At 68.0% G+C, this 55,587-nt stretch carries 56 protein-coding genes, 1 tRNA gene and 2 pseudogenes (1 of these 59 running past the window's edge); 24 read left to right on the forward strand and 35 right to left on the reverse strand.

The window, feature by feature from the left end:
• The 3 genes from BN996_RS11860 to BN996_RS11870 form a co-directional block, all read left to right on the forward strand.
• A protein-coding gene (locus BN996_RS11860; RefSeq protein WP_089779255.1) for a Bug family tripartite tricarboxylate transporter substrate binding protein crosses the window boundary here: on the forward strand, nt 1-860 show its 3' portion. It extends 151 nt beyond the left edge of the window; 860 of the gene's 1,011 nt are visible here — the last part of the coding sequence; the start codon falls outside the window, past its left edge; it ends in the stop codon at nt 858-860.
• Nucleotides 861-1,058: 198 nt separating this feature from the next.
• On the forward strand, nt 1,059-1,748 hold the full coding sequence (locus BN996_RS11865) for a 4-carboxy-4-hydroxy-2-oxoadipate aldolase/oxaloacetate decarboxylase (RefSeq protein WP_089779258.1): 690 nt from the start codon (nt 1,059-1,061) through the stop codon (nt 1,746-1,748).
• A 222-nt stretch (nt 1,749-1,970) separates the two neighbouring features.
• Nucleotides 1,971-2,744, forward strand: a complete 774-nt coding sequence (locus BN996_RS11870) for an IclR family transcriptional regulator (RefSeq protein ID WP_089779260.1) — start codon at nt 1,971-1,973, stop codon at nt 2,742-2,744.
• Between the two features lie 60 nt (nt 2,745-2,804).
• Here the strand turns inward: BN996_RS11870 and BN996_RS11875 are convergent, their stop codons facing one another.
• Nucleotides 2,805-3,701 (reverse strand): NAD-dependent epimerase/dehydratase family protein, encoded by an 897-nt coding sequence (locus BN996_RS11875; protein WP_042662942.1) that lies wholly within the window; start codon nt 3,699-3,701, stop codon nt 2,805-2,807.
• A gap of 330 nt (nt 3,702-4,031) precedes the next feature.
• Between BN996_RS11875 and BN996_RS11880 the strand changes: the two genes are divergently transcribed.
• Entirely contained in the window at nt 4,032-4,700 is a 669-nt protein-coding gene (locus BN996_RS11880; protein ID WP_089779262.1) for a type I 3-dehydroquinate dehydratase, read from the forward strand.
• A 588-nt stretch (nt 4,701-5,288) separates the two neighbouring features.
• Complete coding sequence (locus tag BN996_RS11885) at nt 5,289-5,963, forward strand: type I 3-dehydroquinate dehydratase (RefSeq protein ID WP_082256324.1); 675 nt, start codon at nt 5,289-5,291, stop codon at nt 5,961-5,963.
• A 75-nt stretch (nt 5,964-6,038) separates the two neighbouring features.
• Here the strand turns inward: BN996_RS11885 and BN996_RS11890 are convergent, their stop codons facing one another.
• Together BN996_RS11890 and BN996_RS11895 are read right to left on the reverse strand one after the other, a co-directional pair.
• Nucleotides 6,039-6,989, reverse strand: a complete 951-nt coding sequence (locus tag BN996_RS11890; RefSeq protein ID WP_089779264.1) for a homoserine dehydrogenase — start codon at nt 6,987-6,989, stop codon at nt 6,039-6,041.
• Nucleotides 6,986-7,519, reverse strand: coding sequence for a hypothetical protein (locus BN996_RS11895; RefSeq protein ID WP_004970351.1), 534 nt, complete (start codon nt 7,517-7,519; stop codon nt 6,986-6,988). The genes BN996_RS11890 and BN996_RS11895 overlap by 4 nt, the downstream gene beginning before the upstream one ends.
• Before the next feature lie 562 nt (nt 7,520-8,081).
• On the opposite strand from BN996_RS11895, the gene BN996_RS11900 reads away from it, so the two are divergent.
• Nucleotides 8,082-8,528: an ester cyclase gene (locus tag BN996_RS11900; RefSeq protein WP_007274815.1), complete on the forward strand. Its 447-nt coding sequence runs from the start codon at nt 8,082-8,084 to the stop codon at nt 8,526-8,528.
• Between the two features lie 241 nt (nt 8,529-8,769).
• Here the strand turns inward: BN996_RS11900 and BN996_RS11905 are convergent, their stop codons facing one another.
• From BN996_RS11905 to BN996_RS11975, 15 genes and pseudogenes are all read right to left on the reverse strand, one after another.
• Nucleotides 8,770-9,501, reverse strand: a complete 732-nt coding sequence (locus BN996_RS11905; RefSeq protein ID WP_089779266.1) for a DUF8116 family protein — start codon at nt 9,499-9,501, stop codon at nt 8,770-8,772.
• Between the two features lie 54 nt (nt 9,502-9,555).
• Complete coding sequence (locus BN996_RS11910) at nt 9,556-10,020, reverse strand: OsmC family protein (protein ID WP_089779268.1); 465 nt, start codon at nt 10,018-10,020, stop codon at nt 9,556-9,558.
• A 64-nt stretch (nt 10,021-10,084) separates the two neighbouring features.
• Nucleotides 10,085-10,693, reverse strand: a complete 609-nt coding sequence (locus tag BN996_RS11915) for a DUF8054 family protein (RefSeq protein ID WP_089779270.1) — start codon at nt 10,691-10,693, stop codon at nt 10,085-10,087.
• Entirely contained in the window at nt 10,690-11,463 is a 774-nt protein-coding gene (locus BN996_RS11920; protein ID WP_089779272.1) for a nucleotide-binding protein, read from the reverse strand. The genes BN996_RS11915 and BN996_RS11920 overlap by 4 nt, the downstream gene beginning before the upstream one ends.
• Before the next feature lie 347 nt (nt 11,464-11,810).
• Entirely contained in the window at nt 11,811-12,824 is a 1,014-nt protein-coding gene (locus BN996_RS11925; protein WP_089779274.1) for a pyridoxal phosphate-dependent aminotransferase, read from the reverse strand.
• Between the two features lie 99 nt (nt 12,825-12,923).
• Nucleotides 12,924-13,661, reverse strand: coding sequence for an adenosylcobinamide amidohydrolase (locus BN996_RS11930; RefSeq protein WP_089779276.1), 738 nt, complete (start codon nt 13,659-13,661; stop codon nt 12,924-12,926).
• Nucleotides 13,654-14,653, reverse strand: a pseudogene (locus tag BN996_RS11935) (threonine-phosphate decarboxylase). Before BN996_RS11935 ends, BN996_RS11930 begins: the two are co-directional and overlap by 8 nt.
• Nucleotides 14,643-15,695, reverse strand: a complete 1,053-nt coding sequence (locus tag BN996_RS11940) for a nicotinate-nucleotide--dimethylbenzimidazole phosphoribosyltransferase (RefSeq protein WP_089779278.1) — start codon at nt 15,693-15,695, stop codon at nt 14,643-14,645. The pseudogene BN996_RS11935 and the gene BN996_RS11940 overlap by 11 nt, the downstream one beginning before the upstream one ends.
• The gene (locus BN996_RS11945) at nt 15,686-16,303 is read right to left on the reverse strand and encodes an NTP transferase domain-containing protein (protein ID WP_089779280.1); all 618 of its coding nucleotides are present in this window, start codon (nt 16,301-16,303) and stop codon (nt 15,686-15,688) included. Before BN996_RS11945 ends, BN996_RS11940 begins: the two co-directional genes overlap by 10 nt.
• Nucleotides 16,303-17,067, reverse strand: a complete 765-nt coding sequence (gene cobS, locus BN996_RS11950; RefSeq protein WP_089779282.1) for an adenosylcobinamide-GDP ribazoletransferase — start codon at nt 17,065-17,067, stop codon at nt 16,303-16,305. Before cobS ends, BN996_RS11945 begins: the two co-directional genes overlap by 1 nt.
• Entirely contained in the window at nt 17,058-17,420 is a 363-nt protein-coding gene (locus BN996_RS11955; protein ID WP_089779284.1) for a CobD/CbiB family protein, read from the reverse strand. The genes cobS and BN996_RS11955 overlap by 10 nt, the downstream gene beginning before the upstream one ends.
• Nucleotides 17,411-18,046 (reverse strand): HAD family hydrolase, encoded by a 636-nt coding sequence (locus BN996_RS11960; RefSeq protein ID WP_089779286.1) that lies wholly within the window; start codon nt 18,044-18,046, stop codon nt 17,411-17,413. Before BN996_RS11960 ends, BN996_RS11955 begins: the two co-directional genes overlap by 10 nt.
• A gap of 85 nt (nt 18,047-18,131) precedes the next feature.
• Nucleotides 18,132-18,845, reverse strand: a complete 714-nt coding sequence (locus tag BN996_RS11965; protein WP_089779289.1) for a hypothetical protein — start codon at nt 18,843-18,845, stop codon at nt 18,132-18,134.
• 109 nt (nt 18,846-18,954) lie between these two features.
• Entirely contained in the window at nt 18,955-19,938 is a 984-nt protein-coding gene (locus tag BN996_RS11970) for an aldo/keto reductase (RefSeq protein ID WP_089779291.1), read from the reverse strand.
• A 244-nt stretch (nt 19,939-20,182) separates the two neighbouring features.
• Nucleotides 20,183-20,256, reverse strand: a tRNA-Tyr gene (locus BN996_RS11975).
• Nucleotides 20,257-20,372: 116 nt separating this feature from the next.
• Between BN996_RS11975 and BN996_RS11980 the strand changes: the two genes are divergently transcribed.
• The 3 genes from BN996_RS11980 to ftsZ all read left to right on the forward strand — a co-directional run bounded on the left by BN996_RS11980 (nt 20,373) and on the right by ftsZ (nt 22,587).
• A complete protein-coding gene (locus BN996_RS11980; RefSeq protein ID WP_089779293.1) occupies nt 20,373-20,978 on the forward strand; it encodes a double zinc ribbon domain-containing protein in 606 nt (201 codons plus the stop codon).
• A 212-nt stretch (nt 20,979-21,190) separates the two neighbouring features.
• A complete protein-coding gene (locus tag BN996_RS11985) occupies nt 21,191-21,376 on the forward strand; it encodes a ribbon-helix-helix domain-containing protein (RefSeq protein ID WP_004970382.1) in 186 nt (61 codons plus the stop codon).
• Between the two features lie 2 nt (nt 21,377-21,378).
• Nucleotides 21,379-22,587, forward strand: a complete 1,209-nt coding sequence (gene ftsZ, locus BN996_RS11990; RefSeq protein WP_007274830.1) for a cell division protein FtsZ — start codon at nt 21,379-21,381, stop codon at nt 22,585-22,587.
• 169 nt (nt 22,588-22,756) lie between these two features.
• Here the strand turns inward: ftsZ and ncsA are convergent, their stop codons facing one another.
• A complete protein-coding gene (gene ncsA, locus BN996_RS11995; protein WP_004970384.1) occupies nt 22,757-23,722 on the reverse strand; it encodes a tRNA 2-thiolation protein NcsA in 966 nt (321 codons plus the stop codon).
• Nucleotides 23,723-23,856: 134 nt separating this feature from the next.
• Between ncsA and BN996_RS12000 the strand changes: the two genes are divergently transcribed.
• Nucleotides 23,857-24,504 (forward strand): DUF7095 family protein, encoded by a 648-nt coding sequence (locus tag BN996_RS12000; protein ID WP_089779295.1) that lies wholly within the window; start codon nt 23,857-23,859, stop codon nt 24,502-24,504.
• A 64-nt stretch (nt 24,505-24,568) separates the two neighbouring features.
• On the opposite strand, the pseudogene BN996_RS12005 reads toward BN996_RS12000, so the two are convergent.
• Nucleotides 24,569-24,754, reverse strand: a pseudogene (locus BN996_RS12005) (hypothetical protein); the annotation flags it as partial.
• A gap of 75 nt (nt 24,755-24,829) precedes the next feature.
• Between BN996_RS12005 and BN996_RS12010 the strand changes: the two are divergent.
• Entirely contained in the window at nt 24,830-25,045 is a 216-nt protein-coding gene (locus BN996_RS12010) for a zinc ribbon domain-containing protein (RefSeq protein ID WP_007274834.1), read from the forward strand.
• An 18-nt stretch (nt 25,046-25,063) separates the two neighbouring features.
• Here the strand turns inward: BN996_RS12010 and BN996_RS12015 are convergent, their stop codons facing one another.
• Nucleotides 25,064-25,411, reverse strand: coding sequence for a winged helix-turn-helix transcriptional regulator (locus tag BN996_RS12015; RefSeq protein ID WP_089779297.1), 348 nt, complete (start codon nt 25,409-25,411; stop codon nt 25,064-25,066).
• 134 nt (nt 25,412-25,545) lie between these two features.
• Here BN996_RS12015 and BN996_RS12020 point away from each other — a divergent pair, with 134 nt between their 5' ends.
• Nucleotides 25,546-26,184 (forward strand): NAD(P)-dependent oxidoreductase, encoded by a 639-nt coding sequence (locus BN996_RS12020; RefSeq protein WP_089779299.1) that lies wholly within the window; start codon nt 25,546-25,548, stop codon nt 26,182-26,184.
• A gap of 63 nt (nt 26,185-26,247) precedes the next feature.
• Here the strand turns inward: BN996_RS12020 and BN996_RS12025 are convergent, their stop codons facing one another.
• The 3 genes from BN996_RS12025 to BN996_RS12035 all read right to left on the reverse strand — a co-directional run bounded on the left by BN996_RS12025 (nt 26,248) and on the right by BN996_RS12035 (nt 28,896).
• A complete protein-coding gene (locus BN996_RS12025; protein ID WP_089779936.1) occupies nt 26,248-27,000 on the reverse strand; it encodes a class I SAM-dependent methyltransferase in 753 nt (250 codons plus the stop codon).
• Between the two features lie 123 nt (nt 27,001-27,123).
• Nucleotides 27,124-28,005, reverse strand: a complete 882-nt coding sequence (locus BN996_RS12030) for a deoxyribonuclease IV (RefSeq protein WP_089779301.1) — start codon at nt 28,003-28,005, stop codon at nt 27,124-27,126.
• A 63-nt stretch (nt 28,006-28,068) separates the two neighbouring features.
• Nucleotides 28,069-28,896 (reverse strand): lipoate--protein ligase family protein, encoded by an 828-nt coding sequence (locus BN996_RS12035; protein ID WP_089779303.1) that lies wholly within the window; start codon nt 28,894-28,896, stop codon nt 28,069-28,071.
• Nucleotides 28,897-29,061: 165 nt separating this feature from the next.
• On the opposite strand from BN996_RS12035, the gene BN996_RS12040 reads away from it, so the two are divergent.
• The 5 genes from BN996_RS12040 (at nt 29,062) to BN996_RS12060 (ending at nt 33,702) form a co-directional block, all read left to right on the forward strand.
• A complete protein-coding gene (locus BN996_RS12040) occupies nt 29,062-29,712 on the forward strand; it encodes a VOC family protein (protein WP_089779305.1) in 651 nt (216 codons plus the stop codon).
• 48 nt (nt 29,713-29,760) lie between these two features.
• Nucleotides 29,761-30,816, forward strand: coding sequence for a sensor histidine kinase (locus BN996_RS12045; RefSeq protein ID WP_089779307.1), 1,056 nt, complete (start codon nt 29,761-29,763; stop codon nt 30,814-30,816).
• A gap of 149 nt (nt 30,817-30,965) precedes the next feature.
• Nucleotides 30,966-31,733 carry a helix-turn-helix domain-containing protein gene (locus tag BN996_RS12050; protein ID WP_089779309.1) on the forward strand — a complete coding sequence of 256 codons (768 nt, stop codon included), beginning with the start codon at nt 30,966-30,968 and terminating at the stop codon, nt 31,731-31,733.
• Nucleotides 31,734-31,812: 79 nt separating this feature from the next.
• Nucleotides 31,813-32,574 (forward strand): MBL fold metallo-hydrolase, encoded by a 762-nt coding sequence (locus tag BN996_RS12055; RefSeq protein ID WP_089779310.1) that lies wholly within the window; start codon nt 31,813-31,815, stop codon nt 32,572-32,574.
• 219 nt (nt 32,575-32,793) lie between these two features.
• Nucleotides 32,794-33,702, forward strand: coding sequence for a serine/threonine-protein kinase RIO2 (locus tag BN996_RS12060; protein WP_089779312.1), 909 nt, complete (start codon nt 32,794-32,796; stop codon nt 33,700-33,702).
• 127 nt (nt 33,703-33,829) lie between these two features.
• On the opposite strand, the gene BN996_RS12065 is transcribed toward BN996_RS12060, so the two are convergent.
• Entirely contained in the window at nt 33,830-34,498 is a 669-nt protein-coding gene (locus BN996_RS12065) for a helix-turn-helix domain-containing protein (protein WP_089779314.1), read from the reverse strand.
• 519 nt (nt 34,499-35,017) lie between these two features.
• Here BN996_RS12065 and BN996_RS12075 point away from each other — a divergent pair.
• Nucleotides 35,018-35,233, forward strand: coding sequence for a DUF1328 domain-containing protein (locus BN996_RS12075; RefSeq protein WP_209446888.1), 216 nt, complete (start codon nt 35,018-35,020; stop codon nt 35,231-35,233).
• Nucleotides 35,234-35,258: 25 nt separating this feature from the next.
• On the opposite strand, the gene BN996_RS12080 is transcribed toward BN996_RS12075, so the two are convergent.
• The 3 genes from BN996_RS12080 to BN996_RS12090 form a co-directional block, all read right to left on the reverse strand.
• Nucleotides 35,259-36,098, reverse strand: a complete 840-nt coding sequence (locus tag BN996_RS12080; RefSeq protein ID WP_089779318.1) for a YihY/virulence factor BrkB family protein — start codon at nt 36,096-36,098, stop codon at nt 35,259-35,261.
• Between the two features lie 99 nt (nt 36,099-36,197).
• Entirely contained in the window at nt 36,198-37,268 is a 1,071-nt protein-coding gene (locus tag BN996_RS12085) for a TrmB family transcriptional regulator (RefSeq protein ID WP_187367421.1), read from the reverse strand.
• Nucleotides 37,269-37,273: 5 nt separating this feature from the next.
• Nucleotides 37,274-39,454 carry an alpha-amylase family glycosyl hydrolase gene (locus tag BN996_RS12090; protein ID WP_089779940.1) on the reverse strand — a complete coding sequence of 727 codons (2,181 nt, stop codon included), beginning with the start codon at nt 39,452-39,454 and terminating at the stop codon, nt 37,274-37,276.
• A gap of 104 nt (nt 39,455-39,558) precedes the next feature.
• Here BN996_RS12090 and BN996_RS12095 point away from each other — a divergent pair, with 104 nt between their 5' ends.
• Entirely contained in the window at nt 39,559-41,565 is a 2,007-nt protein-coding gene (locus BN996_RS12095) for a DUF7997 domain-containing protein (RefSeq protein WP_089779321.1), read from the forward strand.
• Nucleotides 41,566-41,632: 67 nt separating this feature from the next.
• Here BN996_RS12095 and BN996_RS12100 read toward each other — a convergent pair whose 3' ends face one another.
• Nucleotides 41,633-42,766: an ABC transporter ATP-binding protein gene (locus BN996_RS12100; protein ID WP_089779323.1), complete on the reverse strand. Its 1,134-nt coding sequence runs from the start codon at nt 42,764-42,766 to the stop codon at nt 41,633-41,635.
• Between the two features lie 229 nt (nt 42,767-42,995).
• Here BN996_RS12100 and BN996_RS12105 point away from each other — a divergent pair, with 229 nt between their 5' ends.
• The 3 genes from BN996_RS12105 to BN996_RS12115 are packed head-to-tail and all read left to right on the forward strand — an operon-like array spanning nt 42,996 to nt 46,299.
• On the forward strand, nt 42,996-44,285 hold the full coding sequence (locus BN996_RS12105; RefSeq protein WP_089779325.1) for a substrate-binding domain-containing protein: 1,290 nt from the start codon (nt 42,996-42,998) through the stop codon (nt 44,283-44,285).
• A gap of 5 nt (nt 44,286-44,290) precedes the next feature.
• The gene (locus tag BN996_RS12110; RefSeq protein ID WP_089779327.1) at nt 44,291-45,226 is read left to right on the forward strand and encodes a carbohydrate ABC transporter permease; all 936 of its coding nucleotides are present in this window, start codon (nt 44,291-44,293) and stop codon (nt 45,224-45,226) included.
• The gene (locus BN996_RS12115; protein WP_089779329.1) at nt 45,223-46,299 is read left to right on the forward strand and encodes a sugar ABC transporter permease; all 1,077 of its coding nucleotides are present in this window, start codon (nt 45,223-45,225) and stop codon (nt 46,297-46,299) included. Before BN996_RS12110 ends, BN996_RS12115 begins: the two co-directional genes overlap by 4 nt.
• Nucleotides 46,300-46,360: 61 nt before the next feature.
• Here BN996_RS12115 and BN996_RS12120 read toward each other — a convergent pair whose 3' ends face one another.
• Nucleotides 46,361-47,233, reverse strand: coding sequence for a hypothetical protein (locus BN996_RS12120; RefSeq protein WP_089779331.1), 873 nt, complete (start codon nt 47,231-47,233; stop codon nt 46,361-46,363).
• A gap of 243 nt (nt 47,234-47,476) precedes the next feature.
• Between BN996_RS12120 and BN996_RS12125 the strand changes: the two genes are divergently transcribed.
• Nucleotides 47,477-48,067, forward strand: coding sequence for a 50S ribosomal protein L15e (locus BN996_RS12125; protein ID WP_089779332.1), 591 nt, complete (start codon nt 47,477-47,479; stop codon nt 48,065-48,067).
• Nucleotides 48,068-48,097: 30 nt separating this feature from the next.
• Here BN996_RS12125 and BN996_RS12130 read toward each other — a convergent pair whose 3' ends face one another.
• Entirely contained in the window at nt 48,098-48,685 is a 588-nt protein-coding gene (locus tag BN996_RS12130) for a hypothetical protein (protein ID WP_089779334.1), read from the reverse strand.
• Between the two features lie 36 nt (nt 48,686-48,721).
• On the reverse strand, nt 48,722-49,075 hold the full coding sequence (locus BN996_RS12135) for a rhodanese-like domain-containing protein UbaB (RefSeq protein WP_089779337.1): 354 nt from the start codon (nt 49,073-49,075) through the stop codon (nt 48,722-48,724).
• Nucleotides 49,076-49,214: 139 nt separating this feature from the next.
• Here BN996_RS12135 and ubaA point away from each other — a divergent pair, with 139 nt between their 5' ends.
• Nucleotides 49,215-50,027: an SAMP-activating enzyme E1 gene (ubaA, locus tag BN996_RS12140; protein ID WP_089779339.1), complete on the forward strand. Its 813-nt coding sequence runs from the start codon at nt 49,215-49,217 to the stop codon at nt 50,025-50,027.
• A 47-nt stretch (nt 50,028-50,074) separates the two neighbouring features.
• On the opposite strand, the gene BN996_RS12145 is transcribed toward ubaA, so the two are convergent.
• The 3 genes from BN996_RS12145 to BN996_RS12155 all read right to left on the reverse strand — a co-directional run bounded on the left by BN996_RS12145 (nt 50,075) and on the right by BN996_RS12155 (nt 55,545).
• Nucleotides 50,075-51,733: a methyl-accepting chemotaxis protein gene (locus BN996_RS12145; RefSeq protein WP_089779341.1), complete on the reverse strand. Its 1,659-nt coding sequence runs from the start codon at nt 51,731-51,733 to the stop codon at nt 50,075-50,077.
• Between the two features lie 180 nt (nt 51,734-51,913).
• The gene (locus BN996_RS12150) at nt 51,914-54,370 is read right to left on the reverse strand and encodes a methyl-accepting chemotaxis protein (RefSeq protein WP_089779343.1); all 2,457 of its coding nucleotides are present in this window, start codon (nt 54,368-54,370) and stop codon (nt 51,914-51,916) included.
• The gene (locus BN996_RS12155; RefSeq protein WP_394326170.1) at nt 54,367-55,545 is read right to left on the reverse strand and encodes an ABC transporter substrate-binding protein; all 1,179 of its coding nucleotides are present in this window, start codon (nt 55,543-55,545) and stop codon (nt 54,367-54,369) included. Before BN996_RS12155 ends, BN996_RS12150 begins: the two co-directional genes overlap by 4 nt.
• Nucleotides 55,546-55,587: the final 42 nt, after the last annotated feature.

Consider the following 55,587-nt stretch of genomic DNA (forward strand, 5'->3'; position numbering starts at 1 on the left):
AGATTATCTCGCCGTGGTCCGCCGGGGGCGGGGCCGACCGAACGAGCCGCGCGGTCGCCGACGCGGCCGAGAACCACACCGAAGTCTCGTGGAACGTCAGCAACCAGACCGGCGGCTCCGGCTCGGTCGGGATGAACGCGGCGGCCAACGCCGACCCCGACGGCCACACCATCGGCTGTACGGCCCCCGAAATCGCGCTGTTCGAGCACCTCGGAATCGCCGACCTCAGCCCCGACGACATCACGCCCATCATGCAGTACACCGAGTTCCCCGCGGCGCTCGTCGTCAGCGAGGACGCCGAGTTCTCCACGCTCGACGAGTGGATTACCTACGGGCAGGACAACACCCTGCAGATGGCGAACTCCGGGTTCGGCTCGTCGTGGCACATGGCGGCCGCCGGCATCGCCAGCGAGGCGGGCGTCAACGTCGAGCACATCTCCTACGAGGGAGCCGCCCCGGCCATGACGGCCGTCGTGAACGGCGAGGTCGACTGTACCGCGGTCGGCGCGGCCGAGGTCGCCCCGCAGGTCCAAGACGGCGGGCTGTCCGCCCTCGGCGTGGCGTTCGACCAGCAGGTCGAGGCGCTGCCGAACACGCCGACGCTCGCTGACCAGGGCCTCGACATCTCCATCGGTTCGTGGCTCGCGCACTTCGCGCCCGCCGGCATCGACGACGAGCTGAAACAACAGCTCGCCGACGTGTACAGCGCCGTCTACGAGGACGACTCGTTCGTGGAGTTCATGGAGAACAACAACTTCATCCGCGTCGAACGCGACCCCGACGAGCTCCAGGACTTCCTCGACCAGCAGTACGAGTTCTACGGCAACCTCGTCGACGAACTCGGCATCGAAAAGCAGTAACGCCGCAGTCGAATTCCGAGCCCCGCGACTGACCGACTCACCACGCGACACGTACCTGCGCCCTTCTCCCTTTCGCCGGCTCTCACGTCACCGCGAGCGACGGCAGTCCGGCCCGAAGCGCGCCCGCGAGGCGCGACGCGGACCGCAAGCGTTCGACCGACCGATAGTTTAACGTGAATCGTCCGCATCGGGTCGGGTATGCACACGATAGAGCCCGACGTAGAGCGACCGGACCGCGAACTCGTCGAGGCGTTCGAGGAGATTCCGAGCACCATCGTCTCCGACGTGACCGGCAACATCGGACTGACCATGGACGCCGGCCTTCGCCCCGCCTACGACGGCGTCGAGATGGCCGGGACCGCGGTCACGGTGAAGGCCGCGCCCGGCGACAACCTCATCATCCACAAGGCGATTACGCTGACCGAGCCGGGCGACGTGCTCATCATCGACTGCGACGGCTACACCGACACCGGCCACGTCGGCGAACTGATGTGCACCTCGTGTCAGGCCAACGGCCTCGCCGGACTGGTCATCGACGGCGCGTACCGCGACAGCCGGGAAATCGCCGAGATGGAGTTCCCGGTGTACGGCCGCGGCGTCAACCCGCAGGGACCGCTCAAGCAGGACCCCGGCTCCATCAACGTCACCGTCTCCGTCGGCGGCGTCAGCGTCGACCCCGGCGACATCGTCATCGGCGACGACGACGGGCTGGCGGTCATCCCCCGCGAGGGGGCCGACGAGGTCCTCGAACGCGCCCACGAGAAGCTCAGCGCCGAGGACTCCGTCCGCGAGGAAGTCCTTGAGGGCGAGTATCTCTACGAACTCAACGGCTACGACGAACTGTTCGAGAACCTGACCATCGTCGGTCCCGAGGACTCGATTCAGTAACGCCACCGAAGACGCGGCGGACAGCGACTGCGAACGCTCCGAACAGTCCGCCCACCGACAGTCATGCCATCCGCGCGGCCCGCGTTTTTTCCCGAGAACCCGACCGACGACGAGCGACGCCTCGGCACGTGACGCCGGTGGCCGAAGCGTTCGCCACCTCGAAATCCAACATCGTTGAAACGAATCGGTGCTATTAGGGACGCGGTGGCCCATGGTCGGGACATGACGAACTCCACCGGGTCGGGCTCGCGGCGGATACAGAGCGTCGAGCAGGCGTTCGACATCATCAGATACCTCCGCGAGGTCGACGGCGCGACGCTGTCGGAGACCGCCGAGGACATGGAGATGCCGGTCAGCACGGCGCACATCCACCTGGCGACGCTCGTCGACACCGACTACGTCGCCAAGGTCGGAAGCGAGTACCGCTGTAGCCTCCGGTTTCTTGAGATGGGCGGGGCGATGCGCGACGGGATGGCGCTGTACCGGGTCGCCAAGCCGGAGCTCGACGAACTGAAAGAACAGACCGGCGAGCACACCAACGTCACGGTCGAGCAAAACGGGTTCGCCGTCCAGCTCTACAAGGCCCAGAGCCCGGAGTCCATCGACGACGACGCGCCGCTCGGCGACCACCTCTATCTCCACTCGACGGCGACGGGGAAGGCGATGCTCGCGGAGCGCTCGCGGGACGAGGTCGACCGCATCGTCGACCGCCGCGGCCTCCCGGCCCTGACCGACGACACCATCACCGACCGCGAGGCGCTCCACGAGGAACTCGAAGCGATTCGCGACCGAGGCTACTCCATCAATCGCGGGGAACACTACCCCGGTGTCTGCGCCGTCGGGACCGCCATCGTCTCCGAACCGGACGACGCCGTCGGTGCGATAAGCATCAGCGGCCCGATGAGCCGCATCGAGGACGGCCGCATCGAAGAGGAACTCGGGCCGGCGCTCCTGAACAAGAAGAACATCATCGAGCTGAAAATCAAGCAGTACTGAGCGAGGTATCTCACCGCCGCCGGGCGTGGCCGTCGCTCGCGGTGACGGTTTTTCGTCGTCTCACTCGGGCGGGCTGTCCCACTCGGAGCCGTCGTCGGCCGGTTCGTAGTCGAGGACCGCCTTCGCGTGGTCGATATCGAACCAGCGGGCCTTGTTGCCGCTCACGGCGTAGAACGTGTCGTAGGTGACCGACTCGTCTTCGAGACAGCATTCGAGCAGGTGCGCGAAGTCCCGCTGGGAAGTCCACGTCGCCTTGAGCCGCTTGACCATCTCCTCGTACTCGGGACTCCCGCGCTCCCACGACCCCGTCTGCGACTGGTCCCACACCTCGCCCTCCTCGACTTTGTGCTCGTCGCCGCGGTCGACGCCGCGCTCCGCGTCGCCGTAGGGGTGGTCGTACCGCTCGGTCCGGACGCTGGAGATGCGAATCGAGTAGACCTGACTCGGCGCGCCGTCGCGGCGGGCGTGCGTCCGACAGATGTGCTCGCCGAACACCTTCGAGGCCCCGTAGTAGCCGTCGGGCTTCGGGAGCGTCTCGTGGGTGAGTCGGAGCGGGTCGTACTCGCTGGGGTAGTCCTCCTCGTAGAGGTCGGGCGCGAGGTCCTCCTCGTACAGCCCCATCACGCGCTGGGAGGAGGCGTAGATGAGCTTCTCGACGCCGGCGTCCTCCATCGCCTTGAGGACGTTGTACGTCCCCATGATGTTCGGCTCGACGATGTCCTCGAAGGCCGCGCCCGCGTCGGACTGCGCGGCGAGGTGGATGACGGCGTCCTGCCCGTCGAACGCCGGGCGGATGGCCTCGTAATCCGCGATGTCGGCGACGAACGTCTCGTACTCCGGATGTTCGGTCCGGTCGAGATACGTGAACTCGTACTCGTCGCGTTCTGCGAGGTGGTTGAGAATCGCTTCGCCCGCCTCACCGAACGGACCCGTGACTAGGACTTGCTGCGTAACCATCGATACTGAGGGATACGGAACTCCCCGATTTAAATCTTGGTGGCGGCGGTAAGTTCGTCTCGGTCGGAAACCCGCCGCCACAGACGCCTCTCGTTTCGACATCGTTGAAACGAATTTGGCCTGTAAGACCATGATGATTACAGAATTAATGTTGTAATTGTAGTCGGGGGAGCGGCGTCGACGACGGGGATTCCGTGACTCTCGTACCGTTCCAACAGTATCGAAACGCGGACGTGCGTGACTGAGCGTCGGGTTTCGGGGGACTGACAGATGACGCCGAGGAGCGCTCGGCGGGGAACTGTTTTATGCGAGTGTTCGGTATCGAGTTCCATGGCAGCGGACGCATACGCGTTGGCCGGAGTGACCGAGACGCTGACCGAAGCGGCGGCCGCGGAGGGCATCGCGGACTACGTCGAGTTCCGGATGGACGGGGCGACCCGCCCGCTCGACGCGCTCGACGACTACGACGGGACGCTCCCGCTCATCGTCTCGAACCGGCCGGAGTGGGCCGGCGGCACCGCCGGCGAGTCCGACCGACTGGAGACCCTCGCGGCCGCCGCCGCGTTCGACGCCGTCGAGATGGTCGACGTGGAGCTGCGGACGATCCGCGAGTGCGAGTGGCTTCGGGACGAACTGCGCGAGCATGACGTCGAACTAATCGTCTCCCACTACGACCGACAGAGGACTCCTCAGAAATCGGAGTTATCGACGATAATATCAGAATGTAGTGACTACGGCGACGTGGCGAAGCTCGTCGTCGCCGCCGAGGAGAAGTCGGACTCGCTCGCGCTGTTACAGTCGTTCAACGCCGCCTCCGAGCGGGGGGTGCGAGTCACCGGCTACGCGCTGGGAGATATCGGCCGCCACACCCGCGTTATCGGGGTTTTCTACGGCGCGTCTATCGCCTATGCGCCCATCGTGAGTGACGAGCGCGCTCAGGACGACATCGACCTCGGAACGCTGTCGAACCTCCTCGAATGGGTCGCTTCGGCGAGGTGAGCCCTGAAGAAACACGCGTGGCGCATCGACGCGACAGTTCGCGCCGAGCCGGCGAGTGCGTCCGAGGACCGCCCGCGACCGTCGACAGCGAGAAGCGTCTCGGTTCGGGAGCGTCGTGCTCGATAATCCGCCAATTATATCAGATGTAGTATATTCAATGAGAACAGTCATATTCGGCTCAAACAGAGCCGTTTTGGCCCGAGCGAACGCCGTTCGAACCGAGGGTCCCGGACGACCGGACGGCCGGCCGCTCACGGAGGCATCGCGTCGCCGACGGACGCCGACTGCCGGTGCCCGTTCGCCCCGTCGAAGAACAGATGGCCGACTCTGACTCCCGAATATCGACGATTTCTCGGCTACATTCAAGTTGGGACTGATAACTGTTCGGCTCAAACTCGACATCATCGATGAACGTTCCTGAAAATCCGCCGAAAACGGCGTCTCTCACCGTCTACGAGGAGGTGAGAACTCTTGCGTCGACAGCTAACATTTATAGGCGGCGGGGTGATAGGCGTTCACATGAAACTCGACGAGTCTGCACTGGCGGCGACAACAAACGACCTCACACGAGAGGTGGACGCGCGAGGGGTGGCAGACCTCATCGAATTCCGAATGGACCAAGCGGACGACCCGCTCGAACAACTCGCCGCGTACGACGGCGAACTCCCGATAATCGCGACCAATCGCGCTCGCTGGTTCGGGGGAAAGGCGAGCGACACCGGCCGGCTGGACGACCTGTTTTCCGCATCTCGGTACGACGCCGTGGAGTTCGTCGACATCGAACTCGAAACCGTCCGCGCCAAGGAGTGGCTGGCCCACGAGTTCCGCGAGAACGACGTGCAGCTCATCATCTCGCATCACGACTTCGAGGAGACGCCCGACCGCGACGTGCTCGACGCCATCATCGAGCAGTGCGCGGAGTTCGGTGACGTCGCCAAGGTGGCCGTCTTCCCCCAGAATCAAGGTGACACGCTCACGCTCTTGGAGGCCGTCAACGACGCGACCAACCGCGGCATCGACGTCGCCGGCATCTCGATGGGCGAAATCGGGAGCCACACGCGCGTCATCGGCCACCTCTACGGGTCGAAGCTCGGATACGCGCCCCTCCTCGCGGACGACAATGACTACGCGCCGGGGCAGATTCCGCTCGAAAAGCTCGCCTCGCTCATCGAACTCACGAAAAACGAGCGCGTCGACGGACAGGTCATCGACACCATCCGGAGCGAGGTGTCGGTGCCGAAGGAACTGACGCTCTCGGACTGACGCCGGCGACCCTGCGGCCGCCCGCCGTCAGCAGACTCGTTTCATCTCTTCTCGCCGCGGACTCGACCGCCGGCGTCAGTCGGCAAGCCGCTCGACGTCCGTCAGCACCGCGCTCGCCGTCTCGGGACCGCCGGCACCTTGGCCGGTGATACCCAGTCGACCGCAGTAGTCGGCTTCGATTTGGACGGCGTTTTCCGTTCCCGACGGGGCGACCGCCCCGTGCTCGGGCACTAACCGCGGGCCGACGCGAACCGCGCCGTCCGCGACTTCGACGATGAGTCGAATCGTCTGGCCGTCCTCGGCGGCGAGGTCGAGCATACTGCCCGAAAGCTCCTGAATCCCCTCGACTTCGGCGTCGTCGAGCGCGTACTCCGTCTCGCCGTCCGAGAGGACATTGGCGACGATGACGCCCTTGAGCGCCGTGTCCGTGCCGTCGACGTCGAAGGTCGGGTCGGCCTCGGCGACGCCGAGGTCCTGTGCCTCCGCGAGCACGTGTTCGTAGTCGAGTCCCTCGGCGGCCATCCGCGAGAGGACGAAGTTCGCCGTCCCGTTCAGCACGCCATAGACAGCCGACACGCGCGACGGGCCCACGTCCTCGATAGTCGAGAGGATGGGAAGCGCGCCGCCGACGGTCGCGCCGAAGCGGACGGTCCCTTCGCTCTCGGCTTCGAGCGCGCGCACGTCGGCGTAGCGCTCGGCGACCGGACCTTTGTTCGCCAAGACGACGTGGCGGTCGTCGCCCAGCGCGCGCTCGACGTGCGAGAAGCCGGGTTCGGCGTCGCCGAGCGTCGTCGGCGTCGCCTCCACCAACACGTCGTAGTCGGCGTCGAACACCGACTCGGGGTCCGCGTCGCCGACCACGCCGTCTTCCCGCTTCTTCGCGAGCACCGCGTCGGCGTCGATGCCGTCGGCGTCGACGACGGCGCTCTCGGAGTCCGCGAACGCGGTCACGACGTGGCCGTGCTCGGCGGCCAGTTCGACGACGGCGCTGCCGACCGCGCCGGCACCGAGGACGCAGAGCCTCACGCGCGACCCCCCACCGTCAGCGGCTCGACGAGCTGGAGGTCCTTCTCGTCGGCGATGTCGCGCATCGCCGAGAGGACGTCTTCGGTGGACCCCGATTCGGCGGCCAGTTGCAGGCGGGCGCTGGAGACGTCGATGGAGCCCGCGGGCGCGGACAGCGAGATGTCGGTGACCGTCGCGTTCCGGGTCGCCTCTATCTGCGTCAGCGTGTCCGAGAGGTCCGTCTCGATGAGGTGACCCGAGAGGATGATGGTCAGGCGCTCGCTGTAGCGCTCGGTTCCGGCCTGAATGACGTTGATGCCGGCCTCGCTCAGCCCCTCGACGATGTTGTCGAAGCGGTCGGGCGTCGCCTCGATGTCGACTTCCACCGGGATGTAGCCGCGCGGGGTGACGTTGCCGCGCTCGTGGAAAATCGAGAGGAGGTTCCCCCCGTGTTCGGCGATGGGTTGCAACGAGCGCAGGAGTTCGCCGGGCTCGTCGACGAGTTCGAGTCGGAGCGTGTACGCCTGAACGTCGTTGCGGACCTCACTCATCCGCACAACACCGTACTACCGTGTCGTTCATTGTCGGAAATCGAGCGAGCACACCCATATACGTATTGCGTTCGAACGGGTCGGTCGCCGACCGCGACCGTCGGCCCGTCTGCTGTGAGAGAGTCATCACTGAGGGTTCGCCGTACGTGCGTCGGCCCGAAATGTACTCAGGTTCGCTACAAAGATTACCGCACCCGGATACCGTGCGCGAATCGAGTTGTGCTCGCTTTACACACAAGCACTATCGAGGGCAACACCCCCGACTCGGGTGTGTGTTCGAACATCGTGCAAATACCGCCGTATTAATCCAGAATTGGTTTATTTACGTCTGTTTGGGGAATTTTCTATCGTATTATTCATTTTCCACTCGCTGAGCGTTCGTCGGTCGTGTTCGTGAGCGCCGCGAGTCATGCATTAACAAAACACAGACGCTTCCGCGACACTCTATTTACAACGAATAATAGTTAACATCTCGCACGGCGTATACGCTGGTGTATCCGCCGCCGACGGGAAGTGAGAGGGTTGCCGTCTGTGGACGGGTGCGACAGAAGGAAACACAGAGATGGCATCAGCAAGCACACCGACACCGACGCCGACCGGGAACGAGCGACTCGCTCGACGCTTCCCGGAGGAAGTCGCGAGCGAGGGGAACATCGGCCTCGTCGACGAGATTTGCGCCGCGGACGTCCGCGACCACAGTCCGCTCGGCGAGGTCCGCGGACGCGACGAACTCAAAGCCCAGATTTCGGGGCTCAAAGCGTCGTTCAGCGACTTCTCGGCGACGGTCGAAGACACGGTTTCGGCGGGCGACACGGTCGCGATGCGCGTCACGCTCCGCGGGACCCACGACGGCGCGTTCATGGGCATCGAACCGACCGGGAAGTCCATCGAGGTGGGAAACATGGTGTTCACCCGCATCGAAGACGGCGTGATCGCCGAGCGGTGGGTCCAGCCGGACATGCTCGGCATGCTCACGCAACTCGGCGCTGTCGAACTCCCCGAGGCGTGACCGACGCCGAAGCCGATACCGTTTGCGCGACGAACGCGCGGCTCGACGGATGAGAAGGAAGAGCGCGGACGACCGGGCACCCGCCCGCACTCCACGGACACTGGGGAAAAACCTCCCCGGTATACGCAACCCAAGTGCAGGTATCTACCTGCAGTAGACGCGTACTACCTCCACCGTTAAAACATTTTTCAAATGTCATATGATGCGTGTGCACTGAACGCACACCTCGGCGACCGGTCGGTCAGCCGTCGAACGTCGACAGTCGGCGGCGCTCCCGCGCGAGGGTTCGCGCCCAGTAGTCGAACAGGACGCTGTCGACGTCGTACACGTCGGCGATGCGGCGGACCCACTCGTCGTCCGAAAACAGCAGTCGCTGGAAGGTCCGCACGTCGGGGTCGAGTTCCGCCCGTCGGCCGGCGTAGTAGGCGACGGTCTGCTCTCTGGTCCGCTCGATCAACATCGGGGGGACGAAGATGCCCGACTCGCGGGCGACGTAGGCGAACCACTCCAGGTGGAGGACGGCGTCGGCGAGGACGAACCGCTCGGCGAAGCCGTCGACGTACGCCGTCGCGGGCCGGCCGTCGACGTACACGTCTTCCGGGCGAGAAAACCGCGGCACCGACAGGTGCGGGAGGTCGTCGGCGTACTGTTCGGCGACCCGGCGGAGCCGGTACTCGGCGTAGGCACACGGGGCCGCGAGGCCGAGTTCGTACCACAACGGCATCCACTGACAGAACGGGTCGCAAAACACCGCGTCGGCCAGCAGGTCGGCGGCGACGGAGCGGGCGAGGTCCGGCGGCAGGTCGGTCCGCCCCGCCCGCATGGCGTCCGTCGCGCGGACCACCCGCGACTCGAAGTCGCCGACGCGGAGCCCCATCCCCGCGGCCACGTCGTGGACGTACTCGGCACCGATTCGGTACCAGTCCGCGAAGTCGGCCGGGCGGCGGAGTCGGAGGAGGCGCAGGACGGTCACAGGGGCACTACGGAGGACGGCGGTTTGGCTCTGTCCCCGCGGGGCGACCGTCGCTCACTCCCGCCGGTCGAACGAGAGCGCGAGCGGCGTCGCGTTGTTCAGGTTGTCGCTGACCGGACAGCGCGCTTCGACCGCGGAGAGCCACGCGCCGATGGTCTCGGCGTCGGCGTCGACGTCGGCGGTGACCGCGACGCGGATCTCCTCGTAGCCGGCGCGGCCGTCCTCGCGCTTGCCCATGAACTTCCCGGGGTCCAGGTCGCCCTCGATGGCGATTTCGAGGTCCCGAACGTCGAGGTCCATCTCGCGGGCGACGACGTGGGACGTGACGTTCAGACAGCCGGCGAGCGCGCCGAGGACGTACTCGACGGGGTTCGGTCCGGCGTTCTCCCCGCCGAGCGACTGCGGCTCGTCGACGACGAACTCGAAGTCGCGGGCGGAGACGCGGGTCTCGGTCGGCGATTCGGCTGCCGCGGCGACGGCGAAGGTCAGGGTCTGAGTCTGGGATTTCTCGGCGGACATACTTCCGTAGAGACGCCGCAGAGCGATAGCCACAGAAGACGGTTCTCAGCCGTCGAGAAGCGTGTCAGCGACTGTCTGAGCCGGCGTCTATCGCGGCGGCGTCAGCGTCGTCGCCGGGGTTGGCATCGCCGGCGTCGTCGGCCAGCACGTCGTCGAGTCCCCACTCCGACGCCCGCGCGCGAGCCTCCTCGCGGGCCTCGGACCGAATCTCCTCGATGGCGTCGGCGTCGGCGAGGAACGATTCGACCGCGCTCTGGTCGCGGCCCTCCTCGCGACGGGCGTCGGGGGCGGCGTCGAGGGTCTTCGCCGCCAACCGCTCGTCGCCGGCGAGGACGCGGGCCGGCTCGCCCGGCGGGACGCGGAACGCCTCGACCTCGTGGGCGTCCGCGAGGGCGTCGGCGTCGACGGCGTGGACCGCGGCGCGGGTCGGGCCGGTGACGGCGAACCCCTCCAGCCCGTCGCGGCCGCCGACCTCGCGCTCCGTGTCGTAGGCGAGGACGGGGACCCCGTCTTCGAACGTGACGACGCCGCGGGTGGCCTCGCCGAGGAGCAGCGCGTCCTGCGGCTCGAAGACGACGTACCCGGTGAGTTCCTCGTCGAGCACCGTCCGAAGCACCGCCGCGGCGTCGTCGACGACGCGCGACCGGCGGAGTTCGCCCCGTGGAATTCTCATATCCGCTCGGGGACGACGGCGCTTTTGAACCGCTCTGCGACCTCGCGGCCGTCACCGTCGCGCACGTCGAGTCGGGCGGCCGCCTCGCGGAAGGCGTCAGCGGCCGGGCCGTCGGGCGCGTGTGCGAGGAGGGGTTTCCCCTCGCGGCGGGCCGCGCGGACCGCGTCGCTCTCGGGAACCGACGCGAGCGTCTGCCCGCCGAAGTAGCGGCCGGCCTGCTCGGCGATTGTATCCACGTTCTCGTCGGGGCGCACGCGGTTGAACACCACGCCCGCCGTGTCGGTGCCGTAGGAGTGGGCGTACTCCTGGACTTTCAGCCCGTCGGACAGAGACGGCACGGTGGGTTGGAGGACGACGACGATGCGGTCCGCGAGGACGACGGGGAGCACCGCGCTCTTCGAGCCGAGCGCGGCGGGCGAATCGAGGAGGAGCACGTCCGTGCCGGCGGCGAGTTCGGCGACCACGTCGCGGAGACGGCCGGGGTCCGCGGCCTCGAACGCCGCGAGGCTCGTCCCGCAGGGGACGACCGACATGCCGAATCGCTCGTACACCGCGTCGGACACCGCGGCGTCGCGCTCGTCGACGAGTAAGTCGTGGAGCGTCACGTCGGCGTCGTCCAATCCGGCGTGGAAAAGCAGGTTCGCCATGCCCGTGTCCGCGTCGATGACGGTCACGTCGTAGTCCTCGGCGAGCGCCATCCCCAGCGCGAGCGTACTCGTCGTCTTCCCGGTGCCGCCCTTCCCGCTGGCGACGGCGAACGCCTCGACCATGCCCCCACGTGTCCGGCGATTTCGCATAAGTGTTCGGAACGGGATGGACGCGCGCCGACGAATATCGTGTCAATAGGTAACAAACATTAATAGCGAGGACATCATGGTGTGAAACGACCACCGATGTTCAGAATAGTTATCCAATCGTTCGCTTTCGTGGTCGAAGACTCGACGTTCGCGGTGTACGCGACCCTCCTCGCCATCGCGTTCATCGTGTACCTGAATCGGTGACGTCTGTTCGAATCACGGCGTGCAAACGAGTCTCGCGCCCCGCCCGGAACGAAGCTGAGACCGTCGGTCGGTGCGGCTCGCGCCCGTGAGTCGGGTCGGCGGCGTCGACGCGGCGCTCAGGCCGCCTCGGCGAGCGCGTCGAGCAGGCTGTCGTTTTCGTCCGGGCGGCGGACGTTGATTCTGACGTGCGAGTCGAGACCCCGATAGTCGCGGGCGTCGCGGACGGCGAAGCCGCGCCGCCGAGTCTCGCGGAGCACGCGGTCGACGTCGGCGGCGCGGAACAACACGAGCGCGCTGTCGGCGGGGTGGGGGTCGTAGCCGAGTCGGTCCAACTCCGCGAGTATCCGCGGGCGCTCCCGCTCGACCCGGTCGCGCGTCGCTTCGAGGAAGTCGTCCTGTTCGAGACAGAAGGTCGCCACCTCCACCGCGGGGGCCGACAGCACCCGCGTACAGCGCGCCCGCGAGAGCCGGTCGCCGAGGTCGCCGGTCGCGGCCGCGAAGCCCGCTCGGAGCGAGGGGACGCCGAAGACGTTCGTCACCGAGTGGAGCGCGATAACGCCGTCGAGGCCGGCCGTGCTCGGGAGGCGCGTGAATCCGAGGTACGACTCGTCGACGACGACGGGCGTGTCGGCCCGGCGACAGTCGTCGATGAACGCCCGAAGCTCGCCTCTCGGGTACGCCGTCCCGACGGGGTTCGCGGGGTAGCTGAGAACCACCGCCGCGTGCGCGGCGGGGTCGACGCGCTCCAAGAGTCTGTCGTGCGGTACGTGGACCGGTTCGCCCCCTTGGAGCCGGATTTCGCGGGCGTACTCGCCACAGCAGGGAGCCGGAAGCGCCACGCTGTCACCCGGCGAGACGGTCACGCCCACCGCGAGCCGCATCGCCTCGACGACGCCCGCGGCGGGGACGACCTCGTCGGGGTTACAGCCGACGAACTCCGCGGCGGCGACGCGGAACCGCGAGAAGTCGTCCAGCGAGTCCCGCCGCGCCGTGGAGAGCGCCGACTCGTAGACGCCGGCGAGACCGGACGGTCGCTCCGGGTTCGAGCCGGTGCTGAAATCGACGAGCGAGTGGTCGGCGGTCCCGCCGTGGGTCACGTGGCCGACGTCGGAAACGGAACCGGGGTCCATACCAACGTGCTAGCTACCGACCATAATCAAGGCTTCTGCGGGAACCACTTAGCTACCAGCGTCGATTTCTCGGCCGAGAAGGCGTTTGGCCGGCAGTTCTCAGATCGGAGAGACGGTCGCGCGCTCGTCGGCGACGACGCCGTAACTCGCCTCGCCGACGCCCCGCGGAATCGAGTCGGCGTCGTACCGCGAATCGAGGCTCGCGCGCACCGCGTCGCGGACGCAGACCCGCGCCGCGTTGCCGACCTCGGTCGCGCTCCCCGAGAACGTCACCGGGTCGCCGGCGGGGTCGCACGCGGCGACCACCGCGTCGGTCGTCGTCCCCGGCGCGCCGCAGCGCGCGAGGAGCGTCGCCGCCTTCGCCTCGGCGGCCACGGCGACGAGGTTGGCGAGCGCGCCCGGCTCCAGCGACCGCGTCGTCCCGACGAGGACGTTGACCGTTCCGACCGGGTCGTCCCGCTCCTCTCGGTCGTCGCCGGCCGCCGCGTCCGAGGCGGGCGACGCGTCGTCCCAGTCGCTCGGCTCGCCGTCTATCGGCAGTTCCGCCGGGTTCGACACGCCCGCGGTGGCGACGACTTCGACCGGGCCGAACCGGGCGCGCCGGGCGTGTTCCTGCCCCACGCCAGTCAGGAGCGTCGGTCCGCGCTCGTCGAAGCCGGCCGCCGAGAGCCGCCGTTCGATATACGCGTCGAGGTCGGTCTCGGGCCAGCCCTCGGGGACGGTGACGTTGAACGCGGCGTCGGCCCGCGACTCGCCGCCGGCGTAGCCAGTCGAGAGCCAGCGCGTCTCCGGGCGAACCAGCCGGCAGACGCCGTCGCGGCGCGTCGCCTCAAACATCGTCGGCGACAGCGGCGAGCGCCCGGAGCAGTTCGTCGTTCTCGTCCGGGCGTTTCACCGCGACGCGGACGTGCGAGTCGAGCGTCGGAAACGTCGTCGCGTCCCGGACGGCGACGCCGCGGTCGCGGGCGGTCTCGACCACCGCGTCGACGTCGCGGTCGCCGACGTCCACGAGGAGAAACGGCGCGTCCGACGGGGAGACGTCGAAGGCCTCAGACAGCGTCTCGCGGAGTCGCTCGCGTTCGTCTGTGACGCGCGCTCGGGTGCGCGAGACGAACGCCTCGTCCCGCATGCAGTGCGCGCCGACGGCGGCCGCGGGCGTCGAGAGCGAGTCGGTCGCCGAGGTCGCCGACGGCGACGGCGAACCCGGCGCGGATGCCCGGCAGGCCGAACATCTTCGTCAGCGACCGGGCGACGACGACGCCGGATGTGCCCGCGAGACTCGGCTCGTCGGTGAAGTCGAGGAACGCCTCGTCGACGACGAGAACTGTGTCGGCCTCGCGACAGCGCGCCGCGAACGCCCGGAGGTCGGACGCGGACGCGAGTTCACCCGTCGGGTTGTTGGGCGTGCAGACGACCGCGACCGCGTGGCCCGCGGGGTCGGCGTCGAGGAGTTCGTCGTGGGCGACCGCCACCGGCTCCGCCCCCTGCAGGCGAATCTCGCGGTCGTACTCGCCGAAGCTCGGTTCGGGGACGAGCGCGGTGTCGCCCGGCGAGAGCGTCACCTCGAACGCGAGCCGCAGGGCTTCGAGGCCGCCCGCGGTCGGCACGACCGCTTCGGGGACACAGCCGACGTAGTCGCCGGCGGCCGCCCGGAAGTCGGCGTAGTCGTCGTCGGGGTAGCGGGTCGCGGCGTCGAACGCCTCCCGATACACGGCCTCGACGTCGTCGGGTCGCTCGGGGTTGGTGTTCGCGCTGAAGTCGAGGACGGTCGGGTCGGTGGTCCCGCCGTGGGGGACGCGGCTCCCCGCGCGGACGGATTCAGGGTCCATCGTCGATGTCGGCGTCGGCGCCGCCGGCGTCGGCCGCCGCGGTTCCGGTTCCGGTCCCGGTCTCGACTGCCTCGGGGTCCAGCGTCGAGAGCACGTCGAGCGTGGCCGCCTCCACGTCGTCGAGGACGCCCATCCGGTCGGCGAGCATGAGCGCGCCGCCCATGCCCGCGCCCTCCTTGGCCTCGCCCGCGGCGTAGCGGTCCAGCGGGTGCGTCTCGAAGCCGGGGTCGGTGACGGTCAGTTCGAGGTCGAACGCCTCGGCGGCGTCGGCCAGTTCGGGCACGTCCTCGGCGAGGTACGACGTGGTGGCGAGCGTCAGGTCGCCGCTCGCGCCGGCGTGGCGGGCGAGCGCGGCGGCCGCGAGCAGTTGGGTCCCGCCGCCGAGCGTCACGTCGACGCCGTTTTCGAGCGCGCCGACGGTGAGGCCGGCGACGACCGGGAGCACCGGGTCGCCGAGATAGCGGGCGGCGCGCCGGGGTTTGTGGGCCGCGAAGCCGGGTTCGACGTCGCTGGCCTCGAACGCCTCGGCGACGACATCCTCTTTCAGGCTCGTCGGGTTGTCCGGGAGCGACGACGAGACGGGGAACTCCTCGCCGAGCGCGCGGAACACGGCGAGCGCGGTGGTCGTCCCGCCGGGGACGGTCTCGCCGATGACGAGTTCGTCTTCGGGGAGCGCGAGGCCCATCCGGCGGGCCGCCTCGAACGCGCCGGGCGCGGTCGGGACCGGCTCGCTCTCGCGGATGTCGCGGCCGGGTCGCGCGCCCACGTCGATGGTCGGCGCGGCGCTCGGCTTGGCGAGGCCGGCGTCCACGGTGAGCACGTCGAACCCGGTGAGCTGTTTGACGGCGCGGGTGACGGCCGCGGGCGTCGGACAGCCCGTCGGACTGACCGGCGTCACCGGCGAGCGGACGGGCTCGCCGTACTCGATGATTTCGGCGTCGGCGCTCGGCGTGTGGCCGACGAGCGACGGGTCCGCGCCCGCGGCGCTGATGCCGGGAATCTTCGCCGTCTCGGTCGTGCCGGCGACGAGGACTACTCGCATCGGTCCTCCGCGAGCGCGATGTCTGTCGGGCGGTTCACGTTGAGTGCCAGTCTGGAATCTGCGGAGAGGTACATGGTCGAATCGGTGTCTGTGTCTGCGTCGGTGTCAGTGCCGGCGTTCGTCTCGGCGTCGATATCGGCGTCTGCGCCCGCGGGACCGACGACGCCCAGCCCAGTCGGGCAGACGGCGGTCCCCTCGTGGTCGAACACGAGCGCGTCGTCTATGCTGGCTCCGAGGTCGCGCTTCAGTTCGACGGGGACGCACGCGGTGGCGGCCCCGCCGTCCGCGGCCGCGACGACCGCGTCGACGTGTTCGGGAGCGACGAGCGGCAGGTCGGAAACGACGGTGACGACCGGCCGGGAGACGCGGTCCAGCGCGAAGTCGAGGTCGGAGACGTAGCCGTCGCCGGGGGCCTCGATGGGGTCGAGACCGAGGTCGGCGGCTCGCTCGCGGGTGTTCGGCGTGTGCGGCGAGGTGACCGCGCGGACGGTCCCGACGCTCGAATCGCGGAGCGCCGCGGCGACTCGGTCGAGCATGGGCCGCCCGCAGATGTCCACGAGCGGCTTTTCGACCGGCGCGTCGAGGCGGGTGCCGCGGCCGCCGCACATCACGAGAGCGTCCACGTCACCACCCCCGCGTGGACGGCCGCGGCGCGGGCCAGTTCGTTCGTCGCGCCGAGCAGGTCGCCCGAGACGCCGCCGAGTCGGGCGCGCCCCCACGAGCGGACGAGGAGCGCGACGACCGGCCCACAGCAGAGCGCCGCGACGACGGCGGGGCCGCCGGTGACCGGCGCGAGCGCGACGACCGGGAGACAGGCCACGGCGACCGCGAGGAGCCCCGACGGGCTGTTCTCGCCGACGAGCGCCGAGCCGAGTCCCTCGTGGGCGGGCGCGCCGAGACAGACCAGCGTCGCCATGCCGGCTTTCGCGCCGACCTCGGCGGCGAGGGCGATTGCGACGGCGGCCGTGAGGCCGACGCGACCCCCCGCGCCCGCGAGGCCGAACGCGCCGAGCGCGAGGACGACGAGCGTCAGCCCGAACGCGAGCAGGCCGCCGACCCCCGTCTGCGAGTCTTTCAGGACCGACAGCCGGCGGTCGGCGTCGCCGTGGACGACCGCGGCGTCGCCGAGGTCCGCGAGGCCGTCGGCGTGGGTGACGCCCGTCACGAGATACAGCGTCACGAGGTACAGCGCGGCCGCGGTCGGTATCGGCAGGGGGAGCAAAAACGGGAGCGCGGCCAGCGCGCCGACGACGTAGCCGGCGAGCGGGAACGTCGCGGGCGCGCGCCTGAACGCGTCCCAGTTGGACTCGTCGCCGCCGACGGGGAGGCGGGTGAGGAAGCCGAGCGCGCCGCGGAGGGCGGTCAGAACCACGCGACCACCCCCGCGACTGCGAACGCGAGGAGGCCGGCCCGCGAGACGAGTCGGACGCCCCGCGCGGCGGTCGCCGCGTCGGGAGCCTCCGGCCCCCCGTCGAGCAGGTAGTGACCGGGCTTTTCCAGTCGCGTTTGGAGGAGGACCGCGAGCGTCGCCATCGGCCACCCCGAGTTGGGCGACGACGGCCGCCGCGCCAGCTCGCCGACCCGCGTCGGACGGGACCACTCGCGGTCGACGGGCGAGACGAGTCGGCCGAACAGCGCGACCGGGTGGATACGTGCTGGGGGTTCGGCGAAGCCCCTGTCCAGCGCCGCGGCGGCGACGACGGCGGCCGCGGCGGTCACGGGCACGGGTCCTCCCCGGCGCGCAGTCTCGCCGCGACCGATTCGAGCGTCGTCTCCCGCAGGTTCACGAACCGGCCGCCGACCGCCTCGATACCGCCGTCTGCGTCCGGGTCGTCGCCGACGTGGACCAGCTCGGCCGCGTCGACGCCGAGGCCGCGGGCGGCCGCCTCGAACGCCTGCCGGTGGGGTTTTCGCCACCCGCAGGCGACGCTCGTCGTGATGTCGTCGAAGCCGCGCCGGTCGAGGTCCGACCGGATGAGCGTCCGAGCGACGAGTTCGGGGACCGAGCAGTTCGAGAGGAGGCCGACCGCGCCGGCCTCGCGGGCAGCCGCGACCGCGTCGACCGCGCCGGGACGGGTGGTCACCTCGGGGTCGAACGCCGTGATGACTGCTCGTCGGGCGGCGTTGTCCGGCGAGTCGACGCCCCGAGAGCGGAGCGCCGCGGCGACGTGGGCCGGAAGCGGGACTTCCGCGCCCTCGGGCGCGTCGATGTGGACCTCGCGGTAGGCGTCGTCCCAGTCGTCGGGGACGGCGACGCCGTACTCGCGGAGCGCGTCTGCGACCGCCGCACCGGGGTCTGACGGGTACTCGGCGTCGACGAGCGTACCGAAGAGGTCGAACGTGACTGCCACTAGAATTTCATTGGCGAAACTGTACTTGAATATAGCGAAGCGGGGGGTTCGGCCGTCCCGGTCTCGCCGGGTTTCTCGCTGGCCGTCAGCGACGGACCTCGGGGCCATCTCCCCAGACGTATCGCCCCCACCGTTCGAGGACGTACCACACCCCCGCGACGAGTACAATCCCGTTTCCGAGCACGTACCCCGCGTTGTGGAGGTCGGTTCTCACACCCTCGAATCGGACTGATAGCGGTGGCTGGGTCACGCGGTAGTACCGCCCGTCGTACGCGATGAGAACCGCAGTAAGGCGTTCGTGTGTCCGAAGTTCCCCCGTTCGAACGAGTTCGCGTCGTCGCGGGGTGGTGGCGGAGACCGCGAGCTCGTCGTAGAACGCGTGCAACGCGACTCGCTCGGCGGTGACTCGCACCGTCCCATCGTCCTCGCGTTCGTGGAGGCGGTAGACCTCATCGACGTCCGAGGTGATGCCGCTAGTCCCGACGACGGCGTACCGGCGGTCGACGAGCGAGTCGGGGAACTCTGCCTTCGTTCGAGACCCGTTTGCGGCATCGCGGAGTGCCGTCCGTTCCGGTCGGTCACCGGGACCGTCGCTGGCGACGAACACCGCCGACGGCCCCGCCGGGTCGACCGTGGTGTCGTCCACGACGGCCTCGGCAGCGTCCTCAGGAGCGGGAGACAGTTCTCTCGCCTCGTAGGTGTACGTCCTGTCGGGGGTCGTCGCGTCGAGCGCAACCGACCCGCCGACGAGCGCGACCCCAACGGCGACTGCCAAAAGAAGCGTCTTGCGGGAGGGCACTACCGGAACCGAACGTGTCGGGTGGTAAGTGTCTTCTGTGGGAGGGTAGCAACTATCCGTCCGTCCACGGAACCGCGGAGTCACACCCCGAGCCCGCGACTGGGCTAGCTTACCACCGATGGTGAACGTGCTCTCGCGCGTACGCGTCGTAGACCTCTTCGACGCGCTGGAACTGGTCGGCCGACAGCGGCGGGAGCGACGCCGCGGCGACGTTGTCGCGGATGTGTTCGGGCGACTTCGACCCGGGGATGACGGTGCTCACGGCGTCGAACGAGAGAATCCAGCGGAGCGTGAACTGCGCGAGAGACACCCCCTCGGGGACGACCTCCTGTATCGCGTCCGCGGCGGCGAGGCCGTCTTCGAACGGGATTCCGGCGAAGGTCTCGCCCACGTCGAACGCCTCGCCGTGTCGGTTGAAGTTCCGGTGGTCGTCCTCGCCGAACTCGGCGTCCTCGGAGAGGGCACCGGTGAGCAGCCCCGACGCGAGCGGGACGCGAACGATGACGCCGACGTTCCGGCGCTCGGCCTCCCGGAAGAACAGCTCCGCGGGTCGCTGTCGAAGCGGGTTGAAGATAATCTGGACCGTCTCCACGCCGTCGTACTCGATGGCCTTGAGCCCGTCTTCGACCTTCTCCACGCTCACGCCGTAGTGGTCTATCTTCCCGGCGTCGCGGAGCTCCGAGAGCGCGTCGAACACCTCGGGTCGGTAGTACACGTCCCGCGGCGGGCAGTGAAGCTGTACGAGGTCGAGCGAGTCGACGCCGAGGTTGTCCCGGCTTCGGTCCACGAACCGTTCGAGGTTCTCGCGGTTGTAGCCGTCGGCCTCGTGCGGGTCGAGCCGACGCCCCGCCTTGGTGGCGACGGTGACGTCGTCGTCGCGGTCGGCGAGCACGTCTCCGATTCGGCGCTCGCTGTCGCCGTCGCCGTACACGTCCGCGGTGTCGAGGAAGTTGATGCCCGCGTCGAGGGCGGCCTCGATGGCGTCGTACGCCTCCTCGTCGGTCACCGAACCCCAGCTTCCGCCGAGTTGCCACGTACCCAGCGCGATTTCAGAGACGTCGAATCCGGTCGTGCCGAGCGGTCGAAGATTCATGCTGTCGGGTTGCGGGTAGACGGCAGTAAATCACGGGGTCGCGGCGAGATATACTCCGATTGTTCGTGAGGGATTTGGCGGCGGAGAATCGAAAACGAGTGTGGCCGTGTCCCCTCTCGACGATGGCCCGCGCTCCCCGATTTGAACTCACTCGCAACGCTTCGCGTTGCTCGCTGCTCAAATCGGGTCGAGACGTCCTTCACGTACAACACCGCTCGCTCCGCTCGCGGGTGTTGAAATTCAATCCGCTCTCCCCGATTTGAACGGGGGACAAGCCGATCTACAGTCGGCTGCTCTGCCAGGCTGAGCTAAGAGCGGTCACCGACTGCTATCCGGTCGACGCGTTTAACCATTATCATTCTCGCCGCCGCGTGCGTGTGCTGTGTGTCAGACACGTGCGAACATTGATATGCCGCCGAGATAATCCCCGAGTAATGAGTAAAATCACGTTCCGCGCCGACGACGCCCTCGTCGAGCGTCTGGACCGCCTCGACACCTCGAAAAGCGAGGTGATGCGCGAGGCGCTCCGTCAGTACCTCGACGAGTTGGAACGTGACGACGCCGCGGGCGACGCGTCCGACACCGCCGCCGGGGACGACGGGCTGGACGGTGCGCTCTCGGCGCGGGTCGAGGAACTCGTCGACGACCGACTGGACGAACGCCTCCCGTCGCTCGTCGAGGAAGCCGCGGCGGCCCGCGAGGCCGAACGTCCGACGCCCTCGGAGTTGAACGTCAACATCAACGTCGATGGTTCGAGCGACGAATCCCGCGTAAACGCGGGCGTCGACGGCGAATCGACCCCGGATACGGTTCGTAAGACACGGAACGAACTGGAGTCTGCAGACGCGGACGGCTCCGAGATGAGCTGTAGCCAATGTGGCGAATCCGTGGGTCCAGACCACGTGTACTGCCCGAACTGCGGCGAGAAGACGTCCCACCGCGTGTTCTGTGAATGCGGGGACGAGCTCCGCTCCGACTGGGCGTTCTGCCCCGACTGCGGCCGTCGGACACCCGCGGCCGACGTTCTGGAACAAGCATAACCGGCGATTAAAGCCCCCTATACGGGATATTCAGCTCCTGTCTTACAATCGCCGTTACATTTATATTCTATCCCTCTGTGGTGATTATCGCGTAAGACGGTTGTCTTACAGCCACCCGACGACGGCCCGAAACCCGGCGTCGTCCGTCGGTTTCCGGGTGTAAGACACACGCACACGAGTGCGGCGCGCCGTCTTACCGGGGGAATGTAAACATGGAGCGTGTGACACTACGAATTCCGAAGCAGCAGATCGAGGAGGTCGAGCGGATGGTCGAGACGGGAGAGTTCCCGAACCGATCCGAAGCAATCCGTTCCGCCGTTCGCGAGATGCTCAATGAACAGACGACAGACAAGCGACAGCGCGAATCTACCAGCAAGCGCGGCTGGGCAAAGGTGTAACTATGCAGGATATCGTTCGCGAGGCGATGGAACGGGACGAGGCCGAGCGCAAGACGCAGTCGTCGCTCGACGACAGCGACGACCAGTTCGGTGACCCGCGAATCGTCATCGTCGGCGCCGGTGGTGCCGGCAACAACACCATCAACCGCCTGTACAACATCGGTGTCGAGGGGGCCGACACGGTCGCCATCAACACCGACAAGCAGCACCTGAAGATGATCGAAGCGGACACGAAAATCCTCGTCGGGAAGTCCCTGACGCAGGGTCTCGGTGCCGGTGGTGACCCGTCGATGGGTGAACGTGCAACCGAGATGGCACAGGGCACGATCAAGGACGTGCTCGGCGACGCCGACCTCGTGTTCGTCACCGCGGGGATGGGCGGCGGCACCGGGACCGGTGCGGCCCCCGTCGTCGCGAAGATCGCAAAGGAGCAGGGCGCAATCGTCGTGGGCATGGTCTCGACTCCGTTCAACGTCGAGCGCGCCCGGACGGTCAAGGCCGAGGAGGGACTCGAAAACCTCCGGAACGAGGCCGACTCCATCATCGTGCTGGACAACAACCGCCTCCTCGATTACGTCCCGAACCTGCCCATCGGCAAGGCGTTCTCGGTCATGGACCAGATCATCGCCGAGACCGTCAAGGGCATCTCGGAGACCATCACCCAACCGTCGCTCATCAACCTCGACTACGCCGACATGTCGACCATCATGAATCAGGGCGGCGTCGCGGTGATGCTCGTCGGCGAGACCCAAGACAAGAACAAGACCCAAGAGGTGGTCAACGACGCGATGAACCACCCGCTTTTGGACGTGGACTACCGCGGTGCGTCCGGCGGTCTCGTCCACATCACGGGCGGTCCCGACCTCACGCTGAAGGAGGCCGAGGGAATCGCGAGCAACATCACCGAACGACTGGAAGCCGCCGCGAACGTCATCTGGGGCGCTCGCATTCAGGACGAGTACAAGGGGAAAGTCCGCGTCATGGCCATCATGACGGGCGTCCAGTCCGCGCAGGTCCTCGGCCCGACGACGCAGAAGCAGGCCGACAAGTCGCGTCAGAGCATCCAGTCGCGCGAGTCACAACAACAGCACTCGGGTTCGGGTTCGGAGTTCGATAGCTCGGAACGAGCCCAGACGGCGCAGAGCGGCACGTGGTCCGACGGCGGCCGCGACGAAGTCGAGAAGAACAACGGTCTCGACGTCATCCGGTAACGCCCCGTCCGACCCGCGCGGACGCCGCCGCGCCCGTCGGGTTTCGTGGGTTCTTTTTGCTGACGTGGTGTTTTCGACCGTGAGCGCTGCCGCCGACTCGGTCGATGCGACTCCACACCCGGCGCTGTCCGACCCGTAAGACACGCGCCGAAAACGAGGTCCGTCCCGCTCAGACCGCTTCTATCGACTCGATGAGCCGGCACTTCCGACAGACGTCGCCGGCGGTCTTCGACCCGCAGCGCTCGCAGTCGTTGAGGTCGACGCGGCCCTCGCCGCGGTACTCGCGGGCGGTCAGTTCGGCCAACTCCTCGTAGCCCGCCATGATGGAGTGGCGGGTGCCGGGGTGGTTCTCTTCGAGTTTCAACAGCAACTGCTGAATCTCGGCGCGGTAGGCCTCCGAGGAGTGGGGACACTCGGTGATGTGCGCCGGGAGGTCCTTCAGGTGGGCGTAGAGCGCGACCTCCTTTTCGGGCACGTCGCGGAGCGGCTTGGCCCGCGGGATGAACTCGCCGGCGTCGCGGCGCTTCTCGAAGTCGCCGATGCTGGCGTCGAAATGCTTTGCGACCTGCTTGAGGTCGCCCTCGAAGAAGTTCATGAGCGCCGTCTGCGCCTCGTCGTCGAGGTTGTGGCCCGTGAGCAGTTTGTCCGCGCCGAGGTCGTCGGCGAAGCGTTCGAGCAGGTCGCGGCGGAACACGCCGCAGTAGGCGCAGGCGGCCATGTTCTCGGGGTCCTTTTCGACCACGTCGTCCATCTGGACGCCGAACTCGTCCTCGTAGGTGACCAGTTCGTGGTGGATGTCGAGGTCCTCGGCGAGTTCGACGCAGGCGTCGACGGACTTGTCGCGGTAGCCCTCGATGCCCTCGTGGATGGTGAGGGCGACGAGTTCGATGCGCGGGTCGCGCCCGAACGTGTCGTCGAGGATGTGTGTGAGGACGACGCTGTCCTTGCCGCCGGAGAGTCCGATGACCCACGTCTGGGGGTTCTCCGGGCTGGCGTCGCGGGGAAGCATGTTGTCCTCGCGGATGCGGCGGCGCACGCGTTTCTCGACCGAGGCGCAGAGATGGTCGTCGCAGAGATGGGCCCCGGAGTAGGCCGCGTGCATCACCGCGTCGCGGCCGCACTTGTCGCACTCCATTGCCGGTCGGTTGCCCGGCAGGAGGGATACGGGTTTCGCCTCGGGGCGACCGCGGCGTCGCTCGCGCGCTCGGCCGACGACCCGACCGCGCTCGGTCGCAACCGGTTTGGCCCTCCGACCCCCAGGGACAGTCGATGGACAGAGACGCCGCCCTCGACCGCGTTGCCGCCGTCGTCGACGCCGTCGAGTCCGAGACGCTCCCCGTCCCGGTCCGCGAGGTGTGGGTCTACGGCGACGTGGCGCTCGGCCTCGACCCCCTCGACCGACTCGACGTGTACGTGACGAAAGACATCCTCCTCCGCGGCGACCCCGGCGCGGCCGAGTCGTTCGAGCGGTCTCACGGCGTGAAGGGCGTCGGCAAGAGCGTCCGCGCCGAGTGGGCTCGCGAGCATCCCGACCTGCTTCGAGCCAACACAAACGGCTACGCGGCCCCCGAGAAGTGTCTCGCCGCCCACCTGCTCCCCGACGACGACGAACCGGTTCACCTCGAAGTGTGCAACGCCTCCTTCGAGGACAACGTCACCCAGCGGCTGAAGGGCGCGGTCGAACGCGAGGCCTACGAGCAGATTCTCGACCCCCGCGGCGTCTGCCTCTACGCCGACGGCCAGCGGTCGTCGGACGCGATGTCGAAGCTCCGAAACGGCGAGTTCGCCTTCCCGACGCTCTCGGGCGCGCTGGAGATGCTCGGACTGGAGGGAGACGAGGCCGAGACGGCCGTCGAGGCGATGCGAGCCTACCGGGCCGAACAGACCGGCACGTCGGTCCGCGGCGACGTGGTCTGAGGGCGGAGCCGAGTCGAGGCCGGACCGAGTCGGGGGCGACCGGCTACCAGTCGCGGTCGTCGGCGCGGTCGGTCTCGCGGCCGCGCGCCTCGTTGTAGCGCATCCCCTCGTCGCGTGCGCGACGCTCCGCCTCGTCGCGGCTCATCGTCGGCGGGTCCCGCGTCTCGTCTCGAATCGCGGCGTAGAGGGCGACTGCGGCACCGATGCTGAGGAGGACGAAGAGGAGGAACACGAGACCACCGGCGGGCATACGCTCACCAGCGGGCGCGAGAAAGGAAGTGGTTTCGGAGGTACATTTTTCACGGGGGTAGTTCAACGGTTCAACATGAGCCCTCCACCAAGCGCCGACCGAGACGGCTGTCCGAAATGCGGCCACTCCGAGACCGAAATCGACTCCATCGCAACCACGGGAAGCGGCCTCTCGAAGATGTTCGACATCCAGAACCGCCAGTTCACCGTCGTCTCGTGTGCGAACTGCGGCTACTCGGAACTCTACCGCGGCAAGTCGAACGGGAACTTCGTCGACCTGTTCCTCGGCTGAGCGCCCGCGCGCCGCCGGTTACGACTCCGCACCGCCGTCCGCAGACATCCATTTTTCGCCCCACTCGTAGATGTCGTCGAACGCCGGAAGCAGCTCTTCGCCCTTCCGTGTGAGCGAGTAGTACACTGCGATGGGGCTGCCGTCTTCGACCTCCCGCTCGACGTACCCCAACTCCTGGAGGTCGTCCAGCACGCGCGAGAGCGTCTGAGAGTTCGCGCCCGTCGCGCGCTTGAGTTCGTTGAACCGGAGGTCACCCTCGCGTAACACGTGAATAACCGTCATCCGCCACCGCGACCCGATCTCTTCGAGCGTCTTGATGACCGGGCACTGTTCGTACTTCGCTTCGAGGCTCTGGTGCGGTGACATCGGTGTGACCTACTCACACCGAGGTTCGCTTAGGTATATTAAACTCACCCTCGTTGACCAAGTATGACGATGTAACCGCATCGTCGCGGCGAACCGGACGACGAACACGACCCACGACACACAACACACCCATCATGAACGTACTCCTCCTCGGTGCGAGCGGCCGAATCGGTACTCGAATCGCCAACGAACTCCTGAACCGCGGGCACGCGGTTACGGGCGTCTCCCGAAGCGGCGCGGTCGACGGCGTCGACGACCCCAACTTCTCGGCGGTCGCCGGCGACGCGACCGACGCAGACCAAATCGCCCGACTCGCCGCGGGCCACGACGCGGTCGCCTCCGCGCTCGGCCCGAGCGGCGACGAGTCGCCCGAAGCGCTCGTCGAGATGCTCGACGCCGTCCTCGACGGAATGCGCCGCGCCTCGGTCGACCGCCTCGTCTGGACCGGCGGCGCGGGCATCCTGAACGTCGGTCCCGACACGCGACTCATCGACTCGCCGGAGTTCCCCGAGGAGTGGAAACCCGTCGCGAGCGCCGCCATCGAGGCGTACGGCCTGCTCGAAGACGCCGACGACCTGCGGTGGACCTACGTCGCGCCCGCGGCGCTCATCGAACCCGGCGAGCGGACCGGCGAGTTCCGGACCGCCCGCGGCGAACTCGTCGCCGACGAGGACGGCGAGAGCCGCATCTCGATGGAGGACTTCGCAATCGCCTTCGCTGACGAACTGGAGAGCGGCGACGCCGTCCACGAACAGCTCGCGGTCGGCTACTGAACGGACGGTCTCGTTTTTCGGCCGGTGACTCGGCCATCGGTTCGGCCCGACGAGCAGGCCCGGCTACACCCGGCCCGTCGTCACGTCGAACGGGACGACCTCGGCCCGGCGGTACTCGCCGTCTCGAATCTGCTGGACGACCTCGCGGCCCATCTCGCGCCACTCCCGGCGGACTGACTCGTAGGAGTCGTCGTCGAGCCCGCGGCGGAGGTCGGCCTCGTGGCGGTCCAGTCCCTCGCCGGTCGCCTTCTTGGCCGCGCTCCGAACGTCGTGGTCGTCGTACGGCGGTTCGGTCAGCTTGCGGTGGTGGTACCGACGGGTCCCGACGACCGAGAGGCCGGCGTCGGCGAACAGTCCACGAACGCGGTCGCCGAGCGCCACGTCGGTCGCCACGCCGTCGCGGAAGGCGTCTCTGACCCGGCGGTCGAGCGCGGCCTCCGCCTCGACGGTCGAATCGACGCCGACGGCGGCGTTGTCGGGTTCGACCGTCGCCACGAGGTCCGACGAGACGCGGGCGAACTCGCTGAGCGCGGCCGTCGGGTCGGGGAGGTTCACGAGGAGCGCCTGACAGACGACCAAATCGAAACTGTCGGCGGCGAAGGGGAGTCGGGTCGCGTCGCCGGCGACCGCCTCGATGCCGGCGCGGTCGGCGGCGACAGAAAGCAGGTCGGTGTCGGCGTCGACGCCGACGACGCGGGCGTCGGCGGCCTCCGCGAGGACGCGCGTGAACTCGCCGGTCCCGCAGCCCACGTCGAGGATGCGGGTCCGACCGCCGAGGTCGAGGTCGGCGAGGGCCGCTCGGGAGTCGTCCCACATGCCCTCTCGCGTCCGCCGGAGGTACGATTCCGAGAAACGTCGCACACGCGGAGTCGGGCGCGGCGACCCAAAAAACAGTCGAAACAGTCGATGCGGGGGCTCAGCGGCCCCCCGTTCGGCGGCTTACTCCCCGTCGGCGCGGAGTTCGCGGACGCGGTCGATGTTCCACGCGAAGCCCTTGCCGTCCTCGGTGGGCGTCTCCAAGACGAGCGGCACGTCGTTGTCGACGATGGCGTCGTGGTTGATGAACGCGCGCATGCCCTCCTCGCCGATGAGGCCCTCGCCGATGAGCGCGTGTTCGTCCTTGTTCGTCCCGCACTCGTGTTTCGAATCGTTGAGGTGGACGCACTTGAGGTGCTCCAGACCGACCTCGGCGTCGAGTTCCTCGAACGTCTCGTCGACGCCCGCGGCCGTCGAGAGGTCGTAGCCCGCGGCGAACGCGTGGGCGGTGTCGAGACAGACGTCGAGGTCCTGTTCGGACGCTTCGAGGACGTAGCCGAGGTGGGCGAAGTCGTCGCCCATCTTCGTTCCCGACCCCGCGTCGGACTCGATGAGGACGGTGACGCCGTCGGGGATGTCGAGGTCGTCGAGGACGGACACGGCGTTGTCGAGGCCCTGCTGTTCGCCCGCGCCGGTGTGGGCCCCGAGGTGGACGTTCACGTACTCGATGCCGAGTTTGTCGGCCATGTCGACCTCCGTCTGCATCGAGTCAAGCGACTTCTGCCGGAGGCCGTCTTTGGGCGTACAGAGGTTGACGAGATACGACGAGTGGATGACCCACGGGCCGGCCAGTTTGTCGGCGGTCTCCTCGCGGAACAGTTCGGCCTCCTCGTCGGAGATGTCGGGGTCGCGCCACACCTGCGGCGAGGTGGTGAAAATCTGCCCGCAGTTGCCGCCGAAGGCGACCTGCCGGAAGACGGCGTTGGCGACGTTACCGTGCGGTGGCGTCTCCTCGTCGGAGGAGACCTTCGAACTGGACATCGAGACGTGTGCGCCGACTTGCATGGAGAGTCCGACGGGGTACCCGAACAAAGGGACTTCGGAGTCGGCGGCCCGGCCGGCCGCCGCTCACTCGGACCGCGACCCCGGCCGGCGGCGAACCCAGTCGTCGGCGCGGTACTTCCCCTCGACTTTCTCCCGCGCCCGGTCGAGTTCGTCGTCGGTCCACGACCCTTCTTCGGCGTCGACGAACCCCGACAGCGACTCGGTCAGCGCCGCGACGAACGCCTCGCGGGAGGCGTCGGCGAGTTCGTCGATGCCGACGACGCGCTCGCGGAACGCCTCGGGCGTCACGTCGTGGCCGTCGAAGACGCCGAGGTGCGTCTCGGCGTCCACCGAGTAGGTGAGAGAGCCGTGCTGGACGACGGCGTCGCGGCGGCGGTACTGGGCGTTGCCCGCGACCTTCCGGCCCGCGGCGACCATGTCGTGGGCGGGGTGGAGCGCCCGCAGGTAGCAGGCGGGGTGCCAGATGACGGGCACGTCGTCGTCGACGAAGTCCACGTCCACGCCGACCGCGCGAATCGCGTCGAGAATCGGCTCGCACAGCAGGTGATAGCAGTCCATGAGGTCGCCCGGTAACTCCGATTTCGGCGCGGCGATCGAGTAGGCCACGTCGCCGTGACGGTCGTGGTAGATGCCGCCGCCGCCGGTCTGTCGGCGGGTCACGTCGATTCCCTCGCGGTCGCAGTAGTCCCAGTCGACCGTCTCCGGGTCCTGTCCGTACCCGAGCGAGAGGCAACTCGGCTCCCACGAGTAGACCCGGACGGTCCGAGGGCCGCCCGCGGCGGCCGTCTCGCCCGCGACCTCGTCGAGCGCCATCTGCATCGGTCCCGGTCGGACCTCCTCGCGAATCAGCCGCCACTCGCGGTCGGCAATCGATTCCTGCGAGTCGTTCATACGTCGGTTTCGTCCATCCGGGAGAAAGCGATTTCGACGCTCGACCGTCGCGGCGAGTCCGTGCGGCCCGCTGCGGCGGTCACCGGTCAGGTCACCGACCGCCGCCGCGGCAGAGTCGGCCGACGCGAGCGATTCCGTTAAACCGCGTCGCGGTGACGTGGGACCATGAAGTTCACCCGCGTCGCCCTCGCCGCGACCGACCCCATCTCGCTGTGTGAGTTCTACGTCGAGACGCTCGGCTTCGCGGCCGTTCCCGGGTCGCAGCGCTCGGCGACCGCCGGGGAGACGACTCTGTGGTTCGAACTCGGCGACACCGACCCCGGCCACCTCGCGTTCACCGTCTCCGCCGCGGTCGACTCCGTGGTCGCGTGGCTGACCGACCGCGAGGGCGTGACCGTGCTCGACACCGACGAGGGGCCGAGCGTCCGGTTCGACTTCCTCGGCTGTGACTCCGTCTACTTCGAGGACCCCGAGGGCAACGTCGTCGAGTACGTCTGCTACGACGGCGACGCGACCGGCGAGTTCGACCCGGCGACCGACCTCCGCGGCGCGACCGAGGTCGGGATGGCCGTCCCCGACGTGGAGTCGTTCGTGGCGTCTCTGACCGAGGCGCTCGGCATCGAACCGCTGGAATCGTTCGAGGGCGGCGAGCTCGTGTTCGTCGGCGACCGGGACGCCCGCTTCGTCGTCTCGCCGGCCGGCCGCGCGTGGTATCCGACCGACAGCGAGGCGACCGTCGGCCCGGTGTCGGCGCAGTGCGACGCCGACGGCGTCTTCGACCCCGAGGGCCTCCCGTACCGCGTCAACGCCGAGTGACAACTCGTTTCAGAGAAACGTTATTACTCCAACGAGAGTCAACGAACTGTGAACGTCTCTCGTCTCGTCAGCGCAGGGTCGCTCAGTCTCACCGGGCTGGCCCTGTTCGCCATCGTCTCGAACAGCGTCGGCTCGGTCGCATCCGACCTCGCGGGACTCGTCGCTGCGGCCTTCGGACTCGTCATCTCGGTGCTCTTCGTCGCCCTCGGCCCAGTCGTCTACCGAAGCGACCTCAAGACCGTTCACATCGACCGCGTCGCCGGTTGGAACCTCCTCGGCGTCGTCGTCACCGCGTTCGTCCTCGCACTCATCGGGAGCTACCAGCGGGCCGCGGGCGGAACGGTCAGCGAGCCGCTTTTCAGCGCCGCCGTGGTCGTCGGCGTGAGCGCCGTCGCGCACGTCCTCATCGGTCTCAACGACGTGCGCCGGATTCGAGCCCGCGAGCTGTCCGAGCAGTACAAGCGCTCGGCGGTCATCAATCGGCTCGTCCGCCACAACCTCCGACACACCGCGCAGTTGCTCCTCGGCTGGGGCGACCAACTCGCCACTGACGGCGGCGACGACGCGACCGTCCACATCGGCGAGCGACTGAAAGCGACCGGCGACGACCTCGGAACGATGAGCGACCAGGTCAAGACCGTCACCCAACTCGTCGACAGCGACCCCGAGGGCGAGACGGTCGACCCGCGCGCGCTCCTCGAACCGCTGGTCGACGACCGCTCGGCGGCCAACCCGGAGGCGACTATCACCGTCCGCGGCGACGACTCCGCCGCGGTCGTCGGCGGGAAGAAGCTGAAAATCGCGTTCCGCGAAATCGTCGAGAACGCGCTCGAACACGCCGGCCCCGCCCCGACGGTCGAAATCACCTACGAGCGCGTCGGCAGCGAGGTCGTCGTGCGAATCGCGGACGACGGGCCGGGCATCCCCGACCACCAGCGCGAACTCATCGAACAGAACGTCGAAGAGAGCGACCTCGCCCACGGCAACGGGCTGGGCCTCTGGCTCTCGAAGTGGATCGTGGAGGCCTACGGCGGCGAGCTTCGGCTCCCGGCGACCGAGGACGACGAGGGCGCAGTCGTCGAGTTCCACCTCGACGCGGCGTGAGTCCACAGCCGCGGAAGCGAGGGGAGTGACTTATTTTCGGGTTCGCTGACTGAATCGGCCGCTCGGGAGACGTACAACCGACCAGAAGAGCGGTTCTGGAGTCGGGGCCAGTCCGAGTGGTTATACCCTCTGAGCGGAACTATCCCACAATGCGCGAGGTCGTGTTCACCGTCGAGTACGAACGAGGGGTCGACCCGTTGATGGACGCCTTCATCGAGCACCCCGATTTGTACGCGCGGTCGATGCAGGTACAAGCGACCAGCGAGGCAGTATGGGGCGTCGAGAAACTCGTCGGCACACCGTCCGGCCTCGACGAGTACGACGAGCGCCTCGAACGGGTCGCCCAAGATTCGAGTCTGGTTGGGATGTGCGGCGCACCGATCACCGAGTACAGGTGCGAGATTCTCTCGTCGAACCCGGAATCGCGGAAAATCTACTCGCTCCAGCGGGAAGGCGACGACCGACGGTCGATCCCAACCGCCGCCGCGAACCACCTCGGAGAGGGAGTGATACTGCGGTCGGAACGCCACCGCGACCAGTTCCGCTGGAACCTCCTCGTCGACGGCTCGCTCGGAGCCTTACACGACGAGGTTCGAGCGAATCTCCGGGACGGACTTTCGCTGACGGTCGAACGACTCGGCGAACCGCCCTGCCTGCTCGAAGACGGACGAACACAGAACGACCTTACGACAGCGCAAAAGACGGCACTGGAAGCCGCACTCACTCACGGCTACTACGAGGAACCCCGAGAGGCCTCGGTTAGCGAAATCGCCGAGGAAATCGGCGTGCCGAGTTCCACGCTCCAGTATCGACTCAACCGGGCCGAGGCGTGGCTCGCCGAACAGTTCGCCGCCGATTCGATGACGGTCGATATCGACACGTCCCTCGACCTCGGAGACGTTGAATTCATCGAGTAGTCGCCACCACACTCGACCCGAGGGAGTTGGAATATTTCAGAACAAATCGTAACCGGTCAACTCCCCAAGCAAGGTGCGTATGACAAGCGACTCCGAGATTCGCGTACGACTCGTGCGAAACGCGACGGTGCTTGCGACGGTCGATGACACCACGTTCCTCGTTGACCCCATGTTCACGCCGCAGGGCGAGATGCCGACGGTGACGGACAATCCGGCGGTGCCCGAGTTCCTCACGACGGCGAATCAGAAGCGAAATCCGTTGGTGCCGCTCCCGGACGTCGAACTCGACTACGACGCCGTGGTCGTCACGCATCGCCACCCCGACCACTGGGACGAGGCAGCCAGAGAGAAACTCGATTCGGACGTGCCGCTGTTCTGCCAACCAGAGGACGCAGACGCGTTCAGTGACGAGGGCTTCGCCGACGTGCGACCCGTCGAGGACGAGACGTCGTTCGACGGGGTGACGATTCACCGGGCGCCGGGCCAGCACGGCCACGGCGAACTCGCCGAGGGGATGGGTCCGGTCTCCGGGTTCGTCTTCGAGGGCGAGAAATCGCTGTACATCGCCGGGGACACCATCTGGTACGACCCGGTAGCGGAAGCGCTCGACCGGTTCGAACCTGAGATGGTCGTCCTCAACGGTGGGGAAGCACAGTTCGACCAAGGCGAACCAATCACGATGGGTGTCGAGGACATCGCGGCCGTCCGGGAGGCCACGGATGCGACCGTGGCAGTTGTCCACATGGAAGCCATCAATCACTGTCTGCTCTCTCGTGAGGAACTGCGAGCGGAGACCGAGAACGTCCTCGTCCCCGAGGACGGTGAGCAGGTGTCTCTGTAACGGCAGTTTCGCGGACTACTAACGGTCCCGAGCGATAGGTAGACCACCTCTCCGTAGCAACTTCTCCGGTCAGTTCTGACGCGAGACGCCGACCGCCAGCACCATCTTCCGACACTCCGCGAGTCGCCACACCCGATTTCGTATCGTCACATGAGATTTATCGCGGGCGACGTTCGCCGACTCGCGGGCCTTTTACGCCTCGCCGACGGACGGACGTGCATGGTACGGAACGTCGCCGGCGTCATGGCCGAACTCGAACCCGAGGACTTCTATCTCCTCTCGGGCGTCGAGCAGGGCATGCGCTTCAGCGAGTGGGTCAACCGGGGGAAGCTCCCGAAGAACTCGGGGCTGACCGCCGAGGAGGTCGACTACCGCATCGACCGCTGTATGACCCGCGAGCTCGTCGAGCGCAAGACCATCCAGTACGAGGGGTACAAGCTCACGGTCGAGGGGTACGACGCGCTCGCCCTCCGGACGTTCGCCCAGCGAGACACCATCCAGGGGTTCGGCGCGCCGCTCGGCGTCGGCAAGGAAAGCGACGTGTTCGAGGTGCAGTCGTTCAAGCCGCTGGCGCTCAAGTTCCACCGCGAGGGGTACACCAACTTCCGCGAGGTGCGCCGCGAGCGCGACTACACCTCCGAGAACAACCACGTCTCGTGGCTCTACACCGCTCGCAAGGCGGCCGAACGCGAGTACGAGGCGCTCGAAACGCTGTTTCCGAAAGTGTCGGTCCCGCGTCCCGTCGACCACAACCGCCACGCAATCATCATGGCGAAGCTCGACGGCGTCGAACTCGCCAAGGCGAAACTCGAACCCGAGCAGGTGACGGGCGTCCTCGACTTGATTCTCTCCGAGATGGCCGACGCCTACGAAGCCGGCTACGTCCACGCCGACATGTCCGAGTACAACGTCGCGGTCGGCGAACAGGGTATCACGGTCTTCGACTGGCCGCAGGCCGTCCCGACCGACCACGACAACGCCCGCGAGCTCCTCGCGCGCGACGCGAAGAACATCGTCGGCTACTTCCGCCGCAAGTACCCCGCCGAGATGCCCGATGACGTCGACATCGACGCGCTGTCGGCCGCCATCGCCGAACACGAGTTCGAGAGCGTCACCGCCCACGCCTGACGGCCTTTCGCTCGACGACCCGGTTTCCACCCGTACGAGCGTCAGCTACCGGTCTCGACCGCTGGGAGACCGCTCGACGGGTGAAAATAAACCACATACTGCGATATGAAATTCGGGTTCCGGCGTCTCAGTCCCGGAAGTCGTCCGGGACCGACCCGATGAGCAGAGAGTCTTCGACGAGCGCATCTGTCCCCCGTCTGAGTCGCTCGGAGAGCGACTGGTGCGAGACGCCCATCTTGTCGGCCAGTTCGGAGAGCGAGACTCGTCGGGGGACTTCGAAGTAGCCCTCCTGCGCCGCCGTCACGAGCGCCTTGAACTGGCTTTCGGTGAGGCCGTACCGGCCGGCCGGTTCGGCGTCCATCTCTCGAATCGACTCGACTTCGAATCTCAGCCCGTGTTCCGCCGCGAAGTCGTGCGTTCGCGCGAAGTCGTCGCGAGCCGGGTAGAGTACGCGGAACTGCCACTCGTCGCCCCAGCCGTACGCGTCGAGAATCGTCGCGTGAGAGTTCGTTATCATCTGCAGGAGCAGGTGAACGTGGTCGACCCACGCCATCCGGTAGAGGAATTCGTCGTCGAACTCGGAGAGACAGGTGACTTCGTCGACTGACGGGTCTTCCCGCAGGGCGTCGTCGATGTCCGAGCGGTCGGCGTGACGAATCCACACCAGGGGCATCACGGTGTGTTCACCGCTTTCGATGATGCGTTCGCACTCGATTTCGACGTCCGGAAGCGCGGAGAGCGTGTGACCTAACGCGAATTCTTCGGACGGGATCGCTCCCCGTACGATAGTTGCCATAGCGGTGGATAGGCGAGCGTGGTACATTTGTCTGCGGGCGGCGCGCCCAGCGGGCGGCCCGGGGCACGCGCAAGCCCGCCGCTTACACCGCTTCGGATACTCGTTCAGAGCGTGATCGGACACCAACTGCTGGACTCGAAGTGGACGAAAGCGCTGAGCGCGGTGACCTCGGTCGTCGCGGGGGCCAGAGCGCTGACGAAGGGGCGAACCAAACGGGGAGTGCTATTGGTGGCTGCCGGAGCGTTCTCGCTCCGGTGGAGCAGCGCCGGATTCGCGGCGCAACTCGCCACCGAAGCGTTGAACCGCCGCTAAGTCGGCGTCGGCGAAGCACGCCCCGCGATGGACCGAGCCTTGCCAATGCAGGGACCGGCCTCATTGTGCGCGGGCGGCAATCACGACCGCGATGAGACACACAGTTCACGCCGACGAGACCGGAGACGCTCGCGCTCCGAAGCCGCCGAAACCCGTCGCACACGTGCGGGAGGTGAAACGCGGGGGGACGTCGCCCACCGCCGGTCGATGACGCTCGCGTCACTCGCGGCGCTCGGCATGCCCGCTTCCGCGCCGCTGCAGGCCGGCGGCGGCGGTCTCCTCTACTACGGTATCGTGTTTTTCGTACTCGCTATCGTCGCCGGACTCGCCGGCTTCCGAGGAGTCGCCGGGCTGTCGATGAAGGTCGCGCGTATCCTCGTCGTCGTCTTCCTCGTGCTGGCCATCGTCACGTTCCTGCTGTAGGGACGACCGAACACGTTTTTCGAGCCTAGGCGCCACCGTTAGCGTCGTCTGTCGCCTCGTCGCCGGGATACCAGTCGGCGTCGGCGTCGACCCGGTTCGCCAGCACCGCGTTGACGACGACGCCGAGGAGCAAGGCCAGCGAGCCGACGTACAGCCACGTCAGAACGAGCAGGACGCCGCCCGCGGCACCGTAGAGTTCGATGCTCTGGGAGACGCCGAAGTAGACGCGCAACACCTGTAGCGACGCCGTCCAGCCGAGCGCCGCGAGCGCGGCCCCCGGAACCGGTTCGAGCGGGGCGACGTCGACGCCCGGAAACAGCGCGTACATCGGAACGAAAAGCACGGTGAGCACCACCCACAGGAGAATCGGCGCGGCGACCGACCACAGCAGTTGTGTCACGCGGAAAGAGACGACGAGACCGACGGCGGCGATGACGCCGACGCCGACCGCGACCGTCGCCATGACGAGCGCGCTGTTGAGGAACCGCCTGAGCATCGAGACCTCTTTTCGCGCGCCGTACACCTCGCTGAAGACGCTGTCCATCCCCCGAAACAGCCGGAACGAACTCCAGAGGAAGATGCCGAGGGCGAGCGCCGCCGCGCGTAATCGCCCGGCCGACTGCCCGCTCACCTGTCTGAGCGTCGATTCGAACTGCGAGAGGTCGAGGCCGAGGAGCAGTTCGAACGTGGGGAGCAGGGACTCGACCCGGCCGTACGTCGTGACGAGGACGAAAAGCAGGAGCGCCAGCGGGACGAGCGAGTTGAACGCGTAGTACGCGAGACTCGCGGCCGTCACCGTGACGTTCTTCTCGCGGGTGACGGCGAGCGTCCGCGCGGCGAGGCGACGGGCTCCGTCGCGGTCCATGAGCGTCAAACGAGAGGCCCACGTAATAATTCGGTGGCGGGCCTGCGAACGCACCGCACGGCCGGCGGCGCTGGCGTCTCGGAAACGGGGGCGGTCGGTCTACTCGACGGCCGCGAACTCGACGGAGTCGGCCTCGAAGTCCTCGACGAACGCGCCCTGTCCGCCGACGCTGTAGGTCCCCTCGGCCGTCTCGATGACGAAGGCGTTCTCGACCGGGAAGGAGTTGTTCGCGGGTTCGAGGAGGCCCTGACGGATATCGACCACGCGGCCGCGGAGTTCGGTCGGGCCGTCGGTGTGGACCATCCGCCCGCGGACGGTCACGTCGAGGTCGATGCCCGCCCGGTCGCAGAGGGCGGCCTGCAGGACGGCGTGGCGGAAGTTGTGGTACGTCGCCGGGAGCGGGTCGGGGTCGGTCGTGTACGCCTCGGCGGCCATCGGCCAGTAGTTCCCGAAGAAGGAGCCGACGATGACCGGCCCGAGGTGGGGCTGTGCGAAGACGATGGCCTGCGACTCGGAGTTCGACCGGGCGACCATCTCGCCGGGGGAGATGAGTCCCGTCCGCGAGTCGACGGTGAGCATCGTGGGCATGAGTTCGTGCCAGACGCGGACGAGCGAGGCCGCGCCGTCAAGCGCGAGGTCGTCGTGCGGTTCGACGCCGCTGACGACGAGGGAGACGAGGACGCCGCGCTCGCGGGCGGCGCGGAGTTCGTCTTCGACCTCGCCGAGCACGTCGTAGGGGAGCGACAGCGTGATTTCGGAGTCGGCGCGGCCGACGAGCTCGGCGATGCGCTTGAGCACCGTCACGCGGGACTTGATGACCTCGAAGCGCTCTTCGTCGCGGGCGGTGGCCGTGTAGCGTTCCTCCAGCGCGGGGCGCATGGACTCGACGCTCTCGGAGAGCGATTCGATGACCTCCATCGGCGGCAGCGGCCGAATCGTGGTCGGCACGACGTGGTCGTTGATCTCCACGAACCCGCGCGATTCCAGTTCCTTGCTCACGCTGTAGACGTAGCGCTTGGAGACGCCCGCCGCGTCGGCGATCTGACTCGCCTTCGCCTCCCCGAGTTCGAGCAGGGTCAGATACGTGTCGACGACCTTCTCTGAGAGCCCGAACTGCTTCAGGAGGTCGGCGAGTTCCCGGTCGTCCATGGTCGGACTGTCATCGACCATGGTACTTAATGGCTCGACTCGCCGACGGCGCGGAGCACGACCGCGTCGGCGACGGTGACGCGGACGCCCCCGTCGTCCCCGACCGCGTCGTTCGCGCCGACTCGCTCGCCCGTCAGGAGGTCGGTCCCCTCGACGTCCGCGCCGAGTTCGACGGTCGTCGGCTCCCCGTCGAAGTTCAGGACGACCACGAATCGGTCGGTGCCGTCGTCGCGGGCGAACGCGACCACGCGGTCGGACTCGACGCCGCCGTCTCCGGCGGGAGCAACGCCGGCGGGGACGGGTTCGACGCCGCCGACGCGGAGTACCTCGTGGGCGTCGCGGAGGCGGGAGAGTCGCCGGTGGAAGCCCACGAGGTCGCTGTCGGCGTCGTACCAGCGCATCGTCCCGCGCTGGGTTTCGACGCCGGTCTCTTGGCCGTAGTAAATCATCGGCGCGCCGGGGAGCGTGAACGTCGCGGCCGCGGCCGCCCGAAGCGCGTCGTCGCCGACCGCGCTCCGGTAGCGCTCCTCGTCGTGGTTCTCGACGTACCGGAGTTGCACGGCGTCGTCGGGGAAGCCGTGCCAGCGGGCGTCGGCGACGGCGTCGAAGATGGCCGTCGCCGGTTTCTCGCCCGCGCCGACCTCGCGGAGCGCCCCGTACAGCGTCGTGTCGTAGTGGGCGTCGAACTCGGTTTCGTGGTACGCGGGGTCCCGCGGGATGGTCTCGTCGAGGAGCAGGAAGTCGGGGTCGTCGGCCTTCACCCGCTCGCGGACCTCCTTCCAGAAGCCGTGAGGGACGCCCCACGCCACGTCGCAGCGGAAGCCGTCGACGACGCCGGCCCACTCGGCGACCACGTCGAGCATCCACGACCGGACCGCGGGCGAGTCGTAGTTGAGGTTCGGGATGCGCGTCCAGTTGAAGTAGTGTTCCGCCGCGCCGGGGCCGCCCCAGTCGACGTCGGAGGGGTCCTCGCGCTCGGGGACGCGGGCGTAGTGGTCCTCGTAGCCGGGGACGCCGGTCGAGTGGAACTGGAAGGCCGGGTGGTCCCGCGACGTGTGGTTGATGACGAGGTCGAAGACGACGCGGATGCCGGCGTCGTGACAGCGGTCGACGAGCGCCTCGAAGTCCTCGCGCGAACCGAGGTCCGAGGCGGTCTCGAAGTAGTCGGTGACGTGGTAGCCGTGGGTCGTGTGGCTCTCCAGTATCGGCGTGAGCCACAGGCAGTCGACGCCGAGCGAGTCGAGGTAGGGGACGCGCCGGGCGAGTTCGTCGAACGTCGGGTCGGGCGTCTCGCCGGCGAACGACCGGACGAACACCTCGTAGACGGTCGCGTGGTGGGCCCACTCGGGCGCGTCGCCGGGGCGCGAGACGGCGAGGCCAGCGGGGCCGGAACCGGGTTCGCCGCCCGCGTCCCCGGAGTCCACGACCAGCGTGTCGAGAATCGAATGCCGGACGTACGGCCCCTCCGACTCGGTCGTCGTCTGGACCGCGACGGCGTGGACGCGGACCGGTTCCGACGAGTCGGACTCGCGGAGCGTCTCGACCGGCACGCGCAGGCTGTCGCCGTCGATCTCGCAGTCGCCCGGTTCGAGCGCGTCGCGGCCGTCGAACAGGAACTCGACGGCGAGCGTCGCCTCCGCGGCGTCGGGCGCGGGCTCCGCGTCCGCGACGACGACGAGTTCGTCTCCGTCTGCAACTTCCTGCGCGTCGAGTCGAACCCGCGGGCGGCCCGGTCCGGGAACCGCGACTTCGCCGCGGACCTGTTCCGCGAGGTCGTCGTTCGGGGCGAACCCGAACGGGTGCGTGCCCGGCGGGAGCGCCACGTCGAGGGCGTAGTCGTCGCCGGCGCGGCGCGGGCGGTCGCGGCCGACGAGGCGGTCGTTGAACGGGCCGATGACGGACACCTCGTCGGGCGACGCGGGTTCGAGGTCGGCCGCGGGGACCGTCATCGTCGCCGGGCGGCGGTCGTCGGGGAAGGCGCGAACGGTCTGTTCGTGGCGGTCGTCCGGCGCGTCGAGTTCGAGGCGGTACGTGCCGGGAACGTCGGGGTCGAGGTGGACGACCGGCCCGGAGCCGACCGCGACGGCGCTCTCGGCCGGCGCGTCGAGGACGCGCCACCGGTACGTTGCGTCTCGTTTCGGGGCTCTCGGAGCGAGTTCGACCGGACGACCGACCGTCGTGACTCGCGGCGGACCGGGGTGATGCATATCCACCCTCGGGGGAGGGGGACCCTTACCGTTTCGAAACGGCATGAAAGTTTGAAGGAACATTACACCAAGATTATTATCTGCAGGGGCCCCACGACTCAGCGATGCAACTACGCGACGCGCTGGCCGACTACAAGCGGCACGCAGACCACCCGACGCGGTTCCCGGGCGAGCGACGGACGACGAGCGGCCTGTTTTCGGGCCTCGGCAGCCGGTTGGTCCACGTCGAGACCGACGGCTCGCTCCGCGACTTCGGCTACCCGTTGTCCGGGCTCTGGGGCGTCGAGCGCTCCCGGTTCGGCGTCCGTCCCGTCGGCGACGAGGCCGGCGTCCACTGGTTCGACGAGGGCGCGAGCCAGTCGTACGCGGACGACGGCGCGCTCGTCGTCACCGACCACGAGACGCCCCACGGCGACGTGACCCAGTACGACCTCGCGGTCGGCGACGGCCACGTCAGTCGGTTCGAGACCGACGCCGACGTGGAACTCGTCGCGTTCGTCCACTTCCAGCCGGACGGCCGCGACACGCTCGTCGGGCAACTGACTCACGGCGACGCCGTCGAGGCGTACCACGCCGAGGAACACGACTTCCTCGCGTCGTCGCCCGCGTTCGACCACGTCGAGGGTCGGGTTCCCGAGGGCTTCGACGAACTGCTCTCGGAGGGCGAGGTCGAACTGCCGCGGCCCCGCACCGACGACTGCTACGAGGAGGGCCAACTGAGCGGCGCAATCGTCGGGACGGTCCCGTTCGAGGCGGGCGCGGCCGCGGTCGGCCACCTGCTCACCGACGACACCGAGACGGACCGCGAGGAGGCGCTCGAAACCGTCCGCGACCTCGTCGCGCGCGACCTCGACGACCTCCGCGAGCGCGCCGCTGGACAGGTCGAGGGCGCGGTTCCCGACCACCGCGAATCGGCCGCGATGCGAGATGACGTCCGCGTGCTCTCGCTGCTTTCGGGGGCGCTCGGCCTCCGCATCGCCGGCCCCGACTTCGACCCCTACTACGCCTACTCCGGCGGCTACGGCTACACGTGGTTCCGCGACGACGCCGAAATCTCGAAATTCCTCTTCGAGTCCGACGAGCGACTCGACCTCGGCCTCGATGCGTGGCACGAGCGGAGCGCCCGCGCCTACTGCCGCACCCAGCGCGAGGACGGCTCGTGGCCCCACCGCGTCTGGCCCTTCGACGGGTCGCTCGCGCCCGGCTGGGCGAACGCCCGCCTCGAATCCGGCGACGACGCCGACTATCAGGCCGACCAGACCGGGAGCGTCATCGCCTTCCTCGCGGCCTACCACGACCGCTGTGCCGACGACGACCTCCGCGCCGACATCGAGGGGACGCTGGCGCTCGCCCTCGACAGCCTCGACGACACCCTCGGCGACGACGGCCTCCCCGTGGACTGCCAGAACGCGTGGGAGAACATGACCGGCAGGTTCAGCCACACCGCGGCGACGTTCCTCGAAGCCTACGCCGAACTCGCGCTGTCTGACCTCGATTCGGCGCTGACCGACCGCGCCGCGGAGCGCGCCCGCGAGGTCTACGAGGGCATCGACCTCCTCTGGAGCGAGGGCCGCGGCTGTTACGCGCTCCGCGTCGCCGACGGCGGACTCGACGACCGCTACGACTCCGCCGCGCTCGCGCTCGCGTCGGCCCACCGGACCTACGACCGACTCGAACCCGTGGATAACGACCGACTGGACCGGCTCGTCCGCCACGTCGAGTCCGTCTTCGACGGGCTCTGGCACGACCCCGACGAGAGCGACGTGAAGGGACTCGTCCGCTTCGAGGGTGACGACTGGCGGACGCGCGAGCAGTCCTCGGAGAAGATTTGGACCGTCTCGACCGCGTGGGGCGCGAACGCCGGCGTCGAACTCGCCGCCCTGCTGGCCGCCCACGACGACGACCGGGCGGGGGCGTTCGCCGACGAGGGCCGGGCGCTCCTCGACCTCGTCCTGCCCGACGGCCCGCTGTGCACCGACGGGGGCTACCTCGCGGAGCAGTTCTTCGACGACGGCACGCCCGACAGCGCGACGCCGCTCGGCTGGCCGCACGCGCTCCGGCTGGCGACGCTGGCGACGCTCGACGTCGACGACGCGTTCGACGGGATGTAAGTCGGCGGCGGCGCGGCTGTCGAACGGCGAGGGGACCGAGAGAAAACGGCGAACTACTTCTTCACGACTACTGCGTCGGGGCCGCCCGCCGCTTCGATTCGCGGGAGAGGAGCGACTCGCCGGTCCGCGGGTGGAAGACGTGGAGGTCCGACTCGTCGAACGTGACGCCGACCGTCTCGCCCGTCTCGGGTTCGACGTCCGAGTCGACGCGGGCGATGAAGTCCGGGCCGATGTCGAGGTGGAGGTAGTTGTCCGAACCGATGGGCTCGACGACGCCGACGGTCGAGTCGACGACGTTCGCGCCTGACGAGGCCGTGCGTACGTCCTCAGGTCGGATGCCGACGCGGAGGTCGGTCGCGTCGGTGGCCTCGCGGAGCGTCGCCGAGAACGACTCGGACAGGCGGTACGAGAAGCCCCCGTCGCCGACGAGCGCGAGGCGGTCGCCCTCGCGTTCGACCGACACGTCGAGGAAGTTCATCGACGGCGAGCCGACGAAGCCGCCGACGAACTCGTTGGCGGGGTTCTCGTACACGTCCTTCGGGCGGCCGACCTGCTGGAGCTTCCCGTCGTTGAGGATGACGATTCTGTCGCCCATCGTCATCGCCTCCTCCTGGTCGTGGGTGACGTACAGCGAGGTGATTCCGAGTTCGTTCTGGAGGCGCTGAATCTCGGTCCGCATCGTGGTTCGGAGCTTCGCGTCGAGGTTCGAAAGCGGCTCGTCGAACAGGAACACGTCGGGTTCGCGGACGATGGCGCGGCCGAGCGCGACGCGCTGTTTCTGCCCGCCGGAAAGCTCGTCGGGCTTGTCGTCGAGGAGGTCCTCGATGCCCATCATCGACGCCGTCTCGCGGACGCGCTCGCGGCGCTCGTCCTTCGAGAGGTCGGTGCTCATCCGCAGGCCGAACGCCATGTTCTGCATGACGGTCTTGTGCGGGTACAGCGCGTAGTTCTGGAACACCATCGCCACGTCGCGCTTGCGGGCGTGCTGGTCCGTGACGTCCTCGCCGCCGATTCGAATCGCGCCGCCGGAGGGCGATTCGAGCCCCGCGACCATGCGGAGCGTCGTCGATTTCCCGCACCCCGAGGGGCCGACGACGGTGATGAACTCGCCGTCCTCGACGTCGAGCGAGAGGTCCTCGACGGCGACGACGCGACCCCGGTCGTACTCCTTGCGAAGCGCTTCGAGCGTGAGACGTGCCATTACTCCCCGTCTGTCCCCATCGTCCATAATCGTTTTCCTATTTTCTGAATTTGTGATGCAATAGTTCGTATTAAATTTCAAACGGCTATCGATGCCACGAGACGCCTTCTATCGACGGTTCTCGAAGTTCTCACTGCTCGCCGAACTGGCGACTTTCGCCGCGAATGCGGGCGTCATTCCGAACTATTAAATATATGAACACATAGTTCATCATAGATTCGTTATGCCAATGAACCGCCGCACAATCCTGAAGCAACTGGCAGGCACGACGGCCGTCGGCGCACTCGCGGGCTGCGTGGGCGTGTCGGAGACCGATTCGACGCAGACACCCGAACAGAGCGGTGCGGAGGGCGACGGTGGCGACGAGACCACCGCGGGGGCGGACGCCGACTCCGCGGGGCCGAGCGGGGCGTTCACGCTCTGGCACCAGCGCGCGGAAGCCGAGAAACAGGCGCTCGAAGCGAACGCCGAGACGTTCACCTCGGAGACGACCCACACGGCCAAGCCCGCCGAAATCGCCGACCTCCGGAAGAAGACGACCTCCGCCATCCCGGCCGGGCAGGGTGCGGGCATGTTCGACTGGGCCCACGACTGGACCGGCGAGTACTACCAGAACGGCTTCCTCTCGGACCAGAGCGACCAGTTGGACGTGGACCTCTCGGTCTACACCGAGCCCGCACAGGAGGCGGTCCAGTTCGACGGCGCGACCGTCGCGCTCCCCTACGCGGCCGAGACCGTCGGCCTCATCTACAACCGCGAGATGGTGGACGAAGCGCCCGAGACCGTCGCCGACATGACGGCGGTCATGGAGGAGTACCACGACCCCGAAAACGGGATGTACGGGCTCAGCTACCCGCTCGACGCCTACTTTATGAGCGCGTGGGCGCACGCCTTCGGCGGCTACTACTTCGACGAGTCGAACGTCGAACTCGGCCTGTCGAACGAGGCGACGCTCGACGGGTTCCAGTTCATCCTCGACAACTTCGTCCCGTACCAGCCGAAGGACACCGGCTACGACCCGCAGGCGGCGGTCTTCCTCGAAGGCAACGCGCCCTTCGCCATCAACGGGCCGTGGTTCCTCGGCGACGTCCGCTCGAACGACATCGACGCCGGCATCGCCCGGCTCCCCTCGCCCGAGGGCGACGCGGAGCCCAAGCCGTACACGACGGTCAAACAGCTCTACTTCACCTCGACGCTGGAGGGCGACGAGGCGACGGCGGCCGCGTCCCGCGCGTTCGCCGAGTGGTACACGACGAACACGGACGTGCTCTCGGCGAACGCCGAGGAGTTCGGCTACATCCCGGTCCACGAGGAACTCGCCGCGAGCGACGACCTCCCCGAGGCCGTCCGGGGCTTCTCGGAGTCCGTCTCGCTCGGTACGCCCATCCCGACGCACCCGAACATGGGCGACGTGTGGGGGCCGCTCGAAGACGCCTTCAACAGCGTGAAAAACGGCGACGCGGAGCTCGAAGCCGCGTTCACGAGCGCCGAAGAGAACATCCGGTCTAACTGGGAGTAAGGACGATGAGCGTCGTCGACAGCGCCGTCGAGCGCGTCGCGGACAGCCCGGTGGTGAGCAGGGACGACCTGCCCCTGGTTTTGGTGCTCCCGGGGCTGTTCGTCTTCCTCGCGTTCATGCTGTTTCCCGTGTTGTATCTGGTGTACCTCTCGTTTACCAACGCGGAACCGGCCACGCTGTTCCAGGGCAGAGAGCAGTGGGTCGGTCTCGCCAACTACGTTCGGGTCCTCTCGGACGGGCAGTTCTGGAACTCGATGGGCGTGACGTGGCTGTTCGTCGCCACGTCGGTCGCGCTCAAGGTGCTCGTCGGTCTCGGCGTCGGTCTCGTGGTGACGGGCAAGCGCGTCCGCGGCAAGCGGTTCATGCGCGCGCTCATCATCGTCCCGCTCGGCCTCCCGGGCATCTTCACCATCACCATCTGGCGCGGCATCTTCAGTTCGGCCGAGTTCGGCCTCGCCAACCAGTTCCTCCGGGCGGCCGGTCTCGGCTCGGTCGCGTGGCTCTCCGACCGCTGGATGGCCTTCCTCGCCTACAACGTCACCGAGGCGTGGCTGGCGTACCCGTTCATGGTCATCATCACCGTGAGCGCCCTCCAGGACGTGTCCGAGGAACTCCACGAGGCGGCGATGATTGACGGCGCGGGCTTCTTCGCCCGCTTCCTGCACGTGACGCTCCCCTCTATCAAGCGCCCCGTGCTGTTCGCCTCGATTCTCACCGCCGCGGCGTCGTTCCAGCAGTTCCTCATCCCGTACGTGTTCAATCAGGGCGGGCCGTCGCGGACGAACGAACTCCTCATCGTCTACGGCTACCGCGAGGCGTTCCGCTTCCAGAAGTACGGCGAGGGCGCGGCCATCATGCTGGTCGCCGTGGCCGTCATCGGCGTCTTCATGATGCTGAACGTCAAGAAGGGACAGCTCGCCGACGGGGTGGACGACGCATGAGCGTCATCTCCGACATCGCGGCCGAACTCGCCGACGACGCGCGGAACGCCGCGATGGCTCCCGTCGAGTCGCTCAAGGACGCCAAGTACACCCTCGAAGGCGTCCGCGAGGGGCGCATCAGCCCCGCGACCGTGCTGAAGACCGCCGGCGTCACCCTCGGTGCCGCGGTCGTCGTCGCGCTCCTGCTGTTCCCGCTGTACTGGGTCGCCGTCGGAGCCTTCTCGGGCACCGGCGCGTCGCTGTACTCGTCGAGCGGGATTCGCCTGTGGCCGGCTGACCCGACCATCGAGCCGTTCCTCTGGGTCGTCGGCGACCTCATCGTCCCGAGCTACCGAATCAGCATCGGCCTCGGCGGCTACGAGGTGTTCCTCCAGACGCCCGAACTGACGTTCCTCGACGTGTCGCAGTACGGCGTCACGGAGACTTCGGAGTTCAAGCGGTTCTTCGCCAACAGCCTCACCGTGGCGATTCCGACGGTGATACTCGCCATGTGTCTCATCGTCCCCGGCGCGTACGCGCTGTCGCGCCGGCAGTTCATCGGCCGCTCGAAGGTGCTGTACGGCTACGTCCTGTTCACCCAAATCGGCGGCGGGCTGGGCGTCGCGCTCCTCATCGCGCTGTACGCCCTGTTCGTCCAGTTCGGCTTCAACGACGACAAGCTCGCGCTGTCGGCGTACTACGCCGCCACCGCGGTCCCGTTCAACACGTGGCTCCTGAAGACGTACATGGACGGGATTCCCGTCTCCTACGAGGAGGCCGCGATGATAGACGGCGCGCCGTCGTGGAAAATCGTCACCGAGGTCATCCTGCCGCTGTCGAAGGCGGGGCTGGCGACGGTGTTCATCTTCACCTTCCTCACCGGATGGACCGAGTTCGTCGTCGCCCAGACGCTGCTTTCGACGGACAACTACACCCTGCCCGTCGGGCTGTACTCGCTCGTCGGCCGGTACTCCATCCCGTGGGCCCGGTTCTCGGCGTTCGCGCTCACGTTCGCCGCGCCCATCATGCTCATCTACCTGTTCGCACAGCGCTACATCGAAGGTGGCCTGTCGTTCGGCGGGATGGAAGGATAGGCGTCGGGCCGCCGACGCGCGCCTCTCTTTCCGTTTGGGGGTCTCTACCGCCGAGTACGCGTCACTGACCAACAAGTCGTCCGTAGACTCTCGTCTCCGCCCGGTACGTCAGATAACTCGCCAAACCGAGGGAGAACACAACCGGGAGAACGAACGTGGCGGACGAGGAGACGAGGTCCGACACTCCGAGTACGGTGAACGCGGCCGAGACGAGTCCCATCAGGAGACTCAACACGAGAAGCGAGGGCAGGAGGACGACGAGAAACTCCGCCGCGCGGTCCCCACCGCGTTCGGAGTCGGTGAGGGCGTAGCCGGCAACTGCGCCGAGACAAGTCGCCACCACAGTTGCTGGCCCACCGTCGAGACTGAAGTTCGTCCGTGTCGCCGCGAGGTAGCTCCCGTAGACGGCGAACCCGGCCATGCCGAGAATCAGCCCGACGATAGCACCCCTCGCCGACCCGAGAAGCCTGCCGCGGTGGCGACGGTACCACTCGCGGTCGACCCGATAGGCGAGCAGGTGCGCGACACCGAATGCGGCGACGGCGGTGAGAGTCGGAAGGACGAAGAACGGGACCGTAAACAGCCGCTCGCCGAGCAGCAACTGGAACGCCATCGTGGGGACGATAGCAAGCGCCCAGCAAACGACGAACGACCCGACGAAGACGACGCGACGACGGTGGGCCGACGGCGACGTCGAACCCCGGCCAGTCGTAATCCAACGGTACCCACCGAGCGCGCCGACGACGAGTCCGAGCGGTGCGGCGAACTGAATCGACGTCACCCAGTCGGGCGGAAAGAACGCGGCTGTCGTCGCTCGGTAGTAGTTCCCGAGGAGTCCGCCGAGGGTATCCAAGACGAAGGCCTGCACCAGACCCCACTGAAGGGCAGCGACGAGGACCTGTTTCCGCGTGGAAGGCGTATCCGAAGAGGGCACGTTCCGATACGACACCGCCGCCGTATTATAATGTGCTGACAGGACACCTCGCCAGCGCCGACCATTGGCTCTCGTTCGCACACCCGCTGTTAATCCGAAGTTCTTAACCCTCCCCATAGGGAAAATCCGCCAACTCGCTGGCAACGCGGGCACGCCAGAGGGCACCCGTCACGCACGGGACGAAATGTGGTCTCAGGGGAGTTCCCCGACGGACTGAATCGCAAGCGCCCGCGGTGATACACAATGGCACGAAGCTTCTATTCCCACATCAAGGAAGCGTGGAAGACCCCGAAGGAAGGCAAGCTGGCCGAACTCCAGTGGCAGCGAAAACAGGAGTGGCGCGAGCAGGGCGCTATCGAGCGCATCGAGCGCCCCACCCGCCTCGACAAGGCCCGTGAGCTCGGCTACAAGGCCAAGCAGGGCATCGTCGTGGTCCGCGTCTCCGTCCGCAAGGGCGGCGCGCGCAAACAGCGCCACAAGGCCGGCCGCCGCACGAAGCGCCAGGGCGTCAACCGCATCGGCCGCCGCAAGTCCATCCCGCGCATCGCGGAGGAGCGCGCCTCGCGCAAGCACCCCAACCTGCGCGTGCTGAACTCCTACGGCGTCGGACAGGACGGCTCCCAGAAGTGGCAGGAAGTCATCCTCGTCGACCCCGAGCACCCGGCCATCCAGAACGACGACGACCTCAACTGGATCTGCGACGACACCCACGACGGCCGCGCCTTCCGCGGTCTCACCAACGCGGGCAAGAAGAACCGCGGTCTCCAGAACCGCGGCAAGGGCACGGAGCACATCCGTCCCTCCATCCGCTCCGGCAACGGCCGCGGCAAGTAACGCCCCGCGCACCGCGCCAACTTTCTCTCTTTATCGACCGTCGAGCGATAGCGCGTCCCATCGAGTGGCGTACAGTCCCGCACCGACGAGACCCGGTCCCACGAGTGCGACGACGACTTGGAGAACGACGACGGCGACGACGGCGCGGCTAACGCCACAGAATCCGACGAGACACATCTGCGGACCGCCGAGCGAAAAGAGGTGGCCGTCGGTGAGTCCACCGGGTGCGACGAAGAGCGTGGCGACGACCAACATCGCAATCGGCCACCCGTAGGTCGCAAACCGAAGGGCAGTCTCCGAGTCGAGCTGTTGGAACCGGGCGACGAGCCGCTGTCCTACGAGGAGCGGCAGCGTCCACAACACGCCGGCGGCGGCGACGCCCGCGACGAGAATCGTCGCCGCGACTTCCCACATCGAACTGCCGCCGGCGACGACCCACACGACGACGGTCACGCCGAGGTAGAACACACCCGCCGCGAAGAACGCGCGCTGGAGGGCGAACTGAAACGGGCGGTCCCACCCGCGCCACAACAGGTGTGCGCCGAGCGTCACGACTGTGGCGACACCGACGGTCAGCGCGAGGACGAAGACGGGGAGCAATCCGAGAGGGAGAGCCATACGCCGGACTCCGACGCGACTCTTGATAAAATTTTGTCAGAACGGCGACGTGGGACCGAGGTCCGCTTCGCCCTCGTCCGCGGAGCCGTCTTCGACCGCGCCGTCCCACGCGTCGAAGCCGCCGCGGAGGCTGGACACGTCGGCGTCGACGTTGTCGTCGAGCACCGAGGCGACCTGCTTCGAACTCTTGCCGACGTAACACGAGACGACGACCTCGGCGGGCCACTCGCGGTCGAACACCTCGGGGCCGAGCGTCGCCGCCGGGAGGTTCTCCGAGTCGGGGATGTGTCCGGACGCGTACGACGAGGGGTCTCGGATGTCGACGACGGCGAGTTCGTCGTCGTCGGCCAGTCTCTCGCGTAGTTCGTCGGGCGTCGTCTCGGCGACCATACCCGACGTGAGCGGGCGGAGCGCCAAAGGCGCGTCGCTTCCGGCGATGTCGTCGGCGGTAGCGACGACGGGCTGAGAGTCGAGACGCGGGGCGCGCCCGTGCCGCGGCTTTATTCGGGGGCGACGCCAACCTCGGGATATGACGCTCTCACTCGACGCCACCCAGTTGGACCGCTACTCGCGGCACATCATCATGGACGAGGTCGGCCCGGAGGGGCAAGGGCGACTGCTCTCCGCGCGGGTCGTCGTCGTCGGCGCGGGCGGGTTGGGCGCGCCGGCCATCCAGTACCTCGCGGCGGTCGGCGTCGGCGAACTCGTCGTCGTCGACGACGACGCGGTCGAGCGGAGCAACCTCCAGCGGCAGGTCATCCACCGCGACGACGACGTGGGAACCCCGAAGGCCGAGAGCGCCGCCGCGTTCGTCCGCGGGCTCAACCCCGACGTGTCGGTCGAACCGGTCGAGGCCCGCGTGGACAAGTCGAACGTCCACGAAATCGTCGCCGACGCGGACGTGGTGGTCGACGCCTCGGACAACTTCCCGACGCGCTACCTGCTCAACGACGTCTGTCGCTTCGAGGGAATCCCGCTGGTCCACGGCGCGATATACAAGTTCGAGGGGCAGGCGACGACGCTCGTCCCCGAGGGGCCGTGTTACCGGTGTCTGTTCCCCGAAGCGCCCGAGCCGGGGACCGTCCCCGACTGCGCGACGACGGGCGTCCTCGGTGTCCTCCCCGGAACGGTCGGCTGTATTCAGGCGACGGAAGCGATGAAGCTCCTGCTCGACGAGGGCGAGGTGCTCGACGGGCGGCTCCTGTTTTACGACGCCATGGACATGACGTTCGAGACGGTCCCGTACCGGAAGAACCCGGACTGCCCCGTCTGCGGCGAGGGCGGCGTCGACTCCATCGAGGACATCGACTACGTCGAGAGCTGCGCGATCAGCCTCGACTGAGGAGAGAACTCCAACGCGGCGTCGTCGAACGCTCCGAGTCGGTCGCGCTACCGGTCGAACTGGAACCCGCCGAACTCGTCGTCGGACCCGCCGTCGGTCGCCGCGCGGACCGAGTCGGCGTCCGCGCCGTCGACCGCGTCGTCGAAGTCCATCGCGTCCAGTTCCTCGACCGCCGCGGCGTCGCCGCCGACGAGGGCGTCCACCCGGTCGGCGAGCGCGTCGAGCGCGACCGTCTGGTCGGCCGTCGCGTCGGTGATGTCGGTCGTCGACGACTCGGCGGCGGTCGCGTGCTCTTGGGCCGTCTGAATCGTGCTCGTGACCTCCTCGATGTTCGTCGCCTGCGAGTCGGTCGCGCGGGCGACCTCGGTGACGCCGTTGGCCGCGGAATCCGCGGCGTCGGCGATTTCGGAGAGCGAGGCGAGCACGTCCTCGATTTCGCCGGAGGCGACCTGAATCTGCTCGTGGGACTGCTCGGAGGCCAGCACCGTCTCGTCGGCCTGTTCCTGAATCTCCGTGATGCTGTCGGCGATCTCCTCCGTGTGCTCGTGGGTCTGGTTGGCGAGCTGTTTGACCTCGTCGGCGACGACCGAGAAGCCCTCGCCGGCCTCGCCCGCCCGGGCGGCCTCGATGTTCGCGTTGAGCGCGAGCAGGTTCGTCCGGTCTGCGACTTCGGCGATGACCTCGACGACCTCCTCGATGACGCCCATGCGCTGTTGCAGTTCGGTCACGCTGTCGAGCAGTTCGTCGGAGATATCGATGACCTGGTCGGTCGCGGTTCTGATGCTCTGTCCGGCCTCGTGGCCGTTTTCGGCGGCCACGCGGGCCTGGTTCGCCGCCGACGCGACCTCGTCTGAGGTGGCGGCGATCTCCTCCATGCTGGCCGACAGTTCCTGCATCTCCTCCGCGCCCGTCGAGAGGAGGTCCGCCTGCTCCGTGACCTGCGACTCGATGTCGGTCGCGGCGGTCGCGGCCCGCTGAATCGCCCCGCCGAGGTCGGCGGTCGTGGCGTCGACCTCGCTGGCGAGGCGGTCGAACCGGGTCGCCATCTCGTTGAGGTCCGAGACGACCGCCAGCGTCTCGTCGTCGAGGACGCCGCGGTCGTCCGTGAACGACGCCCGGGCCGAGAGGTCGCCGGCGGTGAGGCTCCCGATGGTGGCCGAGACCTCCTCGACGAGCGCCTCGGACGCCCGCTGTTTCTCCACCGCGTCGGTCCGGTCGTGGACGGCCTCGACCACGCCGACGAGTTCGTCGCCCTCGAACAGCGGTTGAGCGGTGAACGAGATGTGCCGCTTCGCGCCGTGTCTGTCCGTCATCGTGCTGGTGTCGCGGTAGAGCCGGCGGCCCTCGTCGACCACGTCGAGTCCGTGGACCACGTCGGCGCCCCGCGGGTCGTCGAGCACCTTGTCGGCGAGGGTCTTCGCCCGCCGGCCGTCCGGGTAGAACAGTTCGCTCACGTGTTCCGACCCGAGCGCCTCCGCAGCGGGGACGCCCGTGAGCGTCGTAATCGGGGCGTTCCACGCGATGATTCGACCGTCGGCGTCGAGGACGAACACCGGCATCCCCACGCCGTCGAGCAGGGCACCGGCGTGCAACTGCTCGGCCGCCGCCGCGACCGTCTCTCGTTCGTCCGCCTGTGCGCCGCCGTCGGTCCGCGTCCGAGCCCCGGCCCCCGGGACCAGCGCCGCGAGTCGCGAAAGCAGGTCCATGCGTCTACCTCACGTCGATTGCCGGTATAACGCTACGCTTCGAGCTATCATTGTTGATATTCGATGGTACAGAAGCGGTATCTTCTACCGAGTGGGTGCGGGAGAGGAACGGTCGAGAAAAGCGGTCGTCGGGCGGGGGAGAGCCGAAGGGGACCGGCGGGGGCCGAAACCGGGGACGAGTCAGTCGGAACGGCCGTCGTCGGTGCGGTCGGTGCCGTCGCCGTCGAGGCCGCCGTCAGTCGCCGGCGCGTCGAGTTCGGCGACCGAAGCGGCGTCGGAGTCGGTGAACGCGCCGTCGCGGTCCGCGCCGTCGTGGTCGACGGTGAACTCGGAGACGAGCGACATCAGCCGCTCGGACTGGGTGGCGAGGCGGTCCGCGCCGTCGGAGACCTCGCTGAGCGAGGCGGTCTGTTGTTCGGCCGCGGCGGCGACCGACTCGGCTCGCTCGGCGGTCTCGTCGCTGATATCGGACACGCGGTCCATCATCGACGCGACCTCCTCGGTCGAGGCGGCCTGCTCGTCGGTGGTCCGGCTGATTTCGTCGACGCCGTCGGTCGTCTCCCGGACGTTCTCGACGATGGTGTCCAGCGAGTCGCGGGCGGTCTGGACCGCGTCGACGCCGGAGTCGACGGCGTCGCGGGTCTCGCGCATCTCGGAGACGGACGCCGCAGACTTCGCTTGGACCTCCTCGATGGTCGCCTCGATTTCCTCGGCGGAGGCCTTGGTCTCGCCGGCGAGTTCCTTGACCTCGTTGGCGACGACCGAGAAGCCCTCGCCGGCCGTCCCGGCGCGGGCGGCCTCGATGTTCGCGTTGAGCGCGAGGATGTTCGTCTGCTCCGCGATGTCGGTGATGAGTTCGACGATGTCGCCGATTTCGGCCATGTCGCCTTCGAGGTCCTCGATGCGGTCGACCGTCCGGCGGGTCTGGGTCTCGACGGTCTCGATGGTGTCGATGGCGTTGGCGGCCGCCTCGTGGCCGTCCTCGCTCGCTTCGAGGGTGTGCTGGGCCGTCTCTTCGAGCTCGCTCGCCGAGGAGGCGACCTCCTCGATGGTCGCAGAGAGGTTGCTCGTCTCGCTCGTCGTCTGCCGGAGGTTCTCGCGCTGTTCGTGCGCGCCCTCGGCCATGACCTGCGTGGACTCGCTGACCTGCCGGCTGGCGCGCTCTATCTCCTGGGAACTCGCGGTGACCTCCTGGCTGGCCGCGGCGACGGTCTCGGCGAACTCGACGACCTCCGCGACGGTCGCTTCGAGCTCGTCGGCCATGTCGTTGAACGACCGCGCCATCTCGTTCATCGCGTCGTTGTCGGCGTCCTCCGACATCCGGCGCGTGAGGTCGCCGTCGGCGGCGTCCGCCATCGTCTGGCTGAACTCGGCGGCCGTCGCTTCGAGTTCGGTGATGAGGGCTTCCAGTTCCGTGTGCGTTCGGCCCATCGACTCGCCGAAGGAACCCGGGATGTCCTCGTCGAGGACGGGGTCGTCGAAGCGCTTGTCCGCGAGCGCCTCGGCCTGCCCGGCGACGGTCGTCAGGTACGCCTGCATCGACTCGAAGGAGTCGTACAGCCGGCCCATCTCGTCGATGCGGGCGGTGTTCGGGAGGTCGCCGTCCACCTCGCCGCTGGCGATGTCGTCGGCGTTGCGGGCGACGACCGAGAGGGACCGCGCGGTGCCGCGGCCCATGGTCGCGCCGACGAGGAACAGCGCGCCGACGGCGAAGGCGACGAGGAGCATCACGTTCGTCGTCACCTGCGACTGGAGCGCGAACGCCCGTTCGGCCGGGACGTGGTAGGTGAGCACCCAGTCGGTGCCGGTGATGGGCGCGTACGCCATCGCGTACTCGCCGGACTCCATGCCCGTGCGGGCGGAGACGACCTCGTAGCCGGTCTGGCCGGACAGCGCCGCGTCGATGGCCTCGATTGACGAGCCGTCGGCGGCCGCGTACTCGTCGAGGATAGACGCCTTGCGGTTGTCGAACAGGATGGTCCCGGACTCGGTGACGACCTTGGTGTCGCCGGTCGCGTAGGGCGATTCGAACTGGTGGGAGCCGGCTTCGAGCGACGCCGTCAGGACGACTGCGCCGTTGGCTCCGGAGACGGGCGCGGCGAACGCGACGATCGGCTCGCCGCCGGACTCGTAGGGCTCGGAGACGGTCACGGACTGCCCCGACGCCAGCGCCGCGGCGTCGTCGGCCCACGGCGCGGACAGCGAGTCGAGCGACTGGCCGGTCGCGCTGTCGGTCGTGCTGGCGACGACCGCCCCGGTGTCGGCGTCGACGTAGTGGAGCGAGCGAACGTCGCCGGAGAGCTGGATGAGCTTCCCTTCGAGCCACCGCTGGTGGTCGGCCGCCGAGGTGCCCGCCGGCTGGTCGGCGAGCGACTCGGCGAGGAACGAGACGGTCGACTCCTTCGAAGTCACCCAGTCGGAGACCGACTTCGCCTCCGTCGCCGCCGCGCCGCGAATCTGCGATTCGGTCTGCGACTCGACGACCGACTTGGTGTCGAAGTGGATGTACGCGCCCGCGCCGCCCATGACGAGCGCGATGAGGAGGAGCACGACGCCGAACTTCGCCGCGTAGCGCCGGCGAATCACGTTCGGAAGCGCCCGTTCGAGGAGGCTCGTCAGCCGCGAGAACGGGTTCATTGCGCACCTCCGGACTCGAAGAACTGGCGCTGGAGGAGCTCGACCTGCTCGACGGAGCCGTCGTGGACCCGCTCGACGAGGTACGAACTCAGCGGTTCGAGCGCCTCCGTGAGGTCGACCCCGCTCGACGCGCCCTGATAGTTCAGTTCGCGGCCGGCGTCGACGAGCGTCCGAACCCGGTCGAACTCGCCGACGGAGACAGTGTGGCCGGTCCCGCCCGAGACGACCTGCAGGGCGTCGGCGATGGCCGGACCCGACGCCTCGCCGGCGTACTCCGCCGCGGTCGCCATGAGGAACAAGGCGTCGTAGGCGTTCGCCGCGTAGGGCTGGAGCGGCGCGATGTCGGAGAGCCGCTGGGAGAGGTCGAAGTAGCCGTCCGTTCGAACCGACGACAGCGAGGCGCTGTAGAAGCCCTCGTAGTAGGGCGGAATCTCGCCGTCGAACAGGCCCGCCGAGAAGACCCACGGGGCCTCGTGGTCGGACGCGCCGTAGGCGTCGAGGACGCCCCGTTCCTGCCCGGGGACGCTGACGAAGCCGACCGCGTCGGGCGAGTCGGCGAACACCTCGTCGACGACGCCGCCGAAGCCCTCCGCGCTCGGGTCGTAGCTGACCTCGGTAACGACCTCCGCGTCGAGTTGGTCGGCGAGCGTGGTTCCGAGGTCGGAGCCGAAGGCTCCGTCGACGGTGAGGAGGGCGACTCGGTCGGCGTCGGCGTACTGCGGCGCGTCGAGAATCTTCGCCATCGCGGTCGCCTGCAGGCTGTCGCTCGGGACGGTCCGGCCGAAGAACTTCCGGCCGTCGGCGCGCCCGGCGTCCGAGAGCCGCGGGTTCGTGCTCGCCGGACTCATCTCCATGACGGCGTCGGCCGCCGCCTTCGGCGCGAGCGCGAGCGACACGTCGCTGACGAGGCCGCCGACGAAGCCGACGACGCCCGCGTCGGCCAGCGAGGCGTAGCCGTCGGTCGCGACCGACGCGGACCCCTCCGTGTCCACGGCGGTCAGTTCGACCGGTCGCCCGAGCACGCCGCCCGCCCGGTTGATGTCCTCGACCGCCTGCTCGGCGGCGCGCTTGCCGTGCGTTCCAACCTGCTCCAGCGACCCGCTGACGGGCAACATCGCCCCGAATCGAACGGGTTCCCCGGACTCCGTTCCGAACGTCCCCACGCACCCGGACAGCGAGCCGAGTCCCACCGCGCCGGCGGCGGTGCGGAGAAACGT

The organism is Haloferax massiliensis, assembly GCF_001368915.1.
Classification (GTDB): domain Archaea; phylum Halobacteriota; class Halobacteria; order Halobacteriales; family Haloferacaceae; genus Haloferax; species Haloferax massiliensis.

Bases quoted from the DNA above. Each gene is read 5' to 3' on its own strand.
- BN996_RS11865 (WP_089779258.1), top strand. From the start codon at position 1,059: ATGCACACGATAGAGCCCGACGTAGAGCGACCGGACCGCGAACTCGTC.
- BN996_RS11870 (WP_089779260.1), top strand. From the start codon at position 1,971: ATGACGAACTCCACCGGGTCGGGCTCGCGGCGGATACAGAGCGTCGAG.
- BN996_RS11875 (WP_042662942.1), bottom strand. From the start codon at position 3,701: ATGGTTACGCAGCAAGTCCTAGTCACGGGTCCGTTCGGTGAGGCGGGC.
- BN996_RS11880 (WP_089779262.1), top strand. From the start codon at position 4,032: ATGGCAGCGGACGCATACGCGTTGGCCGGAGTGACCGAGACGCTGACC.
- BN996_RS11895 (WP_004970351.1), bottom strand. From the start codon at position 7,519: ATGAGTGAGGTCCGCAACGACGTTCAGGCGTACACGCTCCGACTCGAA.
- BN996_RS11900 (WP_007274815.1), top strand. From the start codon at position 8,082: ATGGCATCAGCAAGCACACCGACACCGACGCCGACCGGGAACGAGCGA.
- BN996_RS11910 (WP_089779268.1), bottom strand. From the start codon at position 10,020: ATGTCCGCCGAGAAATCCCAGACTCAGACCCTGACCTTCGCCGTCGCC.
- BN996_RS11915 (WP_089779270.1), bottom strand. From the start codon at position 10,693: ATGAGAATTCCACGGGGCGAACTCCGCCGGTCGCGCGTCGTCGACGAC.
- BN996_RS11920 (WP_089779272.1), bottom strand. From the start codon at position 11,463: ATGGTCGAGGCGTTCGCCGTCGCCAGCGGGAAGGGCGGCACCGGGAAG.
- BN996_RS11925 (WP_089779274.1), bottom strand. From the start codon at position 12,824: ATGGACCCCGGTTCCGTTTCCGACGTCGGCCACGTGACCCACGGCGGG.
- BN996_RS11930 (WP_089779276.1), bottom strand. From the start codon at position 13,661: ATGTTTGAGGCGACGCGCCGCGACGGCGTCTGCCGGCTGGTTCGCCCG.
- BN996_RS11940 (WP_089779278.1), bottom strand. From the start codon at position 15,695: ATGCGAGTAGTCCTCGTCGCCGGCACGACCGAGACGGCGAAGATTCCC.
- BN996_RS11945 (WP_089779280.1), bottom strand. From the start codon at position 16,303: ATGTGCGGCGGCCGCGGCACCCGCCTCGACGCGCCGGTCGAAAAGCCG.
- BN996_RS11970 (WP_089779291.1), bottom strand. From the start codon at position 19,938: ATGAATCTTCGACCGCTCGGCACGACCGGATTCGACGTCTCTGAAATC.
- BN996_RS11980 (WP_089779293.1), top strand. From the start codon at position 20,373: ATGAGTAAAATCACGTTCCGCGCCGACGACGCCCTCGTCGAGCGTCTG.
- BN996_RS11985 (WP_004970382.1), top strand. From the start codon at position 21,191: ATGGAGCGTGTGACACTACGAATTCCGAAGCAGCAGATCGAGGAGGTC.
- ftsZ (WP_007274830.1), top strand. From the start codon at position 21,379: ATGCAGGATATCGTTCGCGAGGCGATGGAACGGGACGAGGCCGAGCGC.
- ncsA (WP_004970384.1), bottom strand. From the start codon at position 23,722: ATGGAGTGCGACAAGTGCGGCCGCGACGCGGTGATGCACGCGGCCTAC.
- BN996_RS12000 (WP_089779295.1), top strand. From the start codon at position 23,857: ATGGACAGAGACGCCGCCCTCGACCGCGTTGCCGCCGTCGTCGACGCC.
- BN996_RS12010 (WP_007274834.1), top strand. From the start codon at position 24,830: ATGAGCCCTCCACCAAGCGCCGACCGAGACGGCTGTCCGAAATGCGGC.
- BN996_RS12015 (WP_089779297.1), bottom strand. From the start codon at position 25,411: ATGTCACCGCACCAGAGCCTCGAAGCGAAGTACGAACAGTGCCCGGTC.
- BN996_RS12020 (WP_089779299.1), top strand. From the start codon at position 25,546: ATGAACGTACTCCTCCTCGGTGCGAGCGGCCGAATCGGTACTCGAATC.
- BN996_RS12025 (WP_089779936.1), bottom strand. From the start codon at position 27,000: ATGTGGGACGACTCCCGAGCGGCCCTCGCCGACCTCGACCTCGGCGGT.
- BN996_RS12030 (WP_089779301.1), bottom strand. From the start codon at position 28,005: ATGCAAGTCGGCGCACACGTCTCGATGTCCAGTTCGAAGGTCTCCTCC.
- BN996_RS12035 (WP_089779303.1), bottom strand. From the start codon at position 28,896: ATGAACGACTCGCAGGAATCGATTGCCGACCGCGAGTGGCGGCTGATT.
- BN996_RS12040 (WP_089779305.1), top strand. From the start codon at position 29,062: ATGAAGTTCACCCGCGTCGCCCTCGCCGCGACCGACCCCATCTCGCTG.
- BN996_RS12050 (WP_089779309.1), top strand. From the start codon at position 30,966: ATGCGCGAGGTCGTGTTCACCGTCGAGTACGAACGAGGGGTCGACCCG.
- BN996_RS12055 (WP_089779310.1), top strand. From the start codon at position 31,813: ATGACAAGCGACTCCGAGATTCGCGTACGACTCGTGCGAAACGCGACG.
- BN996_RS12060 (WP_089779312.1), top strand. From the start codon at position 32,794: ATGGTACGGAACGTCGCCGGCGTCATGGCCGAACTCGAACCCGAGGAC.
- BN996_RS12065 (WP_089779314.1), bottom strand. From the start codon at position 34,498: ATGGCAACTATCGTACGGGGAGCGATCCCGTCCGAAGAATTCGCGTTA.
- BN996_RS12075 (WP_209446888.1), top strand. From the start codon at position 35,018: ATGACGCTCGCGTCACTCGCGGCGCTCGGCATGCCCGCTTCCGCGCCG.
- BN996_RS12080 (WP_089779318.1), bottom strand. From the start codon at position 36,098: ATGGACCGCGACGGAGCCCGTCGCCTCGCCGCGCGGACGCTCGCCGTC.
- BN996_RS12085 (WP_187367421.1), bottom strand. From the start codon at position 37,268: ATGGTCGATGACAGTCCGACCATGGACGACCGGGAACTCGCCGACCTC.
- BN996_RS12090 (WP_089779940.1), bottom strand. From the start codon at position 39,454: ATGCATCACCCCGGTCCGCCGCGAGTCACGACGGTCGGTCGTCCGGTC.
- BN996_RS12095 (WP_089779321.1), top strand. From the start codon at position 39,559: ATGCAACTACGCGACGCGCTGGCCGACTACAAGCGGCACGCAGACCAC.
- BN996_RS12100 (WP_089779323.1), bottom strand. From the start codon at position 42,766: ATGGCACGTCTCACGCTCGAAGCGCTTCGCAAGGAGTACGACCGGGGT.
- BN996_RS12105 (WP_089779325.1), top strand. From the start codon at position 42,996: ATGAACCGCCGCACAATCCTGAAGCAACTGGCAGGCACGACGGCCGTC.
- BN996_RS12110 (WP_089779327.1), top strand. From the start codon at position 44,291: ATGAGCGTCGTCGACAGCGCCGTCGAGCGCGTCGCGGACAGCCCGGTG.
- BN996_RS12115 (WP_089779329.1), top strand. From the start codon at position 45,223: ATGAGCGTCATCTCCGACATCGCGGCCGAACTCGCCGACGACGCGCGG.
- BN996_RS12125 (WP_089779332.1), top strand. From the start codon at position 47,477: ATGGCACGAAGCTTCTATTCCCACATCAAGGAAGCGTGGAAGACCCCG.
- BN996_RS12130 (WP_089779334.1), bottom strand. From the start codon at position 48,685: ATGGCTCTCCCTCTCGGATTGCTCCCCGTCTTCGTCCTCGCGCTGACC.
- BN996_RS12135 (WP_089779337.1), bottom strand. From the start codon at position 49,075: ATGGTCGCCGAGACGACGCCCGACGAACTACGCGAGAGACTGGCCGAC.
- ubaA (WP_089779339.1), top strand. From the start codon at position 49,215: ATGACGCTCTCACTCGACGCCACCCAGTTGGACCGCTACTCGCGGCAC.
- BN996_RS12145 (WP_089779341.1), bottom strand. From the start codon at position 51,733: ATGGACCTGCTTTCGCGACTCGCGGCGCTGGTCCCGGGGGCCGGGGCT.
- BN996_RS12150 (WP_089779343.1), bottom strand. From the start codon at position 54,370: ATGAACCCGTTCTCGCGGCTGACGAGCCTCCTCGAACGGGCGCTTCCG.